Raw genomic sequence first — 55,967 nt, forward strand, 5'->3', positions numbered from 1 at the left:
CCGGCTACTAGGCTCAGGTGGGCCAGGTCGTACACCTGCAGGTCTGGGACCTCTCGCATCCCAAAATCCTAAGGCCGGAGGGGAGGGGTGCGGAATATCGGCTTGAGGCTCAGGCCTACTCGGATATGCGGGCCCCGCCGCCCCCACCCGACGGAAGCGCTATGCCCTGGCCCCCTTCAGCTTGGGCAAGGGGGCCGAGCGGTTAGACCTCGAGCCAGACCTGCCCCCCCTCGAGCTTGGCCTTATAGGCTTTCACCGGGCGTGGGGCGGGCAGGGTGGCCTTGCCGGTGCGCAGGTTGAAGCGGGCTCCGTGTCGGGTGCACTTGATGTACTCCCCCTCTACCGGTCCGTCTGAGAGCGGGTTGCGGTCGTGGGTACAGATATCCGAGATGGCGAAGACCTCCTCTCCCGCCAAAAGCACCAGGATCGGGGTTTTTTCCCCAGCTACCTCGACTACCTTGCGCCCGTTTTCAAACTCCTCGATGCGAGCGATGGGAATCCAGGGCATAAGAGGGCTAGAGGCTAGACGCTGAACGCAGAACGCATACCGCCGGGGTGGGGCGTTGGGCGATCAAAGCCGCACCTTTTCCTCGATCACCCGCTCGATGTGCTCGCGTAGGGGCAGCAGCGGGATACGCGTCAGCACATCGTAGAGGTGGGCCTTCACCAGCACCTGCTGGGCGACAGGCTTGGGCACCCCCCGGCTCATCAGGTAGAAAAGCTGCATCTCGTCCACCGGCGCCGTGGTGCTGCCGTGGGTGCAGCGCACCTCGTTGGCGGCGATCTCCAGCTGGGGTATGGACTCCACCCGCGCCTCGCTCGAGAGCAGCAAGTTGCGGTTGGACTGGTAAGCGTCGGCCTTTTGCGCGGCTTCCTCGAGCTTGATGAGCCCCGAGTAGACGGTGTGGGCCTGGTCCTTTACCGCCCCCTTGTACAGCAGGTCGCTTTTGGTGTGGTGTTCGGCGTGGTGCTGGAGGGTGTAGTGGTCGAGGTGCTGCTCGCCGTGGGCAAAGTACAGGCCCAGCATCTCGCTGTCGGCCCCCGGCCCGGCCAGCTCGGACTGGGTCTCCGTGCGCGCCAGCGTGCCGCCGAAGGTGGCGGTGAGGTCATTGAGCCGAGCATCCCGCTCCAAAACCGCTCGGGTACGGTGGAAGTGGTAAAACCCCAGGGCCAAAGTCTGTACGTGGGCGTGCCGCAGCTGGGCCCCCTGCCCCAGGATCAGCTCGCTCACTGAGAGGTTGACCCCCAGGTCAACCGCGGTGGGAGAGACGTACTCCTCGATGTAGACGGCTTTGCTGTTGGCTTCCGCGACGATCAGGGTGCGCCCGATGGAAAGCTGGCCACCCCCCAGGTAGTGGAACACCCCGAGGGGGGTATCGAACTCCACCCCCTGCGGCACGAATAGAAAAGCCCCGTGGGTGAAGAGCGCGGCATTGTAGGCCGTTAGCTTTTCCTTCCAGCCCACGGCGCGGAATAGGGCCTGGCGGATTGGCCCCGCGTGGGTGTTCAGCGCCTCGGCGAGGGTGGTAAGCACCACCCCTTTGGCGCGCAGCTCCTCGGGCAGCTCCAGGTACACCAAGTCCGCGCCCACGAACACCGCAAATCCAGCCAGCTGGGACTGCTCGAGCCGGGCTTTGATCTCAGCAGGCAGGGCTTCCCGGCTGAGCTTTTGGCCGCTGGGGCGCTCGAGGGCGAGGGTCTCGAAGGGTACTTTGCTGATATCGGTGTAGCGCCACTCCTCGGTCTTGAGGGTGGGGTAGGGAAGCTTGGCGAAGGCCTCCCAGGCGGCCAGGCGGTTTTCCAGGAGCCACGGAGGTTCGTTGAGCTTTTGGGAGACCTCGAGCACGAGATCACGGGAGAGTTCGCTTACGCTCTGCATCATCCCACCGAGCCTTCCATCTCGAGTTCGATCAAACGGTTGAGTTCCACGGCGTACTCCAAAGGCAGCTCCTTGGCGATGGGCTCGATAAAGCCCCGCACGATCAGGGCCGCCGCCTCGTCTTCCTTGAGGCCCCGGCTTTGCAGGTAGAAGATCTGCTCGTCATTGAGCTTGGAGACCGTGGCCTCGTGGCCGACGTGGGCGGTGTCCTCCTCGATCTCGATGTAGGGGTAGGTGTCGGTGCGGGACTCGGGGTTGATGAGCAGGGCGTCGCATTCCACGTTTACCCGGGCATGCTTGGCCCCCTCGTAGACCTTGACCAGACCCCGGTAGCTGGCCCGCCCCTCGCCCTTGGAGATGCTCTTCGAGACGATGGTTCCGCTGGTGTGGGGGGCGGCCAGGATCAGCTTGCCGCCGGTGTCCTGGTGCTGGCCGGTGTTGGCGAAGGCGATGCTCATGATTTCCGAGCGGGCCCCTGGCTCCATGAGGTACGAGGAGGGGTATTTCATGGTGAGCTTGGAGCCCAGGTTGCCGTCCAGCCACTCGTGGTAGGCGTCCCCGTAGACCATCGCCCGCTGGGTAACCAGGTTGTACATGTTGTGCGACCAGTTCTGGATGGTGGTGTAGCGGCTCCGGGCCCCCTTGTTGACCACGATCTCAATCACCCCGCTGTGAAAGGAGTCGGTGGAGTAGGTGGGGGCGGTGCAACCTTCGATGTAGTGCATCTCCGCGCCCTCGTCCACGATGATGAGGGTGCGCTCAAACTGGCCCAGCTCGGCGGTGTTGACCCGGAAGTAAGCCTGGAGGGGCAACTCCACCTTCACCCCCTTGGGCACGTACACGAAGCTCCCGCCCGACCACACCGCCGAGTTGAGGGCGGCGAATTTGTTGTCCTCCGGCGGGATTACCGTGGCGAAGTACTCCCGGAAGAGGTCTTCGTAGTGCTTGAGCCCTTCTTCGATGCTGACGAAGATCACCCCCAGCCGGGCCAGCTCCTCCCGGACTTGGTGGTAGACCATCTCCGAGTCGTACTGCGCCCCCACCCCGGCCAACACCTTGCGCTCGGCCTCGGGGATGCCCAGCCGCTCATAGGTGCGCCGGATCTCCTCGGGCACCTCGTCCCAGCTCTTGGCGTCGCGGACCTCGGTGGGTTTGGCGTAAAAGTAGATCTCGTCGAAGTTGAGGCCCGAGAGGTCGCCCCCCCAGGTGGGCATGGGCTTGGACTCGAAGATCTCCAGCGCCTTCAGGCGGAAGTCGAGCATCCACTGGGGCTCGCCTTTGTGGTAGCTGATGGCCTCCACCACCCGCCGGCTCAGGCCCTTTTCGCTCTTGAAGACGGGCTTCACCTCGTCTATGAAGCCGTACTTGTATTCGCTGCCTATGGTGGCTACATCGAAGTTATCGGACATTTGGGTTCCTCCGGTTAGCGCCAGGAGGCAAGCGCAGCGGGGCGGCCCTTAGCTTTCCCGGTACGCCTCCTGGCTTCATAGTCCTTGCCGTCTCTCCGTGCGGGTCAGCCCCCGGCGACGGCGAGTTCTTTGACCCAGTCGTAGCCCTTGGCCTCGAGCTCCAGGGCCAGCTCTTTGTCGCCCGACATCACGATCTTGCCATCCATCATCACGTGGACCCGGTCAGGGACGATATAGTTCAAAAGACGCTGGTAGTGGGTGATGACCAGCGCGCCGAACTCGGGACCCCGCATGGCGTTTACCCCCTTGGCCACGACCTTGAGGGCGTCGATGTCGAGGCCGGAGTCGGTCTCGTCGAGGATGGCGTAGGTGGGCTCGAGGACCATCAGTTGCAGGATCTCGGCGCGCTTTTTCTCCCCGCCCGAGAAGCCTTCGTTGAGGTAGCGGGTGAGGTAGTCCTCGCTCCACTCGAGGGTCTGGATGGCTTTGGTCACCTTGGCGTAGAACTCGCTCACGCTCACGTCCTCGCCGCGCTTGGCGTTGAGGCAGAGCCTGAGGAAGTTGGCGATGGTCACCCCCGGCACTTCCACCGGGTACTGGAAGGCCAGGAAAAGCCCCAGCTTGGCCCGCTCGTCGGGTTCCAGCTCGAGGATGTTCTGCCCGTCTACCAACACCTCGCCCTTATCCACGCTGTACTCGGGATCCCCGGCGATCACTTTGCCCAAGGTGGACTTGCCGGTACCGTTGGGCCCCATCAGGGCGTGGACCTCTCCTCTGGGCACCACCAGGTTCACGCCCTTCAAGATCGGCTGGCCTTCGATAGATACCCATAAATCTCTGATCTCGAGCTGATTCGCCATTCGTACCCTCCGAAATATTGCCACCGTGAATGGGTAGCTTATTGCAACCCATTACCAGTAAGAGTATAGCCGGAAATCCCATAAAGTCTAGTAATTTAGTCGGGATTTTCCTCGTCTCTAGGGGTGCGAAGAGGTCGTCAGCCAGAGGGCCAGGGCATCCGCAGGGGTCAGCGGGGCCAGGGTGCCGATCCAGGCCTGGAGGGCTTCGACCGGCCACAGCGCCCCCAGCACCCGCCCAACCTGGGCGCGGAAAGGTTCCGGGAGCGAGCAGGCCTCCAGGGTGCGCCGTCGGGCGGCCTCCTCCTGGCCCAGCCCCAGCAGGGCTTGGGCCTCGAGGGCGATCCTCCAGGCCAGGAGGCCGGGGTCGGGCAGGGGAGGGGTGGGGTCCATCTGGAGTAGCTGCGCCAGCACCTCACCCCACCGCCCGGACCGGCCGAGGGCCTCAGCGTAGGAGAGGCGGGCCTGGGTGCGGTGGTAAGGGTCGCTGAGCCCCAGGAAGGGCCGCAGCAGGCCTTGCGCCTCCTCGGCGGGCCTGAGCAGGGCCAGCATCTGCGCGGTGTCGAGCCGGAGGGCGGTATAGCGGTCGCTGCTGGGGGTCTCCTCGCATAGCTCGGCCCAGAGGGTTTCCAACAGCCCGAGCGCCTGGGGGGCCTTTCCCCCGCCGCGGAACGGGGGCCGGTAGGGATGATTGGTCTCGGCGACCCAGTAGGCGGTGGCCAGCCGCAGCCGGGTGCGCAGGTGGCGGTAGCGGGCCTCGCTGGGACGCTCGGCGGTGGTGCGCAGGTAGCGCTCGGCCAGGGCGGCCAGTTGTAGGGCCTCCCAGGGATGCCCCCGGGCCGATTCCAGGATGCTGGCCTCGCTCTGGGCGCGGGTGCGGGTGAAGGGATCGGGGGCTTCCTGGATGGCCTGGTACAAGAGCCGCGCGGCCTCCTCGTACTGCCCCAAGCGGCGGTGGGCGGTGCCCAGCCGGGCCCGCACCCGGGCGATCTCCTCGCGAGGCGCGTGGTGGCTCTCCAGGTTTTCCAACGCTTCCCGGATGTAGCGGGCGGCCTCTTCGGCGCGCCCGATCCGCATCAGCAAATCGCCCATCTGGTAGCGGGCCCGGCCCACCAGAAGCGGTTCGTGGCCTACCTGGGAGAGGGCCTCGAGCGCCTCCTCGAAGCGCCCGGCGTCCTTGGCCACCAGGCCCTGCCACAGCCGTACCCGGTCCGACAGAAAGGGCGGCGTGGGCAGCGCCAAGGCTCGCCGCACATACCCTTCGGCCCGGGCATAGTCGCCGCGCCAGCGCTCGAGGGCCGCCCGCACCAAGAGCCCCTCGGCCTCCACCTCTCCTTGTAGCTCATGCTCGGGCGGGGCCTCCTCCAGGGCCCGGGCGTAGTCTCCTGCGTCGATCTGGGCCTCGGCGGACTTTACCTTGGCCCATACCCGCAGCTCGGGGTCCGGCGACTGGGTCAGCAGCGCCAGGGCTTCCAGGGCTTCCGGGTGGGCGTACTGCCCCAGCACCGCCCGGTAGCGCACCAGGATGGTCGCCAGCCGCTCGCGCAGCGAAGGGCCGCCAGGCCCCCGGCGTTGCCGGTCGGCGGCTCGGTTCCACCCTGCCGACTCAGCCCATAGCCCAGGCAGCAGCGAAAGCCGCGAGGGGTCCTGGGCCAGGAGCGCGAGCAAAAATTCCAGCTCGTTCGCCCCCCGCGCATGGTACAGCTGGCGGAAAAGGTTGCCCCCGGAAAAGTACCTCAGCGCCAGCCGGTGTAGCCTTTGCGCTTCTTTCTCCGGGATGTGGGTGGGGAGTAGCTTGCGCAGCGTGGGCCGTACCTGCCCTTCGCCCACGGGCTGAAAAAGGGCCCGCTCGGCCTGGGAGAGCTGTTCGAGCCGCCGCCCCAGCGCTTGTTCCAACAGGGGGATGGGCACCGCAGGGTCGGCTTCTGGCGAGAGCACCGCCAGGGCTTGCAAGATCGGCCTCAGCTTGGGATCTTGGCTCAGGTCGGCGGACCGGGAGGGGCTCTGCGGGCGGGTGTGGGCCGCCGCCATCGCGATCTCCAGCAGCACCAGCCGCTGTAGCTCTCCAAAGTTGCGCCCCGCCTGGTTCACCAGGGCGTCTACCCGCTCGGCGGGCAGGTCGGGGAGCTGGTCTTTTACGAAGCGCCGGGACTCCTCGCGGGTGGGGGGGGAGAGCATCTGGTAGGGAAGGGTGGGTGGCGGCTCGGTCAGGGCCGCCAGGTAGGGCACCGAGAGCGCCCTCAGCAAAGGCTCGAGCCAGACCGAGAGGTTCACCCGTTCCCCCTCGAGGTTGCGCAGGGGTAGCCCGGAAAGCTGTCCGTCGGCCTCGGCCCGCAGCAGCAGGGGCAGGCCCTGCCGGTTGAGGGCCTCCGCCAGGGCCTGGCGCAATTCGCCTTGCAGGGCGGCTTTGAGGGCATAGGGCTGGGTGGGGGAGAGCTGCGCCAGCAGGGCCTCGAGCTTGTCTTGCACCCCTAGCCGCTCCGAGAGCGGGTATAGCTGTTGCGCCAGCTCGCCGCCCAGGTTGACCATCAGGCTCTTGGGCACGGCTTTCTGTACCGCCGAGAGCAGCACCCCTTTGCCGGTGGCCGCCCCGCCCACGACCACCATCTGGGGGCAGTGGCCCTGGTGTAGGGCCTTGGTGAAAAGCCGCAGGATGCGGCGCTTATCCCGCCCCAGCGACCGCCGCGCCGACTCCACCCCCAGCTCGAGGGGCGGGGTGGGGGGCTCGAGCCCGGCCTCCTGGTATAGCTCCGCGATCACCTCGAAAAGCCGCAGCTTTTCCTCGGGGGCCCCCAGGTCTTTGTACAGGATGTTCCGCACCGTTCCGGCCTTACCCCCGCGCTCCGCGACGGCCGCCTCGAGCCAGCGCAAGGACCCCCTTTTCCCCCGATGATCCCGGCCAGACAGATACGGGCGCAGGGCCTCGAGGTGCAAAAGCCAGTGTGTAGCGGGTTGGGTCATGATGGGTACACTTATATACAAATTACCAGACGCAAGCGACCGCTTGCGTCTGGTGCAGGGGGCTCGAATTCAATGAAACTGCGCTTCCTCGGTGGAGCCCACCAGGGCCGCGGTGGAGGCCTGGCCGGCGGTGATGGCCAAGAGCACCTCGTCGAAGTAGCCTGCCCCCACCTCGCGCTGGTGCTTGACCGCGGTGAAGCCATCCTTCTCGGCGGCGAACTCCAGTTGCTGCAACTCCACGAAGGCGCTCATGCCGCGCTCTTTGTAGTCCTTGGCCAGCTCGAAGGTGCGGTAGTTGAGGCTGTGCCAGCCGGCCAGGGTGATGAACTGGAACTTGTAGCCCATCGCCCCCAGCTCCCTTTGGAAGCGGGCGATGGTCGCGTCGTCGAGGTTTTTCTTCCAGTTGAAGCTGGGCGAGCAGTTGTAGGCCAGCATCTTGCCGGGGAACTCCCGGTGCACGGCCTCAGCGAACTTGCGGGCCACCTCCAGGTCGGGGGTGGAGGTCTCCATCCACAACAGGTCGGCGTAGGGGGCGTAGGCCAAAGCCCGGGTGATGCAGGGCTCGAGGCCATTGCGCACCCGGTAGAAGCCCTCCGGGGTGCGCTCGCCGGTCACGAAGGGCCGGTCGCGCTCGTCCACGTCAGAGGTGAGCAGGGTAGCCGCCTCGGCGTCGGTGCGGGCGATGATCAGGGTGGGCACGCCCAGCACGTCGGCGGCCAGGCGGGCGGCCTGGAGGGTGCGGATGTGCTGGGAGGTGGGGATGAGCACCTTGCCGCCCAGGTGGCCGCACTTCTTCTCGCTGGAAAGCTGGTCCTCCCAGTGCACCCCGGCGGCCCCCGCCTCGATCATGCTCTTCATCAGCTCGAAGGCGTTCAAGGGACCGCCGAACCCGGCCTCGGCGTCGGCCACGATGGGGGCGTACCAGTAGCGCCCGCCCTTGCCCTCGCTCCGCTCGATCTGGTCGGCCCGCATCAGGGCGTTATTGATGCGCCGCACCACCTGCGGCACCGAGTTGGCGGGGTAGAGCGACTGGTCGGGATAGGTCTGCGCGGCCAGGTTGGCGTCGGCCGCCACCTGCCAGCCCGAGAGGTAGATGGCCTCGAGGCCGGCCTTGACCATCTGCACCGCCTGGGCCCCGGTGTAGGCCCCGAAGGTGTTGACGTAGGGCCGCTCGTGCAACAGCTCCCACAGCCGCTCGGCCCCCCGCCGGGCCAGGGTATGCTCGACCTGGAGGCTAGGCCGCAGCCGCACCACGTCCTCGGCGGTGTAGTCGCGCTTGATCCCTTGCCAGCGGGGATCGCTCTGCCACTCCTTGCGCAGCTTCTCAGCTTCCAGCTTCATCTCTGGGGTCAGGTTCATGGCTTCCTCCTGATACCCCTCCAGTCTGGAGGAATGGGCTGCGCCCAGCTCGGTGTAGCCTCGAGTTCAAGACACCCTCTGTATGGTGTACCGACTTCTTTTTTACACCAAAAGTCAATTACACCGTTTCACGGGCGCCGAGGAATTGTTCCAGCGCCCGCCCGGCCTGCTGCACGTGGGCGCGCATGGCGGCCTCGGCGGCCTCGGCGTCGCGGCGGCCGACGGCCTCGAGGATGGCCTCGTGCTCGGCCAGGGAGAGCGGCAGGCGTCCGGGGATCACCGCCGAGGAGTTGATGAGCAGGCGGATCTGGCCGTCGATGGTCTCGGCCACGGCCAGCAATCGCTTGTTGCCCGCCGCTTCCCAGAGGGTGCGGTGGAAGGTCAGGTCGAGGTCGCCATAGCTCTCGATATCGCCCTGCTCGGCGGCCTTGCGCTGGCGCTGGAGGACTTTTTCTAGCTTCCTGGGCAGGACTTTGCCGTTGTTCTCCACCGCCAGGCGGGCGGCCAAACCCTCTAGCACCTCGCGCAGCCGGTAGATCTCTTGCACGTCCTCCAGGGTGGGTTCCAGCACGAAATAGCCCCGGTGGGGCACCGCGACCACCAACCCCTCGCGCTCGAGGGCGGCTAGGGCCTCCTTGATGGGGGTGGGGGAGAGCCCCAGCTCCTCCGCCAGCACCCGCACCACCAGCTTGCGGCCCGGAGGGAGCTTACGGCCCAGGATGGCCTGGCGCAGGGCTTTGTAGGCTTCGCGGTTGAGGGTGGTGCGGCTCAGCATCTCTATTGCAGTGTAGCACGATTGACGACAAAAGATTTTAGATATAAAATCCGCTGCGTATACCAAGGAGGCCGACGTGGCGCACAGAGCTCTGGCGCATAAAAGCACCGACGACGTGGCGGTAGCGGTGAGCGAGCTGAAACCGGGAGAGACCCTCACCATCGAGGCGCTGGACGGGGGTAAACCCCACCAGGTGAAGGTGCTCGAGGCCATCCCCCTGGGCCACAAGATCGCCCTGCGCGACCTGCCCGAGGGGCACGTGGTCATCGAGTACGGCGAGAAGATCGGACGCATGACGCGGGCCGTGAAGAAGGGGGGCTACGTGCACACCCACAACCTCCGCACGCTGCGCTGGGATTACGGGAAAACGCCAGACGCGAAGGGCAAGGCATCCTCTCAGAAGAAGGGGGGTAGGTGATGGCCAAAGCCGCTACCGCCATGTCGCTTAGCGGCTACCGCAGGGCCAACGGCGCGGTGGGGGTGCGCAACCACGTGGTGGTGCTGCCGGTGGACGACCTCTCCAACGCCGCCGCCCTGGGGGTGGCCCGGCTGATCAACGGAACCGTGGCCCTGCCGCACCCCTATGGGCGCTTACAGTTCGGCGAGGACCTCGAGCTCACCTTCCGCACCCTTTCGGGGCACGGGGCCAACCCCAACGTCTACGGCGCGGTGGTCATCGGCATCGAGCCCAAGTGGACCGAGCGGGTGGCCGAGGACATCGCCCGCACCGGCAAGCCGGTGGAGGTATTCTCCATCGAGCGCCACGGCGACCTCAACACCATCAACCTGGCGGCTCGAGCGGCCTACCGGCTGGTGCAGGAGGCCTCCGAGGTCCGGCGTGAACCCATCCGCCCCTCGGAGCTGGTGACCTCGATCAAGTGCGGGGAGAGCGACCCCACGCTGGGCCTGGCGGGCAATCCCGCGCTGGGCCGGGTGGTGGACCGGCTGGTGGACTTAGGGGCCAGCGTGATCTTCGGGGAGACCTCCGAGCTCACCGGCGGCGAGCACCTCATCGCCGAGCGCTGCGCCACCCCCGCCCTCAGGAAGAAGTTCCAGCAGATCTACGACGCCTACATCCGGATGATCGAGGACCAAGGCGTGGACCTCTTGGGCTCGCAGCCCACCGAGGGCAACATCCGCGGCGGGCTTTCCACCATCGAGGAGAAGGCGCTGGGCAACATCCAGAAGACCGGCTCCCGCCCGGTGAGCAGGGTCATCGGCTACGCCGAGTCGGTGAGGCCGGGAGAGGGCCTGGTGTTCATGAACTCCTCCTCGGCGGGGGCCGAGCACGTGACGCTGTGCGCGGCGGCGGGGAGCGTGCTGCACTTCTTCACCACGGGCCAGGGCAACGTGGTGGGCCACCCCCTGATCCCGGTGATCAAGATCTCGCCCAACCCCGTCACCTGCTCGACCATGAGCGAGCACATCGACGTGCCCCTACCCGACCTGCTGGTGGGCGAGATCGGCCTGGACCAGGCTGCCGAGCGCATCTTCGGGGTCTTCGAGCGCACCGTGAACGGCCGCCTGACCGCGGCCGAGCTGCTGCGCCACGAGGAGTTCGTCCTCACCAAGCTGTACCCGAGCGCATGATCCTCGTCTGCGAGTTCATTACTCCAAGCGGCCTCGAGCGCCTCAGGCAGAGCGGCCTCGAGGTCCAGTACGACCCCGACCTCTGGAAAGAGCGCGACGCGCTCAAGGCCCGGTTGGCCGAGGCAACGGCCCTCATCGTGCGCAACCAGACCCAGGTCGATGCCGAGTTGCTCTCGGCGGGGCCGAAGCTCCGGGTCGTGGGGCGGCTGGGGGTGGGGCTGGACAACATCAACCAGGCGGACTTGGCGGCCCGGGGAGTGAAGCTCTACTTCGCCCGCGGGATCAACGCGGTGGGGGTGGCCGAGTACGTGATGGCCGCCATGCTGCACCTGGCCCGGAACCTGGCCGGGGCGGCGGCGCATGTGGCCGGGGGCGGCTGGAACCGCAGCGCCTTCGGGGGCTTCGAGCTCTCGGGTAAGACGCTGGGCCTGATCGGGCTGGGCGAGGTGGGTTTGCGGGTGGCGCGGCGGGCTGGGGCCTTCGGCATGAAGGTCGTGGCCGCCGACCCCCAGCGCCTGCCCTGGGAGAGCGCGGTGGAGGAGCTGGGGATCACCCTCACCTCCCTCGAGGAGGTCTTGCGGCAGGCCCAGTTCCTCTCGCTGCATGCGCCGCTGACCCCCGAGACCCGCCACCTCATCCGCGCCGAGACCCTGGCCCTTTTGCCCAAGGGGGCTTACCTCATCAACACCGCCAGGGGTGAGCTGGTGCATAACGAAGACCTGGCCGCGGCGCTGCGCTCGGGGAGGCTGGCGGGGGCGGTGCTGGACGTGGTGGACGAGGAACCCCTCCCCGAGCACCACGTGCTGCGGGGGGTGGATAACCTGTGGATCACCCCCCACGTGGCCGGGCTCACCGCCGAGGCCCAAGAGCAGGTCGGGGTACGGGTCGCCGAGGGGGTACTGAGGGCGCTGGGGGTAGCATGAAGATCGCCTACGCCCAGCTTCTGCAAACCGTGCAGGCCCACTTCGCCGGCCTGGGGCTCAGCGCCGAGCACGCGGGGGCCATGGCCGAAGTGTTGCTCGAGGCCGAACTCGAGGGCAACGCCGGGCACGGCCTCTCCCGCCTCCCGCAGTACACCCAGCAGCTCAGGGCCGGGGGGCTCAACGCCCGGCCCGCGATGCGGCTCGAGCGCCCCCGCCCCGCGGTCGCGCTGCTCCACGCCGATGGCGCCCCGGGTCCGGTAGCCGGGCTCTTCGCGGTGCGGGCGCTGGCCGAGCTGGCCAAGGAACAGGGGAGTGCGACCGTGGCGGTGCGGAATGCGGGGCACGCGGGGGTTTTGTCGGCCTACGTGGGGAGGCTGGCCCAGGCCGGCCTGGTCGGCCTGGCTTTCGCCAACACCCCGCCCGCCCTCCATCCGGGGCCGGTGCTGGGCACCAACCCCATCGCCCTGGGCGCCCCCGCCGAGCCCGAGCCGGTGGTGGTGGACACCTCGGTCGCGGTGGTGGCCCGGGGCAAGGTCATGGCCGCGGCCAGGCGGGGTGAGCCCATCCCGGAGGGCTGGGCGGTGGACAAGGAGGGTCGGCCCACCACCGACGCCAAAGCCGCGCTCGAGGGCTCCTTGCTGCCCATCGGTGGCGGCAAGGGCTTGGCCCTGGCGGTGCTGGTGGAGGTGCTGGCCGGGGCGCTGGCGGGGGCGGTGCTCTCCCCCGAGCTGCCCCTGCCCTGGGGGCCGCCGGAGCAGGCGGCCAAGCCGGGGCTGTTGCTGGTGGCCTTCGACCCGGCGGCTTTTGACGAGGGGTACCGCGAGCGGGTAGCCCGGATGGTGGGGGCGCTCGAGGCTGCCGGGGGGCGCATCCCCGGGGCCCGGCGGGCGGCGCTGCGGGAGAAGGCCCGGCGGGAGGGGCTCGAGCTCAGCGAGACCCTGCAGGCGGAACTGGCTAAACTTGGCCTAAAAGTACAAGGAGGAGCGGCATGAAAAAGCTGTTTTGGCTCGCGTTGGCGGTACTGGTGGCTTCCTTTGCCCTGGCCCAGCAGGGCACGCGGCTGCGCGTGTTCATCGGGGGGCAGCAGCGCCCCGACGTGATGCGCAAGATTCTGGACATCTACCAGCAGCGCAACCCCGGCGTGCGGGTAGAGCTCGAGGTCGGCGGGGCCACCTCCGACCAGCAGCAGCAGTACCTCACCACCGTGCTGGCCTCGCGCGACCCCTCGATCGACGTGATCCTCATCGACGTCATCCGGCCGGCCCAGTACGCCGCGGCCAAGTGGTCGGACACCCTCGACAAGTACTTGCCCGGCGTGACCCGCGAGAACCTGCTAAAGCAGTACCTCCCGGCCTACGCCAAGGCCAATGTGGTAAACGGCCAGCTCATCGCCCTGCCCAGCTTTGCCGACGCGCAGTTCCTCTACTACCGCAAGGACCTGCTCGAGAAGTACGGCTTCAAGCCCCCCACCACCTGGGACGAGGCCATCAAGCAGGCCCAGACCATCCTGGCTGGAGAGAAGAACCCCAACCTCAACGGCATCGGCTTCATGGGCAACATCTCCGAGGGCACGGTGTGCAGCTTCCTACTGCCCATCTGGGCCGCCGGGGGCGACGTGACCGACGCCAACAACCGCCTCATCCTGACCGAGGCCCAGGCCAGAGACGCCCTGCAGTTCTGGCTCGACCTCATGGACAAGTACAAGGTCTCCCCGCCCAACATGGCCGAGAAAGCCCAGGACACCATCCGCCAGGAGATGCAGGCCGGGCGCTGGATCTTCGGCACCCTCTTCGCCTACGCCTGGAATAGGTTCCAAAACGACGCCGACAGCCAGGTCAAGGGCAAGATCGGGGTGGTGCCGCTGCCCAAGTTCGAGGGCGGGCGCTCGGCGAGCTGCTTGGGTGGCTGGCAGTGGACCATCTCCGACTTCTCCAAGAACAAAGCCCAGGCCTACAAGCTGGTGCGCTTCCTCAGCAGCCCCGAGGTCTCCAAGATCCTGGCCATCGAGGCCTCCAACCTCCCGGTCTTCCCCGCCCTCTACAAAGACCCCGACGTGCTCAAGGCCAACCCCTGGTTCGCCGACGCCCTGCCGGTGGTGCAGGCCGCCCGCGCGCGCCCGGTCCATCCCCGCTATACCGAGATTGCCGACGTGATGCGCAAGGCCCTCAACGCGGTGCTGGCCCGCACCAAGACCCCGGAGGCCGCGGCCAAAGAGGTCATCGACGGCTTGCGCGCGATCTACAGGTGATGTCATACGTCATACTTCGTATGTCCTTATGGTGCCGTTTAGCGTACGACGTATGACGTACGACGTACGACGGAAGCCATGATGATCCGACCCCAACCCCGCCACCGCAGGAGTTTCGGCGACCTCAGCGAGCGCGCCCTGGCCTTCTGGCTGCTGCTTCCGGCGGGGCTGCTGCTGGGCCTCATCGCCCTGTACCCGGTGCTCCGGCTCGTCTACACCAGCTTTTTTCACTATCAGCTCACCTTGGGGCCCGAGGCCAGCTTCAGCGGGCTGGAGAACTACACCGCTGCGCTGCGCGACGCCCGCTTCTGGAACGCGCTGAAAAACACCGCGCTCATCGTGCTGATCACCGTTCCAGGGGCGCTGGTGGTGGGGCTCGGGCTGGCTTTGCTGGCTAATTTGCCCTTCCGGGTGAAGTGGCCGGTGCGCCTGGGATTGCTGTTGCCCTGGGCCCTGCCGCTGGTCTTCGTGGGCCTGATCTTCCAGTGGTTCTTCGACAGCCAGTACGGGGTGGTCAACGACCTCATCGTGCGGCTGGGCGGCGAGCGGCAGTTCTGGCTGTTCAAGCCCGACCTGGCCTTCTGGGCCATCTGCTTCACCATCATCTGGAAGACCAGCTCCTTCGTGGCGCTGCTCCTGCTGGCGGGTTTGCAGACCATCCCCAAGGAACTCTACGAGGCCGCCGAGGTGGACGGAGCCGGCCCCTTCCAGCGCTTCTGGCGCGTGACCCTGCCGCTTTTGACCCCGGCCATTCTGGTGGCCATGATCTTCCGCACCATCACCGCCTTCCAGACCTTCGACATCCCCTACGCCATGACCAAAGGTGGCCCCGGCAACGCCACCGAGACGCTGGCGATGTACGTGCGGGTGACCAGCATCGAAAACCTCAACTTCGGCTACGGCTCGGCCCTGGCGGTGCTGCTGTTTTTGATCAGCATGGCCATCACCGTGCTCTACCTGCGCTACGTGAGGGGGGCGGATGAGTAGGGGTCGTACGCAAGAGGCCAAAGGCAAAACGCCGAATGCCGAACGCCCTCAAAATATCGGCGTTTTGCCTCAGGCCGGATCGGGGGCCGCATGAACCCCTTCAAGAACCCGCGCCTGTGGCTGTGGATCGCCGCGGCCCTCGTGGTGGTCAACGGCTTCTTCCCGGCGGTATGGATCTTCTTCACCTCGCTGAAGCTCGAGGGCGAACTCACGCGCATCCCCATCACCTACTGGCCGCAAAACCCCACCTTCCAGAACTACCTCCAGGCCTTTCGCGAGCAGCCCCTGGGCCGCTACTTCCTCAACAGCGTGATCGTGGCGGTGGGTTCGACCCTGCTGTGTGTGGGGGTGGCGAGCTTGGCGGCCTACGCGCTGGCCCGGCTGCACGTGCCGAGGCGCAACCTGATCCTCTCGCTTTTGGTGGGGGTCTCGATGTTCCCGGTGGCCTCGCTGATGGTGCCGCTGTACCAGACCTTCACCGAGCTGGGCCTGCGCAACAACTACCTGGCCCTGATCCTGCCCCACGCCGCGCTTTCGCTGCCGGTGGCCACCCTCACGCTGGTGAGCTTCTTCGCCGGGATCCCGCGCGACCTCGAGGCGGCGGCGATGGTGGACGGCAGCACCCGCCTGGGCGCTTTGTGGCGCATCGTGGTCCCGCTCTCGGCGCCGGGGGTCTTCACCGCGGCCATCCTGGCCTTCGTCAACAGTTGGGACGAGTTTTTGCTGGCCTCCACGCTGCTACCGGCCAAGGCCATGCGCACGCTGCCGGTGGGCATCCAGCTCTACCAGGGCGAATACGTCTTCCCCTGGCCGCTGATCTCGGCGGCGCTGGTGGTGGCCTTGGTGCCGGTGGCGCTGGTCATCGCCCTCTTCCAGGAGCGGGTGGTGGGCGGCCTGACGCAAGGGGGGGTCAAGGGGTGAGGCAAGACGCAAAACGCAAGACGCGAGACGCAGGTCGTACGTCGTACGCAAGAAGGGGTGTGGCTCTGGACCCCTGAGGGGTTGTCCTGGGCGTTTGGCGTGTAGCGTTTGGCAATCTTATGTTACGCATTGGACTGGTTCCCATCGTGCGGCCCCTGTTCCGGGGGGCCCGGTTTGGCCTCGAGCGCGCCTCGGCTCAAGCCCTCCAGCGCCTGGGCGCCGAGCTGGGCTTTGCGCTGGCCTACGTATCTGACCCCGTGGCCGAGGCTACCCAGGCCGCCGCGGCGGCGCGGGCGGCTCAGGCGGCTGGGCTGGACTTGCTGCTCGTCGAGCACGTGACCTTCGCCACCGGGGACGTGCTCTTGCCCCTCCTGGAACTCCCTATGCCGGTGGGCCTGTGGGCGCTGCCGGAGGTGTGGGATACGGGTCCGCTGCCACAGAACGCGGTCTGCGGGCTGAACCTGGGGGTTTCGCTGCTGGAAAAACCGGCCAAGTGGTTCTACGGTGCGCCCGAGGACGGGTGGTTCCGCGAGCGCCTGGGTCTGACCCTCGCCGCCCTGCGGGGGGCCAAAGCCCTGCGCGAGAGCCGGGTGCTGTGGCTGGGCGGCCCCGCGCCGGGGTTCTTCGCCTTCGACGCGCTGCCCGAGGTGGGGATGCGGGTGGAGCGGGCGGGCCTCGAGGTGCTGTGGGAAGCCCTCGACGGCGTGCGGGATTCCGACGTAGACGAGCTGGCCGCCACCTTCGACGAGCTGGCCGAGTACCCGCCGGAGCAACTGCGCCAGACCTTCCGGCTCGAGCTGGCCCTGGCCCAGGTGGCGCGGGGCTACGACGGGGTGGCCATCCGCGAGTGGCCCGAGATCCCCGATAGGCTCGGGGTGATGGCCTACTCGGCCATGGCCCGCCTGGCCGATAGGGGCCACACCTTCGCCCCCGAAGGCGACGTGCTGGGGCTGGCCGGGCAGCTGGCGCTGCAGGCCGTCTCGGGGCAACCGGCCATCCTGCTCGACATCTCGCACTTCGGGGCCAAGGGCCTGATGCTCTGGCACGGCGGCGAGGCCCCCAAAGCCTGGGCGGGCGGCCCTACCCGGCTCATCCCCCACTTCAACCGGGGCCTGCCCGCGGTGCGCGACATGCCGCTCAAGGCGGGGCCCATCAGCGGCCTGCGGCTCTTGCCGGGTCGGCGGGCGGTGGTGCACGGGGGCCATTTGAGCGGCGAGAAAGGCTACGACGGGGACTCGAGCTGGCTGGTGGCGGCGAGCTGGGCTGGAGCGCCCCAGGGGCCGCGCGAGTTCCTCGCGAGCTGGCTCAACCACCGCCTCCCCCACCACCTGGCGGTGGGCCTGGGCGAGCACCAGGCGGCTTTGCTGGAGATGTGTGCCTGGCTGGGCTTGGAGGTACTCCCGGCCCAGCCGGAGGAGAATGGGCTGGTATGGCGCGGGTGATCACCCTGGGCTGGGCCTGCCTGGACCAGCGTTTCTACCTCGAGCATTTCCCGCCCACCCACAGCCGCACCCCGGTGCGGGGCTTCCGCCAGGCCATCGGCGGGCCGGCGGCGGTGGCGGCCCAGGCCGTCGCCCGGCTGGGGGGAGAGGCACTGCTCCTCTCCCGGCGCGGCCCGGACGCGGTGGGGGAGAGCCTCGAGGCCGCCCTGCGCGCCGAGGGGGTGCGAAGCCGCTTCACCCTGGGCCGCGAAACCCCCGTCAGCGCGGTGCTGGTAGCCCCGGACGGCGAGCGCTACATCTTCCCCTACCGCCCCGAACTGCCTGCCGAGCCGGACTGGAGGCCGGAGGAGGTGCTGGAGGGCGTGGGGGCCGTACTGATCGACCACCGCTGGATCCGGGCCGGGCTGGCCCTGGCCGAGGCGGCCCGCGCGCGGGGCCTCCCGGTGGTGCTCGACCTCGATCACGACCGCCCCGAGGCCTGGGAGCTGGTGCCCCTGGCGAGCCACGTGGTGGCCTCGGAGGAGCTGGCCCGGCAGATGGGCGGGGTAGAGGCCCTGCTGGAGCGCATTCCAGGCTGGGCCGCCGTGACCCTGGGGGCCGAGGGCGTACGCCACCGTGGGGGCCACCTCCCCGCCTTCAAGGTAGCCGTCAGGGACTCGACGGGTGCGGGGGATGTCTACCACGGCGCCTTTGCCCTGGGCCTGGCCGAGGGGATGGGCGAAGAGGGGGCCTTGCGCTTCGCCGCCGCGGTCGCCGCCCTGCACGTGCAAAACGGGGAACCCCCCAGGAGGCCTGAGGTCGAGGCGTTGTTGTCATCAAGAAGAGGTGAACCATGAAGACCACCCCTGCTAAAGCCCGCGCTTACGCCCGCATCGGCGACGCCCAGATGCGCTTCGGCACCCTGGCCATCGACCAGCGCCCCCCGCTCTTCAACCTGGTGGCCAAGGCGCTCGACAAAGACCCAGAAGCCGTGGGGGCCGAGGTCGCCGCGCTCAAGGGCCTGCTGGCCGAGACCCTGGCCAAGAGCGTCACCGGCATCCTGATCGACCCCCACTACGCCTTCCCCGCCGCCATGCCCCTCATCCCCCGCGAGACCGGGTTGATGCTGACCCTCGAGCACCACCGCTTCCAGACCGTGGAGGGCGGCTGGCGCAAGAGCGCGGTGATTCCGGGCTGGAGCGTGGAGCGGGCGGTGCAGATGGGCGCCGATGGCCTGAAGCTTTTGGCCTGGCATCGCCCCGACGCTCCCGCCGAAGTCACCGAGCACCAGCTCGAGCTGGTGCGAAGGGTGGGCGAGGAGTGCCAGAAGGCCGACCGGCTGTTCATCTTCGAGGTGCTGCCCTACCCCCTTCCCGGCGAGGACGAGGCCACCTACAGCGCCAAGCTGCGCGACCTCTCGCTCGAGGTCGCCGCCGCCTTCGCCGACCCCGGCTTCCACATCGACCTCTACAAGCTGGCCATCCCCGGCGCGGCCAGCCTGGTGAAGGAGTGGGGCGGCAAGGGCTACAGCCTCGACGACCTCGAGGCCGAGATGCGCGAATACAGCAAGCTCCCGGCCCCCTGGCTGCTGCTCTCCGGCGGCCTCAACACCGACCAGTTCGTCGAGGCCTTCGAGCGCGCGGTAGCCGCCGGGGCGCGGGGCTACTTGGCCGGGCGGGCCATCTGGCAGCACCCGCTGCGCCGCTACCCCGACCTCGAGGCCACCCGTGCGGCCTTGCTGGAGGAGGGCCGCGAAGCCCTCGACCGGCTCAACGAAATCCTCCTCACCCTCCCGCCCCTGTACCCCGAGACAGACTGGGTTTTGCCCGGAGTGGCTGGTTAGGCGCCATTAGCGAAGCGGGCTCTGGAGGCTTGACCCCAAGGTAAGGGAACCTTACTATGTTAAGAGCATAACAAACCCTTGCTTTTCGCAAATAAAGGAGAGGCCGATGCCCGCAAAAAAAGCCCCTGGAGGATTCACCGCTGAGGAACAAGCCGCCATGAAGGAGCGCGCCCGGGAGCTAAAGGCGGGCAAGGAGGGCGGAGAGAGCGCCGCGCTCGAGAAGATCGCCGAGCTGCCGGAGCCCGACCGCTCCATGGCCCTCAGGCTCCACGCCCTCATCAAGGCCAGCGCGCCGGAGCTCTCGCCCAAGACCTGGTACGGGATGCCCGCCTATGCCAACCGGGAGGGCAAGGTGGTCTGCTTCTTCCAAGGCGCACAAAAGTTCAAAACGCGCTACGCAACCCTCGGGTTCACCGACGCGGCGAAGCTGGACGAAGGCCATATGTGGCCGACCGCCTTCGCGCTGAAGGCGCTGACCCCTACTGAAGAGGCTAAGATCGCTGAGCTGATCAAAAGGGCGGTGGGTTGAGGGCCGAGCCAGGCGTCAAAGCGACAAGGCAACGTCAGACCGCCGCAAAGGCGCTGCGCGGCGGCATAGATGCTGCCGGGGGCAAGCACGCCGTCTCCGGCGCCTTCGAGGAGCACGCTTAGGACCCCGACGATTACCGCGCGGCGAACGTCTTCTGGCTGCCACCCGCGTCGGGTAAATCTCAAGGCTCAGGCCGAGCAGCCCACCACCGACCGGCTCGTGGACGAGGCCGAACGCGAGGCGTGCTGCCGGCTATAAGCTATACTCGTGAGTTCTGAAACCGAGGAGGCATAGATGAGCATCCCCAAATACAAGCTCAAAAAGGTAGACGGTAACTTTTGCACCGAGGAATGATAGGTCCAGAGTTTTAATGGAATGCGTGGAATGTACAACGCTGTCACCGGAATGTCATGAACAACAACGCTATGACTAAAGAAAGCGAAATCGAAAACGCCTTGCTTGAGAAGCTGCAAGCGCTCAAGTACACCTACCGCCCGGACATCCGCGATCGCGAGGCGCTCGAGCGCAACTTCCGCGAGAAGTTCGAGGCGCTCAACAAGGTCCAGCTCACTGACGCCGAGTTCGCTCGCTTGCTCGACGAGATCGTCAGCCCCGACGTGTTCGCCTGCGCGGAGCGGCTGCGTCACCGCAACACCTTTGAGCGCGAGGACGGCACACCGCTGCACTACCAGCTCGTCAATCTCAAAGATTGGTGCAAGAACGAGTTCGAGGTCGTCAGCCAGCTTCGCATCAACACCAGATCGAGCTTCCACCGCTACGACGTGATTTTGCTTGTCAATGGCCTGCCGCTCGTGCAGATTGAGCTGAAATCCCTGGAAATCAGCCCTCGCCGGGCGATGCAGCAGATCGTGGACTACAAGCAAGACCCTGGAAACGGCTACACCAATACGCTGCTCTGCTTCATGCAGCTTTTCATCGTTAGCAACCGCTCGAACACTTGGTATTTTGCCAACAACAACGCTGAGCACTTCCGCTTCGATGCCGATGAGCGCTTCCTGCCGATTTACCAGTGGGCCACACGCGACAATAAGAAGGTGACGCACCTCGACGATTTCGCCGAGGCGTTTCTGGCCAAATGCACGCTCGCCGAGATGCTCAGCCGCTACATGGTGCTGATCCAAACCGAGCGCAAGCTGATGATGATGCGCCCTTACCAGATCTATGCGGTCAAGGCGATTGTGGACTGCATCCAGCAGAACCGCGGCAACGGCTACATCTGGCACACCACCGGCAGCGGCAAGACGCTCACCTCGTTTAAAGCCTCGACCCTGCTCAAGGACAACCCCGAAGTCGACAAGGTGCTGTTCGTCGTGGACCGCAAGGACCTCGACCGCCAGACCCGACAGGAATTCAACCGCTTCCAACCCGGTTGTGTGGAGGAAAACACCAACACCGAAACGCTGGTGCGCCGGCTGCTCTCCGACGACTACGCCGACAAGGTGATCGTCACCACCATCCAGAAGCTGGGGCTGGCGCTGGATGCCAACCACCGCAACGAATACCGCAAGCGCCTGGAGCCGCTGCGCGACAAGCGCATGGTGTTCATCTTCGACGAGTGCCATCGTTCCCAGTTCGGCGAGAACCACAAGGCCATCCGCGAGTTCTTTCCAAGCGCGCAGCTCTTCGGCTTCACCGGCACGCCGATCTTCGAGCAGAACGCCACCTACCGCACCATCGAGGGCACCGAGGCCCGCATGGTCACCACCGCCGACGTTTTTGGTCATCAGCTCCACGCCTACACCATCACCCACGCCATCGACGACGGCAACGTGCTGCGCTTCCACGTGGACTACTACAAGCCCGAAGGCGCACCCATCAAACCCGGCGAAACGCTGGCCAAGCAAAAGGTAGTTGAAGCAATCCTCGACAAGCACGACCAGGCCACCAACCAACGCCGGTTCAATGCGCTCTTGGCCACCGCCAGCATCGACGACGCCATCGAGTATTACCACCTGTTCAAGGAAATCCAAGCCAAGCGCCAGGCAGAAGACGAAAACTTCCAGCCGCTCAACGTCGCCTGCGTCTTCTCGCCGCCCGCGGACGGCAACCGTGACATCGCCCAGCTTCAGGAAGACCTGCCCCAGGAACTTGCCGACAACCAGAAGGAGCCCAACCAGAAGAAGGAGGCGCTCAAAGCGATCATCGCCGACTACAACGCCCGTTACGGCACGAACTTCGACCTGTTCACCTTCGACCTTTACTATCAGGACATCCAGCAGCGCATCAAGGACCAGAAATACCCCAACAAGGATCTGCCGCACGAAAAGAAGATCGACCTCACTATCGTGGTGGACATGCTGCTTACCGGCTTCGATTCGCAGTACCTGAATACCCTCTATGTGGACAAGAACCTGAAGTATCACGGCCTCATCCAAGCTTTTTCGCGCACCAACCGCGTGCTCAACGACTCCAAGCCCTACGGCAACATCCTCGACTTCCGCGCCCAGAAGGACGCCGTGGACGAAGCCATCACCCTCTTTTCCGGCGAGGCCGGAGAGCGCGCCCGTGAGATCTGGCTGGTGGACCCGGCGCCCGTGGTAGCCAAGCGCTTCGTCGAAGCCGTGCGCGAACTGGAGAGCTTCATGCAGTCGCAGGGCCTCGAGTGCAAACCCGAGGAGGTGCCAAACCTGCGCGGTGACGAGGCCCGCGCCGCCTTCATCAACACCTTCAAGGAAGTGCAGCGGCTCAAAACCCAGCTCGACCAGTACACCGACCTGGATGACGCTACGCGCCAAACCATCGAACAGGCCATGCCGGAGGATACCTTGCGCGCCTTCCGCGGCGTCTATCTGGACGTGGCCACCCGACTCAAGGAAAAGCAGTACAAGACCGCCGACCCCAGCGATCCGGTGCAGCAGCTCGACTTCGAGTTTGTGCTCTTCGACTCGGCTTTGATCGACTACGACTACATCATGAAGCTCATCGCCCGCTTCAGCGCCAAGGGGCCGAAAAAGCAGAAGATGACCCGCGAGCAGCTTGTGGGGCTCCTTAGGAGTAACGCCAAGTTCCTCGACGAGCGCGAGGAGATCATCGAGTACGTGAACACCCTGAAGGAAGGCGAGGGCTTGAGTGAGGAGGAAATCCGCAAGGGCTACGAGCGCTTCAAGGCCGAGAAATACGCCCGCGAGCTCACCGCGATCGCCGAAAAGCACGGCCTCTCGCGCGACGCGCTGCAAACCTTCCTGGACGGCATCCTGCACCGCATGATCTTCGACCCCGACGCGCTCACCGACCTGATGGCACCCTTGAATCTCGGCTGGAAGGCGCGGGCGCAGAAGGAGCTGGCGCTGATGGAGGACCTCACGCCACTACTCAAGAAGCTCGCCCAGGGCAAGGAGATTTCTGGTTTGGAAGTGTATGACCATGTCTGAGAAGAAGAAAGGCGTCGTGCCCCGCCTGCGCTTCCCTGAGTTCCGCGATGCGGGGCCGTGGGAATTCCACTCTATCTCTGATTTTCTTACAGAAAGCCGTATTGAAGGCTCCAGCGGAGACACAGCCCGAAAGCTGACAGTTAAACTCTGGGGTAAAGGCGTGGTCAGGAAGGAAGAGTACTTGCCTGGCAGTGAGAATACTAAGTATTACAAGCGGCGGGCAGGCCAATTTATTTACAGCAAGCTTGATTTTCTTAACAGCGCTTTCGGTATCGTGCCGCCAGAACTAGATGGTTATGAATCGACGACTGACCTTCCAGCATTTGAGATTAGTCCCGATCTCGTCGCATCCTTCTTTCTCGAGTATGTGAAGCGACCAAATTTTTTTCGGAAATTCGGCGAACAAGCGGATGGAAGCCGAAAGGCCAAACGAATTCAAACAAACTATTTTTTGGCGCTGCCTGTTGTCGTTCCCGCGAAAAAAGAACAACAAAAAATCGCCGACTGTCTGTCGTCGCTCGATGAGCTGATCGAGCTGGAGGGCAAGAAGCTCGAGGCCCTCAAGCAGCACAAGAAGGGGCTGATGCAGCAGCTCTTCCCCCGCGAGGGCGAAACCACCCCCCGCCTGCGCTTTCCCGAGTTCCGCGATGCCGGGCCGTGGGAGGTGAAGCGGTTGGGGGAGGTGTTTCGTGAACGCTATGAGCGTGATGGTGTTGGCCTCGAATTGCTGTCCGTTACGATTTCGGACGGGGTTGTTCGCGCTTCAGATCTAGAACGCAGAAATACCGCAAGCGCCGATTTATCAACTTACAAGAAGGTTTACCCGGGCGACATTGTTTACAACACGATGCGGATGTGGCAGGGAGCCAGTGGGGTTTCGCATTTCCATGGAATAGTTAGCCCTGCCTACACGGTGGTTACTCCGGAAGACAACCACAACTCAGTTTTTTGGGCCTATCATTTCAAGCTTTGGCATTCGATTGATAAGTTTGCTCGCTTCTCTCAAGGGTTAACCTCTGACACTTGGAATTTAAAATTTCCGGCATTCTCCGCCATTAAAATGGCGTTTCCTCGTGATCCAGAAGAACAACAAAAAATCGCCGACTGCCTGTCCTCGCTCGATGAGCTGATCGAGCTGGAGGGCAAGAAGCTCGAAGCTCTCAAGGCTCACAAGAAGGGGCTGATGCAGCAGCTTTTTCCGCAGGAGGTGGAGTGAGCCATGCCGGCGCAGGGCCACATCCAAACCTTTCCCGACCTCGATGCCCTAGCGCGACACCTGCGCAGCCTAGACAAGAAAACGGTGCTCATTTTCGCCTATAACGGCACAGGCAAAACGCGGCTGTCGGTGCACTTCAAAGAGCTGGGCAAAGTGCGCAACGACGATGGCGAAGTGACCAGCCGCGACACCCTCTACTTCAACGCCTTCACCGAGGACCTGTTCACCTGGGACAACGACCTGGAAAACGACCGTGAGCGGGTGCTGCGCATGAATACCGCCTCCCGGTTCTTCAGCGGCCTGGATGAGCTGGAGATGGAAAACCGTATCCGCCCGGTGTTGCATCGCTATTGCGATTTTGATTTTTCATTCGATTATGATAAGAGTGTCATTAGCTTCTTTCGGGATGAGCGCGTACCTCAGGAAGATAGCAATTACAACACCATACGCCACGACCATATCAAGATTTCACGCGGCGAGGAAAACATCTTCATCTGGTGCTTCTTTCTCGCGGTGGCCGAGCTCGCCATCGCGGGGCAGGAAGCCTATGAATGGGTAAAGTACATCTACATCGACGATCCCATCTCATCGCTGGACGAAAACAACGCCATCGCCGTGGCCGCTCATTTGGCGAAGATGCTCAAGGGTCAAGACCGGGTCAAAGCCATCATCTCCTCGCATCACACACTGTTTTTCAACGTGTTGTGCAATGAAATGGATAGGGCGCAGCGTTATTTTCTTCGCAAGACCGAATCGGGCTACGAGTTGCAGAACACCAACGACACACCGCGCTTCTACCATGTGGCCATGCTCAAGGAGCTGCGCAAAGCGGCCGAATCCGGGCAACTGTACACTTACCACTTCAATATCCTGCGCAGCATCCTGGAGAAGACGGCGACCTTTCACGGCTTCAACCACTTCGGCGACATCATCAAACGCGATCCCGATGACGAGGATGGCCAGCTCCATGCGCGCTACGTAAACCTTTTGAGCCACGGTAATTATTCCCTGTTCGAGCCCGTTGAGATGCTGGAAGAAAACAAAGAGATCTTCCGCAAGATTCTCAATGATTTCATGAACAACTACCGCTTCAACCCGGAGCTTTTCCCTGAAGTGGCTGAGGAGTCAATCGCATGACCGAACAAGACCAAATCCGTTTGGGCAAAGTACTTTGGGCTATTGCCGACGAACTTCGCGGCGCGATGAACGCCGACGACTTTCGCGACTACATGCTGTCGTTTTTGTTTCTGCGCTACCTCTCGGACAACTACGAAGAGGCCGCCAGGCGGGAGCTGGGCGATGACTGGCCGAAACTTCCAGAAGGTGAGCGCCGCTCGCCGCTCGCGGTGTGGTACGAGCAGAACCCGGATGACATCGCGATGTTCGAGGACCAGATGCGCCGCAAGGTGCACTACGTCATCAAGCCCGAATACCTGTGGAGCAGCATCGCCGAAATGGCGCGCACGCAGGATGCGGAACTGCTTCACACCCTGCAGAAGGGCTTCAAGTTCATCGAGAACGAATCCTTCGCCAGCAGCTTCCAGGGGCTGTTCTCGGAAATCAACCTGGATTCCGACAAGCTCGGCAAGAACTACCCGCAGCGCAATGCGCGGCTGTGCAAGATCATCCAGCGGATCAACGAAGGATTGGCCGAGTTTCCGCGCGAGCGCGATTTGTTAGGCGACGCCTACGAGTACCTGATCGGCCAGTTTGCCGCAGGCTCCGGCAAGAAGGCGGGCGAGTTCTACACGCCGCAACAGATCTCCAGCATACTTTCGGGAATCGTGTCGTTGGATGCGCAGGACCCCAAGAGTGGCAAGCGCGAGAGGCTCGGCAGGGTGCTGGATTTCGCCTGCGGCTCGGGTTCTTTGCTCTTAAATGTGTGGCGCCGGATGGGTCGGCACGGCGTGGGCAAGCTCTACGGCCAGGAAAAGAACATCACCACCTACAACCTGGCGCGCATGAACATGCTGCTGCATGGCCTCAAGGACACGGAGTTTGAGATCTTTCACGGCGATTCCCTGCTGAACGAATGGCCGCTGTTGCGTGAGGAAAACCCGGCCAAGAAGATCGAGTTTGACGCCGTGGTCGCCAATCCGCCCTTTAGCTACCGTTGGGACCCCAGCGAGGAACTGGCCGAAGACTTCCGCTTCAAAGACTATGGCTTGGCGCCCAAATCTGCCGCCGACTTCGCCTTCTTGCTGCACGGCTTCCATTTCCTGCATCGCGAGGGTACCATGGCCATTATCCTGCCGCACGGCGTGCTGTTTCGCGGTAACGCGGAGGCCAAAATCCGCAGGAAGCTGCTCAAAGACGGCAACATCGATACGGTGATCGGGCTGGCGCCGAATCTTTTCTACTCGACCGGCATCCCGGTGTGCATCCTGGTGCTGAAGAAATGCAAGAAGTTCGACGATGTGCTCTTCATCAACGCCGCCGAGCTCTACGAGAAGGGCAAACGCCAGAACCGCCTGCTGCCCGAGCATATCGACAAGATCGTTGAAACCTACCAATACCGCCGCGAGGTGAGGGAGGAGTTACCAAACGGAGCCATCTTCGCATCGCGCCGCGTGAGCATGGAGGAGATCGAAGAGAACGATTTCAACCTGAACATCACGCGCTATGTAAGTACTGCCGCGTCGGATGAAGAGGTGGACTTGAAAGGCGTGGGCGACGAGTTGCGTGCTCTGACTGAGAAGATAGCGCAGGCTACCCGCAAGCACAATCAGTTTTTGATCGAGCTTGGCTTGCCGGGACTTCCTGAGGGGTAGGGAGCCTCCGCCAGATACAGCATCCAGCTCAAGGGCAAGGACTTCTCCCCCAAGCGCAGCTGACCCGGTGCGCGACAAGCCCCGCCGTTCACGGCGGGGAAGGATAGCGCGGACGGCGCAGCCGTCCTATAATGTAAACGCCGGCAACAACCACGTCGGCCTACGGCGGGGCACGCCGGAAGTAACGCCTGCGGAGATACGGGTAGCGGTTGCGCACTCGGCCCAGGAACCCACCGAGACGTATTTTCGCCGAGCGTAGTGTGGGGAAGCGACTCAGGGGTAGCAACAGGCCGCACCTGGGCGCCGTAGGAATCCCCGGACTTCAGGCCGGGGAGGATGTCAAAACGACTAAACCCACCATCGACCACATCCTCGCCCCCAAGCCCGCGCTGCGCCCGCGCATCTACGCCTACAGCATCGCCGACGCGGCGCACGCGGGTCTCTCGAAGGTCGGTGTCGGAGATCGCCTGCGGCGTGAACTGGCCGCAACCGTGGAGAACTGAAGCATGACCCCACGAACCTTAAGCCGCGACGACATCCTCGCCGAACTACGACGCCTCAAGCCGGAGCTTTCGCGTCGCTACGGGGTGAACCGCATGGCGCTTTTTGGATCCTTTGCCAAAGGCGAAGCGCGCCCCGGCAGCGACATCGACGTCGTCGTCGAGCTGGATGAACCGGATCTCTTTGCCCTGGTCCACATCAAGGAAGAGCTGGAATCGGCGTTGCGGTGCTCGGTCGATATCATTCCCTACACCGAGCTGATGAACGGCTTCCTCAAAGCGCGCATCCAGCGCGAGGCTGTGTATGTCTGATCGGGAGTTGGTCAGGGCAGTCATCGCGCAGATCCTGACCGCGATTGGCCGCATCGAGCGCCGGGCCGCGCGCGTCACCCAACCCAGCGACTTTGTCTCGAGCGATACCGGACTCGACATGCTCGATGCCATCGCCATGATGCTGATTGCCATCGGCGAGAACTGCAAAAACCTGGACAAAATCACCGGCGGTACGCTCTTGGCCCGTTACCCCGATGTGGATTGGAAAGGGGTTAAGGGGATGCGCGACGTCATCAGCCACCACTACTTCGACATCAGCCCCGAGATCGTTTTCTCCGTTTGCCGCAAGCAGATCCCGCTGCTTCGGAGGACCTTCGAGGCGATGCTCACGGACCTCGACTCATGACGAAACCCATCGACCACATCCTCGCCCCCAAGCCCGCGCATATACGCCTACACCATCGAAGACGCGGCGCACGCGGGGCTGCTCAAGGTCGGGCAGACCACGCGTGAGGTAAAAGCGTGCGTGGCCGAGCAACTGCGCACCGCCGCCATCCAGAACTACCGCATCGAGCTGGACGAGGACGTCAGCCGCGAGTTGGCGCAGGAGTACGCCGCCGGGCTGGAGATGGCGAACGAGGACCTCAGCGAGCTATCGGTCCAGGAAACCGAGTTTCTGCCGATCACCACGCGGGCCTATCTGTACCTCTCCGGCACGCCGTTCCGGGCGCTGGCCACCGGCGAGTTCATCGAAGAGCAGATCTTCAACTGGACCTACACCGACGAGCAGCGGACGGGGGCGCGCTTCGCCGAGGAGCATCCGGGCGAGAAGAACCCCTACGCCGCACTGCCCGAGCTGCGCCTTTTGACCTACCAGATGCCCGACGAACTGCTGGCGGTGGCCAGCAGCGGCGGCTTCGACACCAAGACGATCACGCTCTCCTGCGGCAAGGTCACGACGGGCGTCACCGTGCCGCAGTGGTCGGCGATCCTGATGCTGCGCAACCTCCAGTCGCCGGAGACCTACTTTCAGGCGGCGTTTCGCGTGCAGTCGCCGTGGGTCATCCCGAACCCGGAAGGCGACGACCCGAACGCCGAAGCGATCGTCAAGCCGGTCTGTTTTGCTTCGACTTCGCGCCGACGCGGGCCTTGCGCCAGCTCTCCGAATACGCCATCGGCCTTGCGCTGCACGAGCCGAACCCGGAAAAGGCGGTGGCCGACCTGGTGTCGTTCCTGCCGGTGCTGGCCTACGACGGCGCGAACATGACGCAGATCGACGCCGGCGGCATCCTCGACATCGCCATGGCGGGCACCTCGGCCACGCTCCTGGCGCGCAAGTGGGAGTCGGCGCTGCTGGTGAACGTGGACAACGATACCCTGCGCCGCGTGCTGGGCAACCCTGAGGCGCTGGCCGCGGTAGAGCGCATCGAGGGCTGGCGCGCGCTGGGCGATAACATCCTCGAGGCCGTCATCAACCAGAGCGAGAAGATCAAGGTGCTCAAAAAGAAGGCGAAGACCGAGGAATTGACGCCCAGGGAGAAAAAAGAACTCTCGGACGAAGAGAAGGAATACAAATCCAAGCGCAAGCAGATTCAGGAAAAGCTGATCAAGTTCGCCACGCGGATTCCGGCGTTTATGTACCTGACCGACTTCCGTGAGAACACGCTGCAGGACGTGATCACCAAGCTGGAGCCGGAGCTGTTCCTGACCGTCACCGGCCTGACGGTCGAGGACTTTCACCTGCTGGTGCAGCTACGGGTCTTCAACACCGAACAGATGAACGCGGCGGTCTTCGCCTTCCGCCGCTACGAGGATGCCTCGCTGCGCTACGCCGGCATCGACAGCCATCCGGGCCTGAGGCATTACGGGCTGTACGACACCGTGGTAGCAAAGGAAGAGTAGGCATGAGGAAGCACTGCACGTTGGCGGGGAAAAGACCACTGACATCCTCCCTGTTCTGAGGAACGAGGGTTCCGTAGAGGTGACGATATAACTCAGCGGCTGGGGGCGCGCTCTGGAGTTGATGCCTTGCGCGCCGAAAGGCTTTTGGACTCAACCCCAAGCCGTAAACTCGAAGCCAGGGGGTGAGTATGGCCAGCTTGATTATTCGAAACCTCGACGAAACCACAAAGCAAGCCTTGCGGCTTCGCGCGGCGCAGCACGGCGTTTCGATGGAAGAGGAGGCGCGCCGCATCTTGCGGGCGGCGTTGGGAGTTACCCGCTATCCCGCGCGGCTTGGCAGCCACCTGCGCGACCGTTTTCAGGCAGTTGCCGATGAGGATTTCCACCTTCCCGAACGGCACAGGCCACGCAAACCGCCGCAACTGGGATGAGCTCGCATGATTTTGCTCGATACCAACGTGCTCTCCGAGTTCATGCGACCGCAGCCCTCGGCGCAAGTGGTTGCCTGGCTGGATGAGCAGCCCGCTGAAACGGTATGGGTCAGCGCCATCAGCCTCGCCGAGATTGAGCTGGGTCTGGCGCTCATGCCGAAAGACAAGCGGCAAATGGCACTGGCGCAAGCAGCTCAGGCGATGTTCGACGAAGATTTTGCTGGTCGCTGCTTGCCGTTCGATGAGGTCGCCGCTGTCCACTACGCGCGCATCGTAGCGGCGCGCATGTAAGCAGGCCGACCGATCAGCCTGGAGGATGCCCAAATCGCCGCGATCGCGCTGGCGCACGGCATGGTGTTGGCTACGCGCAACACCGCCGACTTTGAACGGATCGAGGGGCTTGATCTGGTCAATCCTTGGGCAGGTGGTGCCTGAGCATCTATGTGTTTTGGATGGCGGCGTTATAAGTGTCCCAACCCATTCCCCTCGAGCAACCCCCGCACCATCACCTTCTCCCCCCGCTTCACCGACTCCTCGGCGGCCACCCCCACCACCACACTCCAGAAGCCTTCCTCGGGCGTGGCGGCTGTAGAGGGCTGGCCGTCCATGGCCTCGATGAAGCGCAGGTGCTCGTAGTAGGTGGCTCCGCTGTGGCCGCTTTCTTCGATGAGGGCGGGGTAGCTGGGGGTCATGGTGCGGGAGGTGCGGTCGGGGAGGGCAATGACCTCGAGGTAGTTCTCCCACTTGGAGTAGGCCTGGCCGTTGACGCCCTCACTGGCCTTGAGGCGGCCCTCGTCGCCGCAGATGACGATCTCCTCGTAGACCATGGGGGCAAACATGCACAAATTAAAGTTGGCCCGCACTCCGTTTTCGTACTCCACGATCACGAAGGCGTTGTCCAGGATGTCCGAGCGTTCGCCGCCGTACTCGAAGTCCTTGAAGTTGACGGCCTGGCTCCCCGAGGCATACACCATCACCGGGCGCGAGGCGGCGAAGAGATTAAAGAGGTCGAAGTAGTGGCAACACTTTTCCACCAGCGTGCCGCCCGAGTACTTGGAGAACTTGTTCCACTGCCGCACCTTGTCCAAGAAGGGCTCGCGGTGCTCCAGGATGCTGATGGTCTTGATCTCGCCCAGGCTGCGCCGCACCTTGGCCTCGTGGATGGCCTCGACGTAGATGGGCTTGTAGCGGTACTGCAGGCCAATCTGTAGCACCTTGGGGTAGCTTTGCGCCATCTGCCAGATCTCGTAGGCGTCGCGGATGTTGGTGGCCATGGGCTTTTCCAGCAGGATGTGCTTGCCCGAGCGCACCGCCACCTTGAGCACCTCGAGGTGGGTGTGGTTGGGGGTGCAGATGATCAGGGCGTCGGCGGCGGGGTCGTTGCAGGCGGCTTCGAGGCTGTCGTAGACCACTAACGGCTCCGCGGAGAACTCGGCCTTGACCCGGCGGGCGCCCTCGACGCTGGTGGGGTTGGGGTCGTAGACCCCGTGGACGGTGCAGCGGCCCTCTAGCATCGTCACCCGGATGTGCTCCTGGCCGTTGACCCCTACCCCGATGACGTTGAAGCGGTACTTGAGGGGGCCGGGGTCCATGAGGAAGCGGTCTTCCTTGGGCACGTAGGCGAACTTCGGCACCAGCGCGTGGAGGCGATTGGCGAACTCCTTGTTTCTCTTCATGACGAGATTATAAATCTTAGATTCAAAAATCCCAACGCGCAAAGATAAATCTCCCCCCTCTAGGCTTTGGGAGAGCGCTGGGAGGGAGAGAAAAGCGCTAAGCTATCCCCAGGGTCGACCGAATCTCGTCCAGGGTATCCTTCTCGGCTTGGGAGACCTGCTCGCCGCCGATGCCCAGGAAGCCCCCCTCCTTGGCGGCCCGGGCCACCCGCTCGGCCACACTGACCACGTACTGCTGGTAGGCGGAGACGTCCTCGGGGGTGGCCTTGGTCTGGACGATCCAGAAAGCGCTGCGCAAGCGCTCGAGCATGGCCTTCTTGGCCTCCTCGAAGGACTTGAAGCGCTGGCCGTCGCGTGGATGCGCCTCTGGCTGCTCTTCCTGCTTGGCGTCGAGGCTGGCGGCGATAGCCTGGAGAAGCGGTGCGCTCGAGGCCCGGGCCAGCTCCTTCATGGCGTTTACGGTGGCGATCCCCTCGGCGATGATCCCGGTAAGGCCGGAGGGGGCCGCGGCCAAGATCGCTGCTGCCGCCGCCGCGGGGCCGCTCAGCACCTTGTCCCATTCTTCCGGGGTGAAGTTATCCCTGATGTGCATGTTGACCTCCGGGTTCTAGCCTGGCATATTCCGCTCGGGGTGGATGTGGGGAGACTAATGCCCCCGACAACCGGTAAAATCAGGCGGATTCAGGAGGTCTCATGCCCTACTTGTTAGCCCTGGACCAGGGAACCACTTCCAGCCGCGCCATCGTCTTCGACCTCGAGGGAAGACCGCTGGCTCAGGCCCAGCAGGAGTTCACCCAGCACTTTCCTCAGCCCGGCCTGGTCGAGCACGACCCCCTGGAGATCTGGCAGTCGCAGATCCAGACTGCCCGCGAGGCCATCCGGCGCTCTGGGGTGGCTCCGGCGGAGATCGCCGCCATCGGCATCACCAACCAGCGCGAGACGGTGGTGCTGTGGGAACGGGCCACGGGTAAGCCGGTGCACCGGGCCATCGTCTGGCAGGACCGGCGCACGGCGGGAATTTGTGAGGAGCTCAAGCAGCGCGGCTACGAGGAGGTCTTCCGCCAGAAGAGCGGGCTGGTGCTGGACCCCTACTTCTCGGGCACCAAGCTCAAGTGGCTGTTGGACGAGGTTCCGGGCCTGCGTGAGCGGGCGGGGAAGGGGGAGCTGTGCTTTGGCACCGTCGATTCCTGGCTGATCTACAACCTCACCGGCGGCCAGGTGCACGCCACCGACGTTTCCAACGCCTCGCGCACCCTGCTATTCAACCTGCAAACCCTGGAGTGGGACCCCCACCTGCTGGGGGTGCTGGGCATCCCCAAGGCGGTGCTGCCGCAGGTGCGGCCCTCGGCGGGGGTCTACGGCCACACCGTGCGCGAGCTTTTGGGGGCCTCGATCCCCATTGCGGGGGTGGCCGGCGACCAGCAGGCCGCGCTCTTCGGGCAGGCCTGCTTCGCGGCGGGCATGGCCAAGAACACCTACGGCACGGGCTGCTTCTTGCTGATGAACACCGGTCCCAAGCCCGTGGCCTCGGGGCGGGGGCTGCTCTCCACGGTGGCCTGGCAGCTCGAGGGGGAAGGGCCTGAGTACGCGCTCGAGGGCTCGGTCTTCATCGCGGGGGCGGTGGTGCAGTGGCTGCGCGACGGGCTGGGCATCATCCAGAGGTCGGGCGAGGTCGAGGCCCTGGCCAAGAGCGTGCCGGGCACCGATGGGGTCTACCTGGTTCCGGCCTTCGTGGGGCTGGGCGCGCCCTATTGGGATGCCTACGCGCGGGGTACCATCGTGGGGCTCACCCGGGGCAGCACCAAGGCCCACCTCGCGCGGGCCGCCCTAGAGGCCATCGCCTACCAGACCAAGGACGTGCTCGCGGCCATGGAGGCCGACTCGGGGCTCCGGCTCAGCGAGCTGCGGGTGGACGGCGGGGCCAGCGTCAACGAGCTGCTGATGCAGTTCCAGGCCGACCTCCTGGGGAGGGCGGTGCTGCGCCCGCAGGTCACCGAGACCACCGCGCTGGGCGCGGCCTACCTGGCGGCCATCGGCGTGGGGGCGCTGGATAGGGCCCAGATCGCCGAGCGCTGGGCGGTGGACAGGCGCTTCGAGCCCCAGATGAGCGAGGAGGAAAGAACCCGCCTCTACGCTGGCTGGCAGAAGGCGGTGGAGCGGGCCAGGGGCTGGGCGCAGTAGCTTAACATCCACCTTCATGCCCTCATCGCCGATAATCGGGGGCGGAGGTCCATTATGGCAAGCCCAATTCAGGAGATGCTCGAGAAAGCCCGGCAGGTAGCCGAGGGGGCCCTCAAGGAGGCCGAGGCCCGTTTCAACGAGGTCAAGGCCAACCTCGACCGGGACAAAGACGGGGTACCCGATGCCCTCAAGGAGCTGATGGAGCAGGCCCGCGAGGCTGCGGAGAAGGCCAGGGCTAAGCTGGACGAGATCAAGGTCGGCCTGGACAAGGATAGCGACGGCATCCCCGACCGGCTCGAGCGGCTTTCCGAAGGGGTCAAGCAGGCTGCCGAAGCCGCCAGGGCCAAGGCCGAGGAACTGGCCAAAGCCGTCCGCGAGCGTATGGGCGGGAACAGACCGGGCTAACGATGGAAACCGGACGCTGGCTGATGGTCTTGGGGGGGCTGCTGCTTTTGCTGGGGCTGCTGTGGACCTACGCCCCAAAGCTTTTGGGCTGGTTCGGCCACCTGCCGGGGGACATCCGCCTCGAGCGCGATGGCTTTCGGCTTTACTTCCCCCTCGCCTCGACGCTGTTGCTGAGCCTGGCGCTGAGCCTCCTGCTCAACCTGTTGGCCCGCTGGTTTCGCGGCCAGTGAGCGGCCCCCGGGGATGCGCGAGCGCATGCTCTGGGCGGCGGAGCGTTCGGATTAGGGACTTGCGGGCGTTGAGCAGTCGTGCCGGGGGAGGAGAGGGGAGCTTTTCCAAGGGCGGGTGGCCTTCGTGGCCGCTCAGTTGAGCGTTCGCCCGCTAAGCATCGTTCGGGCTCGCTCTATGTAGCCGTGTAGGGTGTCGCGCCACTCGTCGGATTCGGCCAGAAGGGGCAACAGGGCCTCAGCCCGGGCCACGATCTCCTGTGGGCGCACGAAGCCCATCTGGGCCAGCACGTCCACCACCATCTCGTTGGCGCTTATCCACTCCCGGCTGCCCTCGGGGGCCTCCTGGGCGGCAGCCTCGTAGTGCTCGAGGGCCTCCTCCAGGTTCAAGAGGTCATAGGCTAGGTGGCCCAGGATCAGGTGACCGGCGGGGGCAGCCTCGAGCTCAATGGCCTGCTGAGCGGCTTGGCGGGCCTCGTCGTAACGGTTTTGACGATAGAGGGTTTCGGCGAGGTCACCCCAGGCTTCGCCCAAGTAGGCGTACTCGGGGTCGCGCACCACCTCGCGCAGATAGGCTTCGGCGGCGGCGGCATCGCCCCCCTCCAGGGAGGCTACCCCCAGCTCGTGCAGCGCATAGGTGCGGTCGGTGTCCTCGGCGCGGGCGGCAGCCTCGCGGAAGGCCTCTATGGCGGCTTGGTACTGCCCCAGCTGCATCAGCGCCTGGCCCTGTACCAGCGGGGTGCCGTGGGCGGGCTCGGCGCCCTGTTTTTCCAGCTCGAGGGCCTGGGCGATGGCCTCCAGAGCCCGGTTAGGGTTGCCCAGGAGCAGATGGGCCCGGGCCTCCAGGTAGGCTCGGGTGGCGGCGTCTTCGGGGTCTTCCAGCCCAGGATCGCTCAGGGTTTCACCGGCCTCGCCCAGCATTTCAAGCGCTTTCTCCCCCTCTCCCGCCTCCACGAACATCGCTGCGGCATCGAGCAGGTTCCAGTAGCGCTCGAGGCCCATCGCCCCGCGGGCGGCTTCCCGGTAGGCCAGGGCGGCTTCTCCCAGCTGGCCGAGCCGCTCATAGGCCTTCCCCCGCAAGGCGTGGGCTCGCCAGGCGAGAAAGTCGGGGAGGCGGGGTTGATGGGGGGAGAACAGCCGCTCAAGAACCCCCAGGGCTTCTTCGGGTAGACCCAGATAGAGCAGGGCTTGGGCCTGGTGGTACTGGGCTTGGGGGTCGTCGCTTTCGATCCATAGGGATTTGACTTCTCCCTCAGAGGCTCCTTCCAGCGCCCGCAACTCGGCCAGAAGGGCCCGGTAGCGAGGGTGAAGCTCGAGGTCGGGGTAGGCTTCGCGGCCCTCCTCCAGGGCGCGGTAAGCCCCCTCGAGCCCGCCCTCGCCGTAGAGGGTGTAAGCCTCCGCCAAGAGCAGCGAGGCCTCCTTGGCCGCCTCCCCTTGGGCAAAGGTCAAAGCGCGCACCAACATCTCAAATGCGGTGTCGTAATCTCCCTGGTGTAGTGCTTCCAGCACCCGCTGCATCCGAGCGAGAATACCACAGTGCGCTGCATCGCACCGTCGCCCAACGCCCAACGTAAGTAGGCCCGGGGGCGTGGCGCGGGCCGTTATCCTTCCTGGCACCCAATCCTCATCCGTTGGTGAGTTACCATACAGGTGTGCCCTGAGCGGGCGATTTGGGGCGAATGTCCTACTTTGGGCTAGCGCACCAACGGGGTGTTTGATTTGAGCTAGCTTTAGCCCAAAGGGGTTGAGGAGGTATAAGGTTGCCAACACGCATCAATCCATGGACCTTGGTAATCCTGGTTATCGCCGGATATTGGTTGTTCACCCTGTTTTCCGGCGGCAACCAGCCCACCGTCTCCTATAGCGATTTCAGGAAATACGTTAGCGAGGGCAAGATCGCGCGGGTGATCCTGGAGGAGAACCGCATCACCGGGGTGTTCAAGGTTCCCGAGCGCATCTCTACCAACGGCGGAAGCTCTACGGTGTCTCGCTTCAGCCTACCCACCTTGCCCAGCAGCGTTCGGGATGACGAGCTCATTCCGCTTTTGCAACAGAACAACGTCGAGGTGATCACCCGCGCCCCCTCGATCTGGCCCCAGGTGATCGGGATCTTCGCCCCGGTGGTCCTGCTGATGGCCTTCTTTTGGTTCTTCTTCATGCGCTCGCAAGGGGGGGCCGGGCAGGTGATGCAGTTTGGCCAAAGCCGGGCCCGGCAGTACGGCAAGGAGCGGCGGGTCTCCACCACCTTCAAGGACGTGGCCGGACACACCGAGGCCAAGCGCGAGCTGATGGAGGTCGTAGACTTCCTCAAGAACCCTCAGAAGTACATCAGCATCGGGGCCGAGATCCCCAAGGGGGTGCTCTTGGTGGGGCCTCCCGGGACCGGCAAAACCCTCCTCTCGCGGGCCATCGCCGGAGAGGCAGGGGTGCCTTTCTTCTCGGTCTCGGCCTCGGAGTTCATGGAGATGTTCGTGGGGGTGGGGGCCAGCCGGGTGCGCTCGCTCTTCGAGGAGGCTCGGCGCAACGCCCCGGCCATCATCTTCATCGACGAGTTGGACTCCATCGGGCGCAAGCGCGGGGCGGGGATCGGCGGTGGGCACGACGAACGCGAACAGACCCTCAACCAGATCCTCTCCGAGATGGACGGCTTCGAAAAGGACACCAGCGTGATCGTGCTGGCCGCGACCAACCGCCCGGACATCCTGGATCCGGCGCTGTTGCGCCCCGGGCGCTTCGACCGCGAGGTGGTGATCGGCCTGCCCACCATGGAGGAGCGCAAGGAGATCCTGCTGGTCCACATGCGGGGCAAGCCCATCGCCTCGGACGTGGAGGTGGCCGAACTGGCCCAGATCACCCCGGGGATGAGCGGCGCCGACCTCAAAAACCTGGTGAACGAAGCCGCGCTACAAGCGGCCCGCGAGGGGTACAACCAGATCCATATGAGCCACTTCCGCACCGCGCTGGACAAGATCATGCTGGGCCTCGAGCGCGGCACGCTCAAGCTCTCCGAGGCCGAGAAGCGGGCGGTGGCCTACCACGAGGCTGGCCACGCCGTCGCGGGCGAGGTGCTCCCCTACGCCGACAAGACCGAGAAGGTCTCCATCGTGCCGCGCGGGATGTCCTTGGGGGTGCGCTGGAGCAAGCCCGAGGAGCGGGTGCTGATGAGCAAGGAACACCTCGAGGACACCTTGGCCATGACCCTGGCGGGCCGCGCCGCTGAGGAGATCTTTACCGGCACCATCACTACCGGGGCGGCCAACGACTTCAAGCAAGCCACCCAGATGGCCAAGCAGATGGTGCTGGACTGGGGCATGGGGGAGCACTTCAAAAACGTGGCCTGGGGCTCCAACAGCGGCCCTATCTTTTTGGGCGAGGAAATCGCCAAGAAGCAGGACCACTCCGAGGAGACCGCCCGCCTCATCGACGAGGACATCCGCAAGATTCTCGACGACGCCTACGCCAAGGCCAAAAAGGTGCTCTCCGACCACGCCCCCGCCATGCACAAGATCGCCGAGGAACTCCTCACCCACGAGACCATCCTGGGCAACCGGGTGCGGGAGATCCTGGCCGAGGCCAAGGCTTTGCAGCCCGTGGCCACGCCGACCCAGGCCCCTGAGGCGTAGGGCTCTGTCCGCCGCCGAGGCCGCCCGACAGGGCGGCCTTTTCCATCCCCGTCGGAACGCTACCCCGCCCTGTTGGGAGCTCCCAGGCCCGCGCCCGGCTCATCTGGCCAGCGCCAGCTGCACCAAGCGGTCTAAAAGCTCCGGGTAGCTCATCCCTGACGCCTGCCACAGCTTGGGATACATGCTGGTGGGGGTGAAGCCGGGGATGGTGTTGAGCTCGTTGAGGTATAGCTGTCCGTCACGGGCCAGGAAGAAATCCACCCGGGCCATCCCCCGCACCCCCAGCACCCGGTAGGCCTCGAGCGCCAACTCCTGGATGCGCTTTTCGAGCTCGGCGGAGATGCGGGCCGGAATGTGCAGCTGGGCTAGGCCCTCGGTGTATTTGGTTCGGTAGTCGTAGAACTCGCCGTGGTAGGTGATCTCCCCCACCACGCTGGCGCGGGCTTGCACGTTACCCAGAAGGCCAACTTCCAGCTCCCGCACCCCCTCGAGCCCCTGTTCGATGACCACCTTGCGGTCCCAGCGAAAAGCCTCCTCGAGCGCTTGGTGCCCGTCCTGGTCGGCTCTCACCTTGCTCACCCCGACCGAGGAACCGGTGTTCGCCGGCTTGACGAAATAAGGGGCTGGGAACGGGGGGGGAGGTAGGGGGTCGCCCCGGTACAAGCTCACCCACGGTACCACCGGGATCCCGGCCTGGGCCAGCACCCGCTTGCAAAGGTCCTTGTCCATACACAAGGCGGAGGCCGTGACCCCCGCCCCCACGTAGGGCAGCCCCAAAATCTCGAAAAACCCCTGGATGGTCCCGTCTTCGCCTAGGGTCCCGTGCAGGAGCGGGAAAGCTGCGGCATAAGCCCGCCACTCGATCGGCGGCGGGAAGACCTGCTCGCCCGCCTCGGCGCGGCCCGCGTGCACAGCTCGCCGGGCGGATTCCCCCAACAGCCACTTCCCGTCTTTGGCGATCACCGCCAGGTCGGTAGGGTGGGGCATGGCCGCCAGCACCCCTCGAGCCGAGGAGAGGGAGACCTCGTGCTCCCCGGACTGTCCCCCGGCGATGAGTAAAACGCGTAAGTTGCTCATAATGCTGATGATACTGTAACACCCTGGCCCGGCTCGACCCAACCCGCTTCCCTGTCCGATAATGGGGGTTATGGCCAAGTACGTCGTTCTCAATGGCGAGCTGGTCCCCGAGGCGGAGGCCAAGATCCACATCAGCGACCTGGGGTTGCGGCGCGGATATGCGGCCTTTGAGTTCTTCCGGGTGGTGCGGGGCATACCCCTGTTCTTCGAGGATCACCTGGAGCGTTTCCAGCGCTCAGCCGAGCTCCTGTTCCTCGATGCCCCGTGGCCGCCGGAGGAGATTCGACGGCTGGTTTTCCGGCTGGTGGAGGCCAACGCCTCGCGGGAGGCGGGGGTGCAGCTGGTGCTCACCGGGGGGTACTCGCCCGACGCCTTCACGCCCACCACCCCCAACCTGATCATCGCCGAGACCGAGGTCCGGCCCTACCCCGCCGAGCAGTACGAGCAGGGGGTGAAGGTCATCACCCAGCGCAACCTGCGCGAGCTGCCCGAGGCCAAGACCACCGACTACCTGATGGCCGTGCGGCTGATCCCCCGGATGCGCTCCCTGGGCGCGGTGGAGGTGCTCTACCACGACGGGCGGCGGATGCTCGAGGGGGCCCGCTCCGGCCTGGGGATCGTTACCCAGGAGGGGGTGTTGGTCACCGCGGGGAGGGATGTGCTGGAGAGCGTCACCCGGCGCAGGCTCCTGGGGGTGGCGCGCGAGCTGCTGCCCGTCGAAAGGCGGGACATCTCGCTGGAGGAGTTTTTCGCCGCGCCGGAGGTGTTCCTCCTCAGCTCGACCCGTGGGGTGATGCCGGTGACGCAAGTGGACGAGCGAAAGGTAGGCAGCGGCCAGGTCGGCCCCCACACCCGCCGCCTGATGCAGGCCTTCCAGCAGCACGTGGAGGAGTACCTCACCGCTCGGGCTAGCCTTGCTCCGAGGCCGCAAAGTTCAGGCCATTGAAGCGCTGCTGGGCTGCCTGGAAGCCCTCCGCCACCCAGACCTTGACCCCTTCCGCGGCGGCCTCGAGCACCCGCTCTAACACCGGCAGCTGATCGGGCCGAAAGCCACTCAAGACCCAGCTCGCTCCCTCCTCCGGGCGTTTAGGTTTGCCGATGCCGATCCTGAGACGATGAAAGCCGGAGGAGCCCAGGGCCTGGGTGATGGACTCGAGGCCGTAATTCCCGGCGTTCCCGCCCCCGCTTTTGAAGCGGAGCTTCCCCAAGGGCAGATCCAGCTCGTCGTGGACGACCAGGATGCGCTCCTGCGGGATCTTGTAAAAGCGGGCGAAAGGGGCCACCGCCCTGCCGGTGGCGTTGTAGTAGGTGAGGGGCTTCATGACCCAGCCTCTCTCGCCCCCTAGGCTAAGCTCGGCGATCCCCGCCTCCCCCTGGATACGGAACTCGAGGCCCAGCCGATCCAGCACCCGCCAGCCCACGTTGTGCTTGCTGCTTAGGTACTGCGCCCCGGGGTTGCCCTGTCCGACGACTAAAAAACCCATGGCTCATCCATAGAAAAACGCCGATGGCCGCGGTAGGCCATCAGCCGTAGGCCACGATCTGCCGGCCCTACTCTTCTTCGGCCTTGCCCTTCTTGATCACCTCGGGTTCGGCGGCGGCAGGGGCCGCAGCTTCGGCGGCCAACTTCTCGGCGTCCTCGGGCGGCACGATGGTCACCACGGTGGAGTCGCCCCGCATATTGAGCTTGACCCCTTCGGGCAGCTTGAGATCGGAGAGGTGAAGGCTATCCCCGATGCCCAAACCGCTCACGTCTACCTCGATGAAATCGGGGATGTTGCGGGGGGAAACCTTTACTTCGACGTCGCGCAACACGGTGTCCATCACCCCACCTAGCCGCACGCCCTGAGGGGTGCCCACGAATTTCAGCGGCACGTACATCGCCACCGGCTCATCGGAGAGGGCATAAAAATCCACATGGGCCGGGCGGCGCTTGCGCTTGTCGAGGTTGACCTGCCGCACCAGCACGTCTTGGGTTTGGCCCTCGAGCTCGAGGGTGATCACGTGGTGGATGGAGGCTTGACGGAAGACCTTGTCGAACTCACCGAGGTCCACGTAGACCTTTTTGTTGATCTGCTTGTTGTAAAGTATGCCGGGGATTTTGCCCGAATCCCGCAGCCGCTCGGGGTTTTCGCTTTCGCGGTAATAGGCTTTGAGCCGGTATTCCATACACCTTCTCCTTGGTTGGGTGCCGGGCGGGGGTCGCCCAAACACAAGCCTTCCGAGTTTACCACACGGCTGGGGAAGAAGGAAGGGTGAGATTCGGCGAGTTGGGGAAGACCGCGGCCTCAGCGGGGGATTTGGAGGCCCCCGCCCGTTCATAGCCAAGAGCGCAGCCGGCGCACCGAGGCCGGCAGGACTTGTTCAGCGGGGCCGCTCAGGCGGCATTCAAAAGCCATAAAGCCATCAAAACCGATCTCCCGCAAGGCGGTGAAGACCGAGGCGAAATCGCTGTGGCCAGCGCCGGGCTCGAGGCGGTTCGAATCGGCCAGATGGACGTGGGCGAGGTATCGGCCCGCCTTTCGGATCGAGCGGGGAAGCTGGGCTTCCTCGATGTTCATGTGATAGAGGTCGGCGATCACCTTGACCGATTCCAAGCCGGTTTCCTGGCAGTAAGCCGCGGCCTGCTCGAGGGTGTTGACCATGTGATCCTCGTAGCGGTTCAAAGGCTCGAGGAAGAGGGTGGTGCCCACCTTTTTGGCGTATTCGCCCAGGGTGCGCAGGGCCTCGAGCAGGATGCGGTGATCCTCCTCCGCGCCGCGCGGGGGCTCAAAGGGGGGCAAGCGCTTGGAGAAGATGCCGTAGGCGGCGGGCGTGACCACCCCGCGCGCCCCGATCTGGGGGGCGGTCTCGAGCAGGAACTTCATCCGCTCGAGGGCCTCCCGGCGCTTCTCCGGGTCGAACTCCCCGATAAACGGCCCGCCCGCCAGACAGATCGAGGACAGCACCACGCCGGACCGGGCGGCTTCTCGTAGCTCGGGCAAGCGCCCGCCGAACTCGCCGCGGCTCTTGGCCAGGATCTCGATCCCCTCAAAGCCCGCGCTCTGGGCGAAGGCCCACTTCTCGAGCAGGCTGCCTCCGGGCAAAAGGTGTTCCTGGGCGGCCAACTTCACGCGACCTCCTGAAAATCCAACATCACCTGCACGGCCTCCGCTGGCTGCTGATCGAGGAGTTCATAGGCTCGGGCGGCTTCCAGGGCAGGGAAGACGTGCGAGACCAACGCCCTCAGCTCGAGCTTTTCCTCTACCGCCAGCCGCATCACGGTCTGCTCGAGCCGGAGCCGATCCCAGCGGTGATCGAGGCCGGGGTGTACCCCGGAGGTCTGGGAGCAGATCAGTTGAATGCGGTTGTGGTGAAACTCCTCCCCCAGCCGGAGTCCGGTCCCTTCCCCCTGGAAGAACCCTCCGACCACCACCTTCGAGTTATAGGCGGTGGCCCGGATCGCCTCGTGCAAGGCGGTATAGGAGCCGGTGGCCTCCAAGCTTGCGTCGGCCCCCCGGTTGTGGGTGAGGGCTTTGATAGCCTCGGCGGGGTTTTCTTGGCGAAAGTCTATCGTCTGGAGGCCGAGCTTCCGGGCCAGCTCGAGGCGTTGTTTGATTCCATCCACGGCCACAACCTCCGCCCCGTTCAACCGAGCCAGCTGGGCCGCAAGGATCCCTACCACCCCTAACCCAAACACCGCCACCGTATCTCCCAACCGAACCTCCGCGTCGTGAACCATGTTGAGGGCAATCGCGCCGATGCGGGCAAAGATGCCTATCCGCGGATCCCAGCTTTCGCCCCTCAACCGCCTTGGAGCTGTGACCTCCTCGCTCAACACAGCCGAGCTGCGATGCCCCCACGAACCCCAGACCACCTGCCCGACCTCGAGCCTCCTTACCTGCGAGCCCACCTCCACGACCTGGCCCACCTGCTCGTAGCCGATGCCCCGCAGGGGATACTCGAGCCCCGCCTGACCCGGCACGAAGAGGCGTCGTTCGGGATCCCAACGCTTCTCGAGGTAGGGATTGGTACCGCGGTACTGGGTGAGTTCGGTGCCCGCCGAGATACCCGAGTAGAGGGTACGCACCCGGACCTCGCCGGGTTGCAGCGGAGGGTCAGGGTACTCTTGCAGCTGAACGGTTCGGGGAGCGGTGAACACCACCTGGATGCCCACGGCCTACCTCCACCACAACACCATCGCTGCCGTCCAGGAAAACTCTCCTCCGCCCAACCCGGCCCCGGTGGTGGGGTGATAGTATTCGCTGAAACCGGAGAGTTCCGCTAGCTTGAGGGCGTCCTGGCGCAGGCGCTCGGCGGCTTCGGGGTAGCCGTACTCGACCAACCCCCGGGCGATGAGGTAGTTCATGATGGCCCACACCGGGCCGCGCCAGTAGCGCTGGGGCTCGAACTTGGGGTGGGTGGGGTCGGTGCTGGGCACCAGGTAGCGCACCCGCTCGGCCCAACTTTCCAGCGTCCGCACCAGCCGTTCGGCCCTCAGGGGGCTGCTGGTTCCGGCGTAGAGGGGCAAAAAGGAAGCCGAGGTCCCCACCCGGATGGGCGCGTCCTGTACTCGGTCGTAGTTGTGGTAAAGCCCGGCTTGCTCGTCCCAGAGCGTCTCGATGGCCCCCTGGCTGGCCTCGAGCCAGCCCGCGATCTCGGCCTCGTCGCCAAAGCCGAAGCGCTGCGACAGCCACAGCAAGTCGCGGTTGGCGCGGTGCAGCACGCAGTCGATGAGCAGGCTGACCACGCGGAAGGGGCACTCGCGGTGCAGGCGCAGCTGGTCGTAGCCGGCGCGCTTGTAGACCTCGAGCAGCGATAGAAAGCGGTCGTACTCGGCCTTGTGCGGACGCTGGCTGGGGTCTACGTGGCTGGTGTCGCGGCGGGTGTAGGGGGGGAGATGGGGGTCCACCGGGACGCGGGCCAAGGCCTCGTCCCAGGCCGGGCTGTTGTCGGCGCCGGTCTCCCAGGGGTGGAAGGTGGTCATGAGGCCGGTGTTCTGCGGGTCGCGCTCGCGCTTGAACCAGCGGTGGTAGGCCAGGATCTTGGGGTAGAGGGCGCGGGTTTTTTCTTCCGCCAGCGCTTTATCCTGGGCCTGCTCGAGCATCCAGCGCACGAAGGTCGCCACCACCGGCGGCTGGGTGATGCCCGAGGTGGGCGGGGTATGGGGGGTGCCCCAGCGCTCGGGCCCCGGAAAATAGCTCGACTCCGGCCTATGGAAGACGATGTGGGGCAGCATCCCGCTTTCCCACTGGCCCCGGAAGAGCGTCTCGAGTTCCTGCCAGGCCCGCGCCTCGTCGATCCTCATCCAGCCCAGCGCGGTGAAGCCCGCGTCCCAAAGCCACTGAAACGGGTAGAGCCCGGCGGTGGGCACGGTGAAGCCGCCGCGGTCGTTGGCCCTGAGGATGCGGGTGGCCTCCTGCTCCAGCGATTCTCGTGTCTTCATGCTGGCCTCGCGTGGGGGAGCGATTGGCCGCTCGCCGGGTCGAGCCAGCGCAGGCGGCCCGGCTGGGGCCTGAGCCACAGGGTTTGCCCGGGTCTGGCGGCGAAGTCGGGGGGCACCGTGACCTTGAGCGGCTGCTGTTCGTAGCTCAGCGTCAGCAGCAGGTGCGATCCCAGCGGTTCGACCACCAGGACACGGGCGGGAAAGCTCTGGGGTTGGGGCTCGAGGTGGGCCTCGAGGTCTTCGGGCCGCACCCCCAGCAGGACCTCCTTGCCCGGCGGGGAGGAGGGTAACTCCAGGGTCAGCGACTCGATCCGGGCCTGGCTGCCCTCCACCGGCAGCCGCAGGAAATTCATCGGCGGGCTGCCGATGAAGCCGCCCACGAAGGTATCGGCAGGCTCCTGATAGACCTTCATCGGCTCGTCGTACTGCACCACGCGTCCGGCGTTCATCACCGCGATGCGGTCGGCCAAGCTCATGGCCTCCACCTGGTCGTGGGTCACGTAGAGGGTAGTGGTGCGGCTTTCGGCCAACAGGCGCTTGAGTTCGGCCCGCATCTCCAGGCGCAACAGGGCATCGAGGTTGGATAAGGGCTCATCCATCAAGAGCACCTCAGGTTCGACGGCCAGGGCGCGGGCCACCGCCACCCGCTGGCGCTGCCCACCCGAGAGCTGCGCAGGGTAGCGCTCCAGCAGCCCCTCGATGTGCATGAGCGTGGCGGCCCGCTCCACCTGGGCTTTGATCCGTTCGGCTGAGGCCTTTTGCATCCTGAGCCCAAAGGCGATGTTCTCGAAGACGGTGAGATGGGGAAAGACCGCGTAGTTTTGGAAGACCATCGCGATCCTGCGCGAGCGCGGGGGTAGGGCCGTCACGTCGCGCTCCCCGATGAACACCTGTCCCTCGTCGGCGTGCTCGAGCCCGGCGATGATGCGCAGCAAGGTGGTCTTGCCGCAGCCCGAAGGCCCCAAGAGCACCACGAACTCCTGGTCGCGCACCTCGAGCGAGACCCCATCCAGGGCTTTCACCCTGCCGAAGAGCTTTACGATGTTTTGCACTCGAATTCCGGCCATAGATCTCCTAGCAGGCTCACCGGTTGGCGATCCCCCACAGCGTGAACAAATAGCGCCGGATGGCGAAGATGAACACCAGCGCGGGCACGATCAGGAAGAAGCCGCCGGCGAAGCGGAAGGGGAGGGGGGAGTCGTTGAGGGCGGTGAGGAGGAAGGCGGGGAGGGTGCGCTCGCGCAGGGTGAGCAAGGTGGCGGCGAAGACCTCGTTCCAGGAGATCACGAAGGCGAAGATGGCCGTGGCGGCCAGCCCGGGCAGGGCCAGGGGCAGCACCACCTTGAGGAAGGCCTGGATGCGGGTGCAGCCCAGGGTCCAGGCGGCCTCCTCGAGCTCTTTGGGGATCCCCAGGAAGAGGCTGCTGGTCACCAGCACCGCGAAGGGCAGGGCCAGGGCGGTATGCACCAGGGCTACGCCCAGCGCGGTGTCGTAAAGCCCCAGGCGGATGAACTGTACCGAAAGGGGGACGGCCAGGATGGCCAGCGGGAAGGCGCGGGTCATGAGGATGAGCAGGCGGTAGGCGTCGGCCCCGGCAAAGCGGTAGCGGGCCAGGGCATAGCCGGCGGGAGCGCCCAGGAGCACCGCGAAAAGCAGGGTCAGGCCGGCGACGATGACGCTGTTGCCGATGGCTTTGCCCACCCCCGCGACCCCGAAGAAGAAGGCGATGGTTTCTAAGGAGAAGCGTTGTGGCAGGATGCCCTTGGGCCAGGCGAACACCGAGGCCCGGTCGCTGAAGGCCAGCGTGGCGATGAGGAAGATGGGCACCAGCACCCATAGCGCCAGCAGCACGGCCAGCGCCAGATAGATGGTGCGGGGGTTCACGCGGCTACCTCCTGTCGGGGGCGCAGGAGCCTGAGGTAAAGCAGCGTCGCCAGCCCCGAGATGCCCAGGATCAGCACCGCGTACGCCGCCGCTACGCCGGGGTTCTGGTAGGCGTTGTACCAGAAGTAGGCTTCCCCGGCCAGCACCGGCAAGTTGCGCCCACCCAGCGCCACCACCACCGCGAAGACTTCCAGCGCCAGGATCGTCCGCAGGATCAGCGCCACTTGCAAGCTGGGCATCAGCAAGGGCAGCGTGACCCGCCAGAACCGCCGCCAGGGCGTCGCGCCGAAGACCTCGGCGGCCTCGCCGTACTCCTTGGGGATGAGCTGCAACCCCGCCACCAGGATCACGAAGACGATGGCCGTCGCCCGCCAGACCTCCGCCGCCACCACCGCCAGAAAGAGCATCGCCGGGGTCTCGTAGCTCAGCCACAGCCTCGGCTCCTGGATGAGCCCCAGGGCTTGCAGGAAGCTGTTGAGGTAGCCCCGCTCGGTGAAGATCGAAAGCCACACCAGGCCCGCCGCCAGATCGGAGATGCCCAGGGGAATCGTCCAGACGTACAAAAACAGGTCGCGCCCCTTGGAGATTCCCCCCAGCAGCATGGCCATGCCCAGGGCTAAGATTACCTGCAAGGGCACCACCACCACGGCCAGGAGCACGGTGTATTTGACGGCATCCTTGAAGTAGAGGTCGGCGGCCATGCGCTGGAAGTGCTCGAGCGTCCACCCCTCGCTTCCCCGCACCGACAGCAGCAAGGCCTCCACCAGCGGCCAGGCGAACAAAAACAGCAGGAAGATCACGCTGGGCAGGACCAGCAGGTAGGGGATGTACCGTTCACTGCGCATAGGCTCCTTTGGCTGTCAAATCCTGAAGCAGCTGGCGCGGGTCGTGCGTCGTACGCAAAAAGCCAAACGCCAAACGCAAGACGCCTTGACCCTAGACCCTCGACGCCCGCGGGAAGGGGTAACCACGAGCCACGCGCTGCGGGTCATACGCCTTCGACCATCACTCTGGCTAGTTCACCGGGCAGGGGCCTTCGCTGGCGGGGTCGGGCGACCAGCAGGGGGCCTTGGTGTCGTTCATGACCCGCCGCAGGTTGACGGCCTCGCTGTCGAGCACGCGCCGGATCTCCTCACCCCGCAGGATGATGCGGGCGAAGGTGTCCTGGAAGACCTTGTTGTACTCCCCGCCCTTGGCCCCCAGGCCCACCGGCAGCAGGCTGGGCAGGGCGACATTGCTCTGGGCCTGCCGGGCGATGGCATCCGCAGCCATGCGGGTGCCCTGCGGGAGGTTGTCGGGGAGCTTGATCTGGATCACCGGGAAGAAGCCGTTTTGTACCAGGGTGGCGATCTGTACCTCGGGACGGGTTAGGTACTCGATGAGGGCCACCGCCCCGGCCCGGCTGGGGGCGCCTTTAGGAATCCCCAACCCGGCCAGCACCGGCATGAAGCCGCGGCCATAGGGCCCGATGGGAGCGGGGAAGGCCACGAAGTCGTTGGGCCGCTGGTTGAGCGCATCGCGCAGGCGGGCGATGTGGTCCCAGGCCACCCACACCTCGCCCGACAGGAGCGGCTCTTGCATGAAGTCGTAGGTGGTGGCTTGGGGGTTGACGTACTGCCAGATCTCCTTAAACTCGGCCCACATGTTCTCGGCTTCTTCGCTGCGGAACTTGCTCACCGCGCTCTTGGTGTAGGAGGGGTAAAGGTAGCCCTGGGTGAAGCGGTGCATCAGCCCCCGGGGGCCAGCGGGGAAGCCCAGCAGGCGCTTGCCGGTGGCTCTTTGCAAATTGGCCCCCCACTCTTTGAGCTGGGAGTAGGTGAGGGTGTTGAGGCTGGCCTTGGCCGGAAGATACGGCAAGGCTTGCTTGTTCGCCACCATGATGTAGGTGGCCTGCATCCAGGGGATGTAGTACTGGTTGGCCGTGCCCATCTTGCCCAGGCCGACGAAGGTGGGGGAGAACTTGCGCTCTTTGAGCTGAGCCATCACGTCATCCACCGTGTCCATGGCCCCGGCGGCGATGAGGGGCGGGAAGTCGCCGTGCAGCCCCCCCACCAGGCTGACGTTGACCCTACCGGTCTTGGCCTCGGAGAGAATCCGGCTGGTGAAGGGGGCGTTGTCCTCGGGGATGAACTCCACCCGCCCGGAGAAGTCCTTGAGGATGACCTGGCGCATGCGCTGGGCCTCCTCGATGGGGGTGAACTGGGTGGAGACAAACAACACCGATGGCGATTGGGCGAACACCGCGGCCAGGGCCACCAGCGCCGCCCCCATCAGACTGAAGCCGATCCACTGCCTTCTCATACCAAACCTCCTTCTAGCTTTGCGGCGGCCCATCCGACCCCCGCAGGATCAACTCGGGCACCCAGATCTCCTGCAACTCCTCGGCGGCGGCCCCCCCCAGCCGCGCCAAGAGCATCTCCACCAGGCGCCGGCCCATGGCGTGGAAGGGCTGGTGCAGCGTGGAGAGGGGAGGGTCGGTGTAGTGGGCTAGGGGAATGTCGTCGTAGCCGATGACCGAAACCTCCCGCCCGGCCTTGAGGCCCCGCTCGCGCAGGGCCCGCAGGGCTCCGAGGGCCATGAGGTCGTTGGCGCACAGCAGGGCGGTGGGGGGCCGGGGTAAGCCCAGCAGGGCCTGGGTGAGCCGGTAGCCGCTCTCCTCGCTCAGGTCGCCCTCGAGCACCCACTCCGCCCGCAGGGGAAGGCCCGCTTCCGCCAGCGCCCGTTGATACCCCTTCAGGCGGTGCTGGGCGAAGTTGAGTTCGTGAGGGGCTCCGATGTAGGCGATGTGGCGGTGGCCCAGGTTCAGGAGGTGCTGGGTGGCTTTGTGAAAACCCTGCTCGCCGTCGATGTCCAGGTAGGGGAAGGGCTCGTCGATCAGGTCGCTGCGCCCGTGGGCCACGAAGGGGACCTTTCGCTTGAGCAGGTACACGATGCGCTCGTCCAGGCGGCGGGTGCGGGCGAGCACCAAGCCGTCCACCCGCTTGCTCTCGACCAGGCGCTGGTAGCAGGAGAGCTCCTGGGGACCCGGGGGGCTGGTGGTCACCAGTAAGTCCAGGCCCACCTCGGACAGCCCCTCGCCCAGGCCAGCCAGCAGCTCCAGGAAAAACGAATCGGCGAAGCGCCCCTGCGGCGCGGGAATCACCACCCCCACGGTCTCGGCCCGGCCTTTGCGCAGGCGCTGGCCCAGGGGGTTGGGGCGGTAGCCCAGCCGGGCGGCGGCCTCGAGCACCCGCTCCCGGGTGGCCGCGCTCACCCGGCTGGAGTTGTTGAGCACCCGCGAAACGGTGGCAATCGAGACCCCAGCCAAGGCCGCCACCTGGCGAATGTCGGGGGAATGGGAGTCGGGCACAAAACCTCCACCGGGGCTAAAAACCCCATTGCTGAGATGATGTAAACGTTTTCTATACCCTAGCACTTGTTCAGGGTTTGGTCAAGGGCCCGCAGGGCGGCGGGCCGGTGGAGGGGGGGTGGGTTTTTCTTTACACTGGAGGGAAGTGTATGAAGATTCATACCCAGTTCGCTCCAGGCAAACCGCTGTTCTCCTTCGAGTTCTTCCCGCCCAAGACCGAGGAGGGCGAGGCCCAACTTTTCCGCACCTTGCACGTCTTAAAACCGCTCCAGCCGGCTTTCGTCTCGGTGACGTATGGGGCAGGGGGGAGCGCGCGAGGCAAAACGGTGGAGTGGGTAGGGCGGATCAAAAAAGAGGTGGGGCTCGAGGTCATGGCCCACCTGACCTGCGTGGGCGCGACGCGCGAGGAGATAGGCGAGGTGCTGGAGCAGCTGCGTCAGGTAGGGGCCGAGAACCTCATGGCGATTCGGGGTGATCCTCCTAGAGGCCAGCAGGAGTTTCGCCCGGTAGAGGGCGGCTTCCGCTACGCCAATGAACTCATAGCCTTCATCCGCGAGCGCTACGGCGACGCGTTCTGCATCGCCGGGGGCGCTTATCCCGAGGGGCATCCGGAAGCGCCTAGCCTCGAGGCCGATCTGCGCAACCTCAAACGCAAGGTGGATGCCGGGCTGGATTTCCTGGTTACCCAGCTTTTTTTCAACAACGCCCTGTACCTGGGTTTCGTCGAGCGGGCCCGCAAGGTGGGGATCGAGGTGCCCATCGTGCCGGGGCTGATGCCCATCACCAACTTGGCCCAGGTGCGCCGCTTCACCGAGATGTGCGGGGCCAGCCTGCCGGGGCCGCTCTTGGCGCAGCTCGAGAGGTTCGCCGACGACCCGCAGGCGGTGCTCGAGATCGGGGTGGAACACGCCACCCGCCAGGCGCTGGAGCTGCTCGAGGCGGGGGCGCCGGGGATTCACTTCTATACCCTCAACAAATCCCCCGCCACCCGCTGGGTAGTCGAGAACCTGCGCAGCCGGATGGCCCGATCCGCTTGATGTGTGCCCTCCCCAACATCCTGGGCCTCAGGCTTGGGATAATGCGGGTATGAGACTGGACGGGAAAGTCTACCTCCTCACCGGTGGCGGTGGCCCGGTGGCGGCCGCCATCGCGGAGACCTTCGCCGCCGCGGGGGCCAGGTTGGCGCTGGCCGATATCCACGCCGAGGCCGTCCAAGAGCGCGCAAGGCGGCTAGGGGGGCTGGGGTTTGGCCTCGATCTGACCGACTACGCGGCCACCGAGGCCCTGGTGAGGGAGGTACGAGGCCAGATGGGGCGGCTGGATGGGCTGATCCATACCGTGGGCGGCTTTGCTTTCGGGCCGGTCCGGGACGCCGACCCGGAAGTCTATGAGCGGATGTTCGAGCGCAACGTGAAGACCCTGTTTTACGCGGTGCGGGCGGTGCTGCCGGGGCTGCTCGAGCAGAAAGACGGCTTCATCGCCGGCTTCGCTGCCGCTCCTGCCTGGGAGGGAAAGGGGCCCAACAAGGCCCTGTACGCCGCCGCCAAGAGCGCCGCCGCCACCTTCTTGCGCTCGCTAGACGGAGAGCTCGAGGGCACCGATATCCGGGTCGCGATCCTCTACCCCATGGGCACCGTCGACACCCCGGACAACCGCAACGACCAGCCCGGCGCCGACCCCAGCGGGTGGATCGACCCCGGCGAGCTCGCGCAAGCCCTGCTGTTTGCCGCTAGCCGCAGCCGGCGCGGGCGGCTGCTCGAGCTTCCCGTCTTCCCCCCGCGATAGGGGCGGAGCTATAGGGTAACGTAGGAGGGTATGGATTTAGCTACCCTCGTCGAGCAGATCTCCTACCTGGGCATTTTCGCCATCGTACTGCTCGAAACCGGTTTTCTGGTGGGGTTTTTCCTTCCCGGCGACACCCTGCTCATCACCGTGGGCCTGCTGGCGGCGACCGAGAAGATGAGCCTGCCGGTCTCGCTCTTGGCCCTATTTTTGGGTTCGGTATTGGGCAACAACCTGGGCTACTACTGGGGCCGCTTGCTGGGACCCCGGCTCAAAACTCGGGTCCGTCCCGACCTCTACGCGCGGGGGCAGCGTTTCTTTGAGCGCTTCGGGGTCTTGGCGATTGTCTTCGGCCCTTTCGTGCCGGTGGTGCGCACCCTGACCCCCTTCTTATCGGGTTCGCTAGGGGTTCCCTGGCCGCGCTTCGCCCTGTTGAACCTTGTCGGAAGCATCCTCTGGACCCAGGGCGTGACCCTGGCGGCTTGGCGGGTGGGAGAGTTCTTCCCTCACCTAGACCGCTACATCCTGCTGATCGTGGCCCTAGGGGTGCTGGTGGGGGCGGTTCCGGCGGGCCTCGAGTATGTGCGCCACCGCGGGGGGGGCGCGCGGAAAAAGTCAAAAGGCCAACAGCCCCCTCCGGGTCAGCAGCCATAAAAGCCGCGGGACAGGCGGTTTAGGCCAGGGGCGAGGCTTTGCCCGGGGGAAAGGCGGCAAAGTTCCGGGGGCGACCTTCGTCGGAATTGGCCCAGGCCATCCCTCCTACGCGCGCCACCAAGCCCGGCGCGGCTTCTGCGGCAGGTGGATGCCCAGAAAGGCCCCCACCGAGTCGGCCAGCAGATCCAGCACGTCGGCCTGTCGCCCGGGGACAAAGCTTTGGTGAAACTCGTCGCTGAGGCCATAGGCGACCGCGATGGCCCAACCCCAGCGCGGGCTACCGCTGCCTTTGGCCAGCAGCCAGCCCAACAGCCCATACACCCCGGCATGGACGAACTTGTCCCAGGGAGAGGGGATGCCTACCCGCTCCCCACTTTGGGAGGAGAGGTAGAAGATCCCCCCCATCCAGCCCAGGGCGAGGATCAGGTATAGGGGGCGGATCACCCCTCCGCCTCCACCAGCTCCACCAGCACCCCGCCTGCCCACTTGGGGTGTACGAACGCGACCGGGTGCCCCCCAAATCCGGGCCGGGGGCTGCTGTCGATCAAGGGTGCGCCTTCGGCCGCGAGCCGGGCCAGCTCGGCCCGGATATCCCGGGTGGCGAAGGCCAGGTGGTGCAGCCCTGGCCCGCGCTTTTCGATGAACTTGGCGACGGCGGAGTCGGGGCGAGTAGCATAGAGGAGTTCCAGCCGATCCGCTCCGCTGCGCAGCATGTATACCTGAACGCCTTGGCTTTCCACGCGGCCTTGGGCCTCGAGCCTATACCCCAGCCGCGCGTAGAGTTCGGCGGCTTGCTCGAGGTCGGTTACGGCGATTCCTACGTGATGTAGCTTCATGCTACCAAGGTATCCCAACGTTCCAGTAAACGCGGTGGAGAAAAACGGGCTAGTCGTATCGCCAGGCCTCTAGGGGCTCACCGGCAGCAGGCTGACCGGGCCGTAGGCCAGGTGGGTGGGGGTGAACCCCAGGGCCTTGGGACCGAACGGGCTTTGCAAGCTGGGGTCGCCTTGCAGGTCGTAGATCACCAGCTCGGCGCCCCGGCCCAGGTAGAGGTAGTTGTCCAGGCTGACGAGCCCGGCCTGGTAGGCCTCCTCGGGGTTGGTGGTGGGCAGCAAGGTGTTGCCGTCCAGCCGGGCGAAGCCCTTAGGGCCGAACCCCACGATCAGGCCCTGCCCGGCGGTGAGGCTGGAAAGCCCCCGATCCGGGATTCGGCGGGGCGCAGAAGGGGTGGCGGTAGAGGAGGTGGGGGTCCAGGTAACGCCCTCGCTGTTGCCGTTCAGGCTATCGCTCAGGAGCACGTACAGCTGCCCCAGCGGGTAGCGGAAGTCGCGGAGCTGGGGCAAGACCAGCGCGCTGGTGAACGGCTGCTGGTAGATGGTGGTGGGCGTATTGCTGGGATCGGGAAAGAATCCCAGGGTGAAGTTGTTGCCCGCCCCGTCTACGTAGGCCAGGCCGTCCCCCGGCCCCAGGGCGAAGCGGGCGTTCTCCGAGAGCGAGGCCAGAATAGCCAGGTTGAGCTGGTCGCTGCTGGTGAGCCCGGGGGTGCTCTGAAGGGGACGCCAAAGCTGTAGGCTGCTACCGCTGCGGCAGACCACCAATAAGTAGCTCGAGCCCGGGCGCAGATAGCCGCTGGGACAGGAGAAAGCGGGGCTCAGATTTTGCGTCAGGGTTTCCGTCGGCAGGGGGGTTTGGTCGCAGTCGAAGGAGGGGATCTGCCCGATCTGAGGGCCTTCCTTGATGGCGCTGGTGTCGTAGCGGAGCAGGCTCGAGGGGGTCAGCACCCACAGCTTGCGCGCGTTCTGGTCGAAGAAGAGGTCGAGTATATCGGCCCTCACGTTGCAGGTTGCTAAAGGGGTGAGCGGCTGCGAAAACTCGGGGCGGTCGGGGCGCAGGGCGAGAGAGTTGTAGAAGCGAATCTGCTGGCCGCCCGCCGCCACGAAAAGCTGCGGCACGGCCTCGCCGGTGCTCCCGCTACAGGCCGAAAGGGCTAGCCCTAAGCCTATGGCGATCCCTGCCAATCGGAACCACGGTAGTCTCATGGGGTACTCCTGTTGCCGAGCCCGGGGAATTGAAAGCCGCTTTGGTCGAGGAGGAAGTCGGCGGCCTGTCCGCCGTAGAGGAAGGAGAGGGTGGCGGCGTTTTTCTGGGCGTCGAGGGTGAAGCGCATGGCCCAGCAGCAACGGTCCAGAACAACCACGATGCGCGGCTTGAGCAGGCCCAGAAGGGAATCCCCGGGAAAAGCGCTGGCGCTGCCGCTGAAGAAGGCGCTGAGGAAAAGCCGCGTGCGCTCGGCGCCCACGAAGCTGAAGGTGGGGCCAAAGTCGCTCACCACGAGGGCGAACTTACCGCTATCGGGTGTGCGGTTGAGGTTGAGCCCGCCCTGGATGGCTAGGCCCGGGGGGTCTTCGGGCAAGAGCGGGGCCGGGAAGACCTCGAGGCCCCCGACGAAGCTGAGCGTTTGCAGGTAGTGGTAGGGCTGGTCCCGCTCGGGGAAGTGCCATACTCCCCGCAGGGTCAGGGTACGACCGGGGTCGCGGAGGATCTGGCTGAAGCTGAGCAGCGGGTTCTTGACATACCCGTCGCGAAAGTACCACACCCCATTTAGGCTCAAGTTGGTGTTGCTGAAGCTGTTGCTGTAGGCCAGGGTAAGGTTGGCGGTGTCCTCGCTGGGGTCGGTGATGGCCGGGTCGGGGATCTGGAAGCGGAACGCATCGCTGAAAGACAGGCTGTGCACACCCCAGATGGCCCGGGCGCTGCCGGAGAGGGTAGCCGGGGTGTTTTGCGCGGGGTTGGCGTCGGTGACGGTTTGGCTGAGGGTATAGCTGTCCAGGTTGTCGCGCAGGGTGAGCGAGAAGGTGGTGTTCTGACCCCAACCGGTATTCAGGTCGCGGGCGTGCGAGAGCGAGACGTTACCGCCTGGTAGGGCATAGCCCGCGCTCAAATTCAGCGGCCCCCAGCGCTGCACCCCCCGCTCCTGCCAGTCCCAGTTGTAGCTGGTGTTGACCCCGAAGCTGAAGGGTTGCGGGGTGTACTGGAGGGAGCCGGAGGTGGTGAGGTTCTTGCCCTCGTTGAGGTCGCGGGTGTGGGTCAGGGTGGTGCGCAGCGGGCTCGAGGAGTAGCCCAGGGTAAGGGTTAGCGCATCGTAGGGGCTGGTGTTGAGCACCCCCGGGTTGAGGCTGTTCTCGAGCAGCCGCGTGGTGGAAGCTGAGAGGCTGAAAGGCCCCTGGGTATAGTTCAGGTTGATTCCCAAGCGGGTCTGGCGGGTGGCCCGCTGGGAGGGGGAAGGGTCTACCCCGGAGAAGGGGTTCTCTCCCTCGCGGGCGGTGCGGTTGAGGCTCAGCGAGAGGCTGAAGGACCCTAGCACCTGGCGGAAGCTGGCCGAGGTGGTCCAATCAATCTGGCGCTCGTATTCGCCGTCCGGGTTGCGGGTGCTGTAGTAGTAGCCCAAGAAGCGGTTGCTGAAGCTGAAAGAGGCCCCGCTCCAGAGCTGGGCATTG

At 65.2% G+C, this 55,967-nt stretch carries 55 protein-coding genes (1 of these 55 running past the window's edge); 30 read left to right on the forward strand and 25 right to left on the reverse strand.

Features of this window, described 5'->3' with window-relative positions; translation table 11 throughout:
* Positions 1-202: 202 nt before the first annotated feature.
* From DNA98_RS08385 to DNA98_RS08415, 7 genes are all read right to left on the reverse strand, one after another.
* A complete protein-coding gene (locus tag DNA98_RS08385) occupies positions 203-508 on the reverse strand; it encodes a non-heme iron oxygenase ferredoxin subunit (RefSeq protein WP_110529015.1) in 306 nt (101 codons plus the stop codon).
* Positions 509-571: 63 nt separating this feature from the next.
* The gene (sufD, locus tag DNA98_RS08390) at positions 572-1,879 is read right to left on the reverse strand and encodes a Fe-S cluster assembly protein SufD (protein WP_110529508.1); all 1,308 of its coding nucleotides are present in this window, start codon (positions 1,877-1,879) and stop codon (positions 572-574) included.
* Complete coding sequence (sufB, locus tag DNA98_RS08395; RefSeq protein ID WP_110529018.1) at positions 1,879-3,288, reverse strand: Fe-S cluster assembly protein SufB; 1,410 nt, start codon at positions 3,286-3,288, stop codon at positions 1,879-1,881. Before sufB ends, sufD begins: the two co-directional genes overlap by 1 nt.
* 104 nt (positions 3,289-3,392) lie before the next feature.
* Positions 3,393-4,148 (reverse strand): Fe-S cluster assembly ATPase SufC, encoded by a 756-nt coding sequence (gene sufC, locus DNA98_RS08400; RefSeq protein ID WP_110529021.1) that lies wholly within the window; start codon positions 4,146-4,148, stop codon positions 3,393-3,395.
* 117 nt (positions 4,149-4,265) lie between these two features.
* Positions 4,266-7,106 carry a tetratricopeptide repeat protein gene (locus tag DNA98_RS08405; RefSeq protein ID WP_110529024.1) on the reverse strand — a complete coding sequence of 947 codons (2,841 nt, stop codon included), beginning with the start codon at positions 7,104-7,106 and terminating at the stop codon, positions 4,266-4,268.
* Between the two features lie 69 nt (positions 7,107-7,175).
* Complete coding sequence (gene aceA, locus DNA98_RS08410; RefSeq protein WP_110529028.1) at positions 7,176-8,465, reverse strand: isocitrate lyase; 1,290 nt, start codon at positions 8,463-8,465, stop codon at positions 7,176-7,178.
* Between the two features lie 118 nt (positions 8,466-8,583).
* Positions 8,584-9,240 (reverse strand): GntR family transcriptional regulator, encoded by a 657-nt coding sequence (locus DNA98_RS08415; protein ID WP_110529030.1) that lies wholly within the window; start codon positions 9,238-9,240, stop codon positions 8,584-8,586.
* 76 nt (positions 9,241-9,316) lie between these two features.
* On the opposite strand from DNA98_RS08415, the gene DNA98_RS08420 reads away from it, so the two are divergent.
* The 22 genes from DNA98_RS08420 to DNA98_RS08520 all read left to right on the forward strand — a co-directional run bounded on the left by DNA98_RS08420 (position 9,317) and on the right by DNA98_RS08520 (position 30,478).
* The gene (locus DNA98_RS08420) at positions 9,317-9,658 is read left to right on the forward strand and encodes a UxaA family hydrolase (RefSeq protein WP_110529034.1); all 342 of its coding nucleotides are present in this window, start codon (positions 9,317-9,319) and stop codon (positions 9,656-9,658) included.
* The gene (locus DNA98_RS08425; RefSeq protein ID WP_110529037.1) at positions 9,658-10,830 is read left to right on the forward strand and encodes a UxaA family hydrolase; all 1,173 of its coding nucleotides are present in this window, start codon (positions 9,658-9,660) and stop codon (positions 10,828-10,830) included. The genes DNA98_RS08420 and DNA98_RS08425 overlap by 1 nt, the downstream gene beginning before the upstream one ends.
* Positions 10,827-11,753 carry a hydroxyacid dehydrogenase gene (locus DNA98_RS08430; protein ID WP_110529040.1) on the forward strand — a complete coding sequence of 309 codons (927 nt, stop codon included), beginning with the start codon at positions 10,827-10,829 and terminating at the stop codon, positions 11,751-11,753. The genes DNA98_RS08425 and DNA98_RS08430 overlap by 4 nt, the downstream gene beginning before the upstream one ends.
* Complete coding sequence (locus DNA98_RS08435; protein ID WP_110529043.1) at positions 11,750-12,745, forward strand: Ldh family oxidoreductase; 996 nt, start codon at positions 11,750-11,752, stop codon at positions 12,743-12,745. Before DNA98_RS08430 ends, DNA98_RS08435 begins: the two co-directional genes overlap by 4 nt.
* Entirely contained in the window at positions 12,742-14,001 is a 1,260-nt protein-coding gene (locus tag DNA98_RS08440; protein ID WP_110529046.1) for an ABC transporter substrate-binding protein, read from the forward strand. The genes DNA98_RS08435 and DNA98_RS08440 overlap by 4 nt, the downstream gene beginning before the upstream one ends.
* A gap of 78 nt (positions 14,002-14,079) precedes the next feature.
* Complete coding sequence (locus DNA98_RS08445; protein ID WP_233493161.1) at positions 14,080-14,988, forward strand: carbohydrate ABC transporter permease; 909 nt, start codon at positions 14,080-14,082, stop codon at positions 14,986-14,988.
* Positions 14,989-15,078: 90 nt separating this feature from the next.
* On the forward strand, positions 15,079-15,909 hold the full coding sequence (locus DNA98_RS08450) for a carbohydrate ABC transporter permease (protein WP_110529049.1): 831 nt from the start codon (positions 15,079-15,081) through the stop codon (positions 15,907-15,909).
* A gap of 119 nt (positions 15,910-16,028) precedes the next feature.
* The gene (locus DNA98_RS08455) at positions 16,029-17,351 is read left to right on the forward strand and encodes a fucose isomerase (RefSeq protein WP_110529052.1); all 1,323 of its coding nucleotides are present in this window, start codon (positions 16,029-16,031) and stop codon (positions 17,349-17,351) included.
* Positions 17,339-18,187 (forward strand): PfkB family carbohydrate kinase, encoded by an 849-nt coding sequence (locus tag DNA98_RS08460; protein WP_110529055.1) that lies wholly within the window; start codon positions 17,339-17,341, stop codon positions 18,185-18,187. The genes DNA98_RS08455 and DNA98_RS08460 overlap by 13 nt, the downstream gene beginning before the upstream one ends.
* Positions 18,184-19,173, forward strand: coding sequence for a tagatose 1,6-diphosphate aldolase (locus tag DNA98_RS08465; protein WP_110529058.1), 990 nt, complete (start codon positions 18,184-18,186; stop codon positions 19,171-19,173). The genes DNA98_RS08460 and DNA98_RS08465 overlap by 4 nt, the downstream gene beginning before the upstream one ends.
* A 106-nt stretch (positions 19,174-19,279) precedes the next feature.
* On the forward strand, positions 19,280-19,702 hold the full coding sequence (locus DNA98_RS08470; RefSeq protein ID WP_165363938.1) for an iron chaperone: 423 nt from the start codon (positions 19,280-19,282) through the stop codon (positions 19,700-19,702).
* A gap of 425 nt (positions 19,703-20,127) precedes the next feature.
* Complete coding sequence (locus DNA98_RS08475) at positions 20,128-23,094, forward strand: type I restriction endonuclease subunit R (RefSeq protein WP_165363940.1); 2,967 nt, start codon at positions 20,128-20,130, stop codon at positions 23,092-23,094.
* Positions 23,087-24,310 (forward strand): restriction endonuclease subunit S, encoded by a 1,224-nt coding sequence (locus DNA98_RS08480; RefSeq protein WP_158531629.1) that lies wholly within the window; start codon positions 23,087-23,089, stop codon positions 24,308-24,310. The genes DNA98_RS08475 and DNA98_RS08480 overlap by 8 nt, the downstream gene beginning before the upstream one ends.
* A gap of 3 nt (positions 24,311-24,313) precedes the next feature.
* A complete protein-coding gene (locus tag DNA98_RS08485) occupies positions 24,314-25,447 on the forward strand; it encodes an AAA family ATPase (protein WP_110529067.1) in 1,134 nt (377 codons plus the stop codon).
* On the forward strand, positions 25,444-27,081 hold the full coding sequence (locus DNA98_RS08490) for a type I restriction-modification system subunit M (RefSeq protein ID WP_110529070.1): 1,638 nt from the start codon (positions 25,444-25,446) through the stop codon (positions 27,079-27,081). The genes DNA98_RS08485 and DNA98_RS08490 overlap by 4 nt, the downstream gene beginning before the upstream one ends.
* Before the next feature lie 260 nt (positions 27,082-27,341).
* Entirely contained in the window at positions 27,342-27,584 is a 243-nt protein-coding gene (locus tag DNA98_RS17790; RefSeq protein WP_110529073.1) for a hypothetical protein, read from the forward strand.
* Between the two features lie 3 nt (positions 27,585-27,587).
* On the forward strand, positions 27,588-27,893 hold the full coding sequence (locus DNA98_RS08500) for a nucleotidyltransferase family protein (RefSeq protein WP_110529076.1): 306 nt from the start codon (positions 27,588-27,590) through the stop codon (positions 27,891-27,893).
* Positions 27,886-28,260, forward strand: coding sequence for a DUF86 domain-containing protein (locus DNA98_RS08505; protein WP_110529079.1), 375 nt, complete (start codon positions 27,886-27,888; stop codon positions 28,258-28,260). Before DNA98_RS08500 ends, DNA98_RS08505 begins: the two co-directional genes overlap by 8 nt.
* Positions 28,261-28,380: 120 nt before the next feature.
* Complete coding sequence (locus DNA98_RS17910) at positions 28,381-29,121, forward strand: hypothetical protein (RefSeq protein ID WP_199489379.1); 741 nt, start codon at positions 28,381-28,383, stop codon at positions 29,119-29,121.
* On the forward strand, positions 29,004-29,756 hold the full coding sequence (locus tag DNA98_RS17915; RefSeq protein WP_199489380.1) for a hypothetical protein: 753 nt from the start codon (positions 29,004-29,006) through the stop codon (positions 29,754-29,756). Before DNA98_RS17910 ends, DNA98_RS17915 begins: the two co-directional genes overlap by 118 nt.
* 188 nt (positions 29,757-29,944) lie before the next feature.
* Positions 29,945-30,187, forward strand: a complete 243-nt coding sequence (locus tag DNA98_RS08515) for a plasmid stabilization protein (RefSeq protein WP_110529081.1) — start codon at positions 29,945-29,947, stop codon at positions 30,185-30,187.
* 6 nt (positions 30,188-30,193) lie between these two features.
* A complete protein-coding gene (locus DNA98_RS08520; RefSeq protein WP_199489381.1) occupies positions 30,194-30,478 on the forward strand; it encodes a PIN domain-containing protein in 285 nt (94 codons plus the stop codon).
* A 170-nt stretch (positions 30,479-30,648) separates the two neighbouring features.
* Here the strand turns inward: DNA98_RS08520 and DNA98_RS08525 are convergent, their stop codons facing one another.
* Together DNA98_RS08525 and DNA98_RS08530 are read right to left on the reverse strand one after the other, a co-directional pair.
* A complete protein-coding gene (locus DNA98_RS08525; protein ID WP_110529084.1) occupies positions 30,649-31,863 on the reverse strand; it encodes a Gfo/Idh/MocA family protein in 1,215 nt (404 codons plus the stop codon).
* A gap of 97 nt (positions 31,864-31,960) precedes the next feature.
* Positions 31,961-32,455, reverse strand: coding sequence for a hypothetical protein (locus DNA98_RS08530; RefSeq protein ID WP_110529087.1), 495 nt, complete (start codon positions 32,453-32,455; stop codon positions 31,961-31,963).
* Between the two features lie 101 nt (positions 32,456-32,556).
* Between DNA98_RS08530 and glpK the strand changes: the two genes are divergently transcribed.
* Genes glpK through DNA98_RS08545 form a run of 3 tightly spaced genes read left to right on the forward strand, consistent with a single transcriptional unit; the run spans position 32,557 to position 34,679 of the window.
* Complete coding sequence (gene glpK, locus DNA98_RS08535) at positions 32,557-34,044, forward strand: glycerol kinase GlpK (protein WP_110529090.1); 1,488 nt, start codon at positions 32,557-32,559, stop codon at positions 34,042-34,044.
* Between the two features lie 54 nt (positions 34,045-34,098).
* Positions 34,099-34,449 carry a dolichyl-phosphate-mannose-protein mannosyltransferase gene (locus DNA98_RS08540; RefSeq protein ID WP_110529093.1) on the forward strand — a complete coding sequence of 117 codons (351 nt, stop codon included), beginning with the start codon at positions 34,099-34,101 and terminating at the stop codon, positions 34,447-34,449.
* A 2-nt stretch (positions 34,450-34,451) separates the two neighbouring features.
* Positions 34,452-34,679, forward strand: coding sequence for a DUF2905 domain-containing protein (locus tag DNA98_RS08545; protein ID WP_110529097.1), 228 nt, complete (start codon positions 34,452-34,454; stop codon positions 34,677-34,679).
* A gap of 132 nt (positions 34,680-34,811) precedes the next feature.
* On the opposite strand, the gene DNA98_RS08550 is transcribed toward DNA98_RS08545, so the two are convergent.
* On the reverse strand, positions 34,812-36,194 hold the full coding sequence (locus tag DNA98_RS08550) for a tetratricopeptide repeat protein (RefSeq protein ID WP_110529100.1): 1,383 nt from the start codon (positions 36,192-36,194) through the stop codon (positions 34,812-34,814).
* A gap of 242 nt (positions 36,195-36,436) precedes the next feature.
* Between DNA98_RS08550 and ftsH the strand changes: the two genes are divergently transcribed.
* A complete protein-coding gene (gene ftsH, locus DNA98_RS08555) occupies positions 36,437-38,299 on the forward strand; it encodes an ATP-dependent zinc metalloprotease FtsH (protein ID WP_110529102.1) in 1,863 nt (620 codons plus the stop codon).
* 99 nt (positions 38,300-38,398) lie between these two features.
* Here the strand turns inward: ftsH and DNA98_RS08560 are convergent, their stop codons facing one another.
* Positions 38,399-39,376, reverse strand: coding sequence for a D-alanine--D-alanine ligase family protein (locus tag DNA98_RS08560; protein WP_110529105.1), 978 nt, complete (start codon positions 39,374-39,376; stop codon positions 38,399-38,401).
* 70 nt (positions 39,377-39,446) lie between these two features.
* Here DNA98_RS08560 and DNA98_RS08565 point away from each other — a divergent pair, with 70 nt between their 5' ends.
* Complete coding sequence (locus DNA98_RS08565; protein ID WP_110529108.1) at positions 39,447-40,322, forward strand: aminotransferase class IV; 876 nt, start codon at positions 39,447-39,449, stop codon at positions 40,320-40,322.
* Here DNA98_RS08565 and pth read toward each other — a convergent pair.
* The 10 genes from pth to DNA98_RS08615 form a co-directional block, all read right to left on the reverse strand.
* Positions 40,285-40,860: an aminoacyl-tRNA hydrolase gene (pth, locus tag DNA98_RS08570; RefSeq protein ID WP_110529114.1), complete on the reverse strand. Its 576-nt coding sequence runs from the start codon at positions 40,858-40,860 to the stop codon at positions 40,285-40,287. The genes DNA98_RS08565 and pth overlap by 38 nt on opposite strands.
* A 67-nt stretch (positions 40,861-40,927) precedes the next feature.
* Positions 40,928-41,545, reverse strand: a complete 618-nt coding sequence (locus DNA98_RS08575) for a 50S ribosomal protein L25 (RefSeq protein ID WP_110529118.1) — start codon at positions 41,543-41,545, stop codon at positions 40,928-40,930.
* Between the two features lie 149 nt (positions 41,546-41,694).
* Positions 41,695-42,489, reverse strand: coding sequence for a sugar phosphate isomerase/epimerase (locus tag DNA98_RS08580; RefSeq protein WP_110529120.1), 795 nt, complete (start codon positions 42,487-42,489; stop codon positions 41,695-41,697).
* Entirely contained in the window at positions 42,486-43,532 is a 1,047-nt protein-coding gene (locus DNA98_RS08585) for a zinc-binding dehydrogenase (RefSeq protein WP_110529123.1), read from the reverse strand. The genes DNA98_RS08580 and DNA98_RS08585 overlap by 4 nt, the downstream gene beginning before the upstream one ends.
* A gap of 3 nt (positions 43,533-43,535) precedes the next feature.
* The gene (locus DNA98_RS08590; RefSeq protein ID WP_110529125.1) at positions 43,536-44,801 is read right to left on the reverse strand and encodes an amylo-alpha-1,6-glucosidase; all 1,266 of its coding nucleotides are present in this window, start codon (positions 44,799-44,801) and stop codon (positions 43,536-43,538) included.
* Positions 44,798-45,868 (reverse strand): ABC transporter ATP-binding protein, encoded by a 1,071-nt coding sequence (locus DNA98_RS08595; protein ID WP_110529128.1) that lies wholly within the window; start codon positions 45,866-45,868, stop codon positions 44,798-44,800. The genes DNA98_RS08590 and DNA98_RS08595 overlap by 4 nt, the downstream gene beginning before the upstream one ends.
* Positions 45,869-45,884: 16 nt before the next feature.
* Positions 45,885-46,685, reverse strand: a complete 801-nt coding sequence (locus DNA98_RS08600; RefSeq protein WP_110529131.1) for a carbohydrate ABC transporter permease — start codon at positions 46,683-46,685, stop codon at positions 45,885-45,887.
* Complete coding sequence (locus DNA98_RS08605) at positions 46,682-47,530, reverse strand: carbohydrate ABC transporter permease (RefSeq protein ID WP_110529134.1); 849 nt, start codon at positions 47,528-47,530, stop codon at positions 46,682-46,684. The genes DNA98_RS08600 and DNA98_RS08605 overlap by 4 nt, the downstream gene beginning before the upstream one ends.
* A 169-nt stretch (positions 47,531-47,699) precedes the next feature.
* Positions 47,700-48,986, reverse strand: a complete 1,287-nt coding sequence (locus DNA98_RS08610) for an ABC transporter substrate-binding protein (protein WP_110529137.1) — start codon at positions 48,984-48,986, stop codon at positions 47,700-47,702.
* A gap of 13 nt (positions 48,987-48,999) precedes the next feature.
* Complete coding sequence (locus DNA98_RS08615; RefSeq protein ID WP_110529140.1) at positions 49,000-50,034, reverse strand: LacI family DNA-binding transcriptional regulator; 1,035 nt, start codon at positions 50,032-50,034, stop codon at positions 49,000-49,002.
* Positions 50,035-50,183: 149 nt separating this feature from the next.
* Here DNA98_RS08615 and metF point away from each other — a divergent pair, with 149 nt between their 5' ends.
* Genes metF through DNA98_RS08630 form a run of 3 tightly spaced genes read left to right on the forward strand, consistent with a single transcriptional unit; the run spans position 50,184 to position 52,470 of the window.
* The gene (metF, locus tag DNA98_RS08620; RefSeq protein WP_110529142.1) at positions 50,184-51,071 is read left to right on the forward strand and encodes a methylenetetrahydrofolate reductase [NAD(P)H]; all 888 of its coding nucleotides are present in this window, start codon (positions 50,184-50,186) and stop codon (positions 51,069-51,071) included.
* Positions 51,072-51,120: 49 nt separating this feature from the next.
* Positions 51,121-51,819 (forward strand): SDR family oxidoreductase, encoded by a 699-nt coding sequence (locus DNA98_RS08625; RefSeq protein ID WP_110529145.1) that lies wholly within the window; start codon positions 51,121-51,123, stop codon positions 51,817-51,819.
* A gap of 30 nt (positions 51,820-51,849) precedes the next feature.
* Positions 51,850-52,470: a DedA family protein gene (locus tag DNA98_RS08630; protein WP_110529148.1), complete on the forward strand. Its 621-nt coding sequence runs from the start codon at positions 51,850-51,852 to the stop codon at positions 52,468-52,470.
* A 105-nt stretch (positions 52,471-52,575) separates the two neighbouring features.
* Here DNA98_RS08630 and DNA98_RS08635 read toward each other — a convergent pair whose 3' ends face one another.
* The 4 genes from DNA98_RS08635 to DNA98_RS08650 all read right to left on the reverse strand — a co-directional run.
* A complete protein-coding gene (locus DNA98_RS08635) occupies positions 52,576-52,914 on the reverse strand; it encodes a VanZ family protein (protein ID WP_174720003.1) in 339 nt (112 codons plus the stop codon).
* On the reverse strand, positions 52,911-53,306 hold the full coding sequence (mce, locus tag DNA98_RS08640) for a methylmalonyl-CoA epimerase (protein ID WP_110529151.1): 396 nt from the start codon (positions 53,304-53,306) through the stop codon (positions 52,911-52,913). The genes DNA98_RS08635 and mce overlap by 4 nt, the downstream gene beginning before the upstream one ends.
* A gap of 69 nt (positions 53,307-53,375) precedes the next feature.
* Complete coding sequence (locus DNA98_RS08645) at positions 53,376-54,509, reverse strand: hypothetical protein (protein WP_129865628.1); 1,134 nt, start codon at positions 54,507-54,509, stop codon at positions 53,376-53,378.
* On the reverse strand, positions 54,506-55,967 hold the 3' portion of the coding sequence (locus DNA98_RS08650; RefSeq protein ID WP_129865629.1) for an LPS-assembly protein LptD. The gene runs 1,238 nt beyond the window's last position; the window shows 1,462 of its 2,700 coding nt (coding positions 1,239-2,700); the start codon falls outside the window, past its right edge; it ends in the stop codon at positions 54,506-54,508. Before DNA98_RS08650 ends, DNA98_RS08645 begins: the two co-directional genes overlap by 4 nt.

Source organism: Meiothermus sp. Pnk-1 (assembly GCF_003226535.1).
Classification (GTDB): domain Bacteria; phylum Deinococcota; class Deinococci; order Deinococcales; family Thermaceae; genus Allomeiothermus.

Coding starts and splice junctions, on each gene's coding strand:
- DNA98_RS08385 (WP_110529015.1), bottom strand. CDS start 508: ATGCCCTGGATTCCCATCGCTCGCATCGAGGAGTTTGAAAACGGGCGC.
- sufD (WP_110529508.1), bottom strand. CDS start 1,879: ATGCAGAGCGTAAGCGAACTCTCCCGTGATCTCGTGCTCGAGGTCTCC.
- sufB (WP_110529018.1), bottom strand. CDS start 3,288: ATGTCCGATAACTTCGATGTAGCCACCATAGGCAGCGAATACAAGTAC.
- sufC (WP_110529021.1), bottom strand. CDS start 4,148: ATGGCGAATCAGCTCGAGATCAGAGATTTATGGGTATCTATCGAAGGC.
- DNA98_RS08405 (WP_110529024.1), bottom strand. CDS start 7,106: ATGACCCAACCCGCTACACACTGGCTTTTGCACCTCGAGGCCCTGCGC.
- aceA (WP_110529028.1), bottom strand. CDS start 8,465: ATGAACCTGACCCCAGAGATGAAGCTGGAAGCTGAGAAGCTGCGCAAG.
- DNA98_RS08415 (WP_110529030.1), bottom strand. CDS start 9,240: ATGCTGAGCCGCACCACCCTCAACCGCGAAGCCTACAAAGCCCTGCGC.
- DNA98_RS08425 (WP_110529037.1), top strand. CDS start 9,658: ATGGCCAAAGCCGCTACCGCCATGTCGCTTAGCGGCTACCGCAGGGCC.
- DNA98_RS08430 (WP_110529040.1), top strand. CDS start 10,827: ATGATCCTCGTCTGCGAGTTCATTACTCCAAGCGGCCTCGAGCGCCTC.
- DNA98_RS08435 (WP_110529043.1), top strand. CDS start 11,750: ATGAAGATCGCCTACGCCCAGCTTCTGCAAACCGTGCAGGCCCACTTC.
- DNA98_RS08440 (WP_110529046.1), top strand. CDS start 12,742: ATGAAAAAGCTGTTTTGGCTCGCGTTGGCGGTACTGGTGGCTTCCTTT.
- DNA98_RS08445 (WP_233493161.1), top strand. CDS start 14,080: ATGATGATCCGACCCCAACCCCGCCACCGCAGGAGTTTCGGCGACCTC.
- DNA98_RS08450 (WP_110529049.1), top strand. CDS start 15,079: ATGAACCCCTTCAAGAACCCGCGCCTGTGGCTGTGGATCGCCGCGGCC.
- DNA98_RS08455 (WP_110529052.1), top strand. CDS start 16,029: ATGTTACGCATTGGACTGGTTCCCATCGTGCGGCCCCTGTTCCGGGGG.
- DNA98_RS08460 (WP_110529055.1), top strand. CDS start 17,339: ATGGCGCGGGTGATCACCCTGGGCTGGGCCTGCCTGGACCAGCGTTTC.
- DNA98_RS08465 (WP_110529058.1), top strand. CDS start 18,184: ATGAAGACCACCCCTGCTAAAGCCCGCGCTTACGCCCGCATCGGCGAC.
- DNA98_RS08470 (WP_165363938.1), top strand. CDS start 19,280: ATGCCCGCAAAAAAAGCCCCTGGAGGATTCACCGCTGAGGAACAAGCC.
- DNA98_RS08475 (WP_165363940.1), top strand. CDS start 20,128: ATGACTAAAGAAAGCGAAATCGAAAACGCCTTGCTTGAGAAGCTGCAA.
- DNA98_RS08480 (WP_158531629.1), top strand. CDS start 23,087: ATGTCTGAGAAGAAGAAAGGCGTCGTGCCCCGCCTGCGCTTCCCTGAG.
- DNA98_RS08485 (WP_110529067.1), top strand. CDS start 24,314: ATGCCGGCGCAGGGCCACATCCAAACCTTTCCCGACCTCGATGCCCTA.
- DNA98_RS08490 (WP_110529070.1), top strand. CDS start 25,444: ATGACCGAACAAGACCAAATCCGTTTGGGCAAAGTACTTTGGGCTATT.
- DNA98_RS08500 (WP_110529076.1), top strand. CDS start 27,588: ATGACCCCACGAACCTTAAGCCGCGACGACATCCTCGCCGAACTACGA.
- DNA98_RS08505 (WP_110529079.1), top strand. CDS start 27,886: ATGTCTGATCGGGAGTTGGTCAGGGCAGTCATCGCGCAGATCCTGACC.
- DNA98_RS08515 (WP_110529081.1), top strand. CDS start 29,945: ATGGCCAGCTTGATTATTCGAAACCTCGACGAAACCACAAAGCAAGCC.
- DNA98_RS08520 (WP_199489381.1), top strand. CDS start 30,194: ATGATTTTGCTCGATACCAACGTGCTCTCCGAGTTCATGCGACCGCAG.
- DNA98_RS08525 (WP_110529084.1), bottom strand. CDS start 31,863: ATGAAGAGAAACAAGGAGTTCGCCAATCGCCTCCACGCGCTGGTGCCG.
- DNA98_RS08530 (WP_110529087.1), bottom strand. CDS start 32,455: ATGCACATCAGGGATAACTTCACCCCGGAAGAATGGGACAAGGTGCTG.
- glpK (WP_110529090.1), top strand. CDS start 32,557: ATGCCCTACTTGTTAGCCCTGGACCAGGGAACCACTTCCAGCCGCGCC.
- DNA98_RS08540 (WP_110529093.1), top strand. CDS start 34,099: ATGGCAAGCCCAATTCAGGAGATGCTCGAGAAAGCCCGGCAGGTAGCC.
- DNA98_RS08545 (WP_110529097.1), top strand. CDS start 34,452: ATGGAAACCGGACGCTGGCTGATGGTCTTGGGGGGGCTGCTGCTTTTG.
- DNA98_RS08550 (WP_110529100.1), bottom strand. CDS start 36,194: ATGCAGCGGGTGCTGGAAGCACTACACCAGGGAGATTACGACACCGCA.
- DNA98_RS08560 (WP_110529105.1), bottom strand. CDS start 39,376: ATGAGCAACTTACGCGTTTTACTCATCGCCGGGGGACAGTCCGGGGAG.
- DNA98_RS08565 (WP_110529108.1), top strand. CDS start 39,447: ATGGCCAAGTACGTCGTTCTCAATGGCGAGCTGGTCCCCGAGGCGGAG.
- pth (WP_110529114.1), bottom strand. CDS start 40,860: ATGGGTTTTTTAGTCGTCGGACAGGGCAACCCCGGGGCGCAGTACCTA.
- DNA98_RS08575 (WP_110529118.1), bottom strand. CDS start 41,545: ATGGAATACCGGCTCAAAGCCTATTACCGCGAAAGCGAAAACCCCGAG.
- DNA98_RS08590 (WP_110529125.1), bottom strand. CDS start 44,801: ATGAAGACACGAGAATCGCTGGAGCAGGAGGCCACCCGCATCCTCAGG.
- DNA98_RS08595 (WP_110529128.1), bottom strand. CDS start 45,868: ATGGCCGGAATTCGAGTGCAAAACATCGTAAAGCTCTTCGGCAGGGTG.
- DNA98_RS08605 (WP_110529134.1), bottom strand. CDS start 47,530: ATGCGCAGTGAACGGTACATCCCCTACCTGCTGGTCCTGCCCAGCGTG.
- DNA98_RS08610 (WP_110529137.1), bottom strand. CDS start 48,986: ATGAGAAGGCAGTGGATCGGCTTCAGTCTGATGGGGGCGGCGCTGGTG.
- metF (WP_110529142.1), top strand. CDS start 50,184: ATGAAGATTCATACCCAGTTCGCTCCAGGCAAACCGCTGTTCTCCTTC.
- DNA98_RS08625 (WP_110529145.1), top strand. CDS start 51,121: ATGAGACTGGACGGGAAAGTCTACCTCCTCACCGGTGGCGGTGGCCCG.
- DNA98_RS08630 (WP_110529148.1), top strand. CDS start 51,850: ATGGATTTAGCTACCCTCGTCGAGCAGATCTCCTACCTGGGCATTTTC.
- mce (WP_110529151.1), bottom strand. CDS start 53,306: ATGAAGCTACATCACGTAGGAATCGCCGTAACCGACCTCGAGCAAGCC.
- DNA98_RS08645 (WP_129865628.1), bottom strand. CDS start 54,509: ATGAGACTACCGTGGTTCCGATTGGCAGGGATCGCCATAGGCTTAGGG.